Source organism: Pusillimonas sp. DMV24BSW_D, from assembly GCF_011388195.1.
In the GTDB taxonomy this organism is placed as follows: domain Bacteria; phylum Pseudomonadota; class Gammaproteobacteria; order Burkholderiales; family Burkholderiaceae_B; genus Neopusillimonas; species Neopusillimonas aestuarii.
The window spans coordinates 2,106,884-2,163,427 of sequence record NZ_CP049990.1; the positions used below are offsets into that span (position 1 = coordinate 2,106,884).

At 51.6% G+C, this 56,544-nt stretch carries 54 protein-coding genes and 2 tRNA genes (2 of these 56 only partly in view); 30 read left to right on the forward strand and 26 right to left on the reverse strand.

The genetic code is table 11. The annotated features are described in order from the left end of the window. From G9Q38_RS10240 to G9Q38_RS10270, 7 genes are all read left to right on the forward strand, one after another. A protein-coding gene (locus tag G9Q38_RS10240; RefSeq protein WP_166132377.1) for an ABC transporter substrate-binding protein crosses the window boundary here: on the forward strand, positions 1–1,165 show its 3' portion. The gene continues 2 nt to the left of window position 1, outside the view; 1,165 of the gene's 1,167 nt are visible here — the last part of the coding sequence; its start codon straddles the left edge of the window (only 1 of its three bases is visible, at position 1); its stop codon occupies positions 1,163–1,165. Positions 1,166–1,187: 22 nt separating this feature from the next. After that, positions 1,188–2,345, forward strand: coding sequence for an FAD-dependent monooxygenase (locus G9Q38_RS10245; RefSeq protein ID WP_166130617.1), 1,158 nt, complete (start codon positions 1,188–1,190; stop codon positions 2,343–2,345). 44 nt (positions 2,346–2,389) lie between these two features. Beyond that, positions 2,390–4,366 carry an acetoacetate--CoA ligase gene (locus G9Q38_RS10250; protein ID WP_166132378.1) on the forward strand — a complete coding sequence of 659 codons (1,977 nt, stop codon included), beginning with the start codon at positions 2,390–2,392 and terminating at the stop codon, positions 4,364–4,366. A gap of 194 nt (positions 4,367–4,560) precedes the next feature. Next, on the forward strand, positions 4,561–5,523 hold the full coding sequence (locus G9Q38_RS10255) for a 3-hydroxyacyl-CoA dehydrogenase NAD-binding domain-containing protein (protein WP_166130620.1): 963 nt from the start codon (positions 4,561–4,563) through the stop codon (positions 5,521–5,523). A 26-nt stretch (positions 5,524–5,549) separates the two neighbouring features. After that, positions 5,550–6,362: a crotonase/enoyl-CoA hydratase family protein gene (locus G9Q38_RS10260; RefSeq protein WP_166132379.1), complete on the forward strand. Its 813-nt coding sequence runs from the start codon at positions 5,550–5,552 to the stop codon at positions 6,360–6,362. A gap of 56 nt (positions 6,363–6,418) precedes the next feature. Next, entirely contained in the window at positions 6,419–7,597 is a 1,179-nt protein-coding gene (locus tag G9Q38_RS10265; protein WP_166130623.1) for an acyl-CoA dehydrogenase family protein, read from the forward strand. Positions 7,598–7,691: 94 nt separating this feature from the next. Then, the gene (locus tag G9Q38_RS10270; RefSeq protein WP_166130625.1) at positions 7,692–8,834 is read left to right on the forward strand and encodes an ABC transporter substrate-binding protein; all 1,143 of its coding nucleotides are present in this window, start codon (positions 7,692–7,694) and stop codon (positions 8,832–8,834) included. 46 nt (positions 8,835–8,880) lie between these two features. On the opposite strand, the gene G9Q38_RS10275 is transcribed toward G9Q38_RS10270, so the two are convergent. Then, positions 8,881–8,957 (reverse strand) — tRNA-Val (locus G9Q38_RS10275). A gap of 180 nt (positions 8,958–9,137) precedes the next feature. Between G9Q38_RS10275 and thrS the strand changes: the two genes are divergently transcribed. From thrS to ptsP, 6 genes are all read left to right on the forward strand, one after another. Continuing rightward, entirely contained in the window at positions 9,138–11,078 is a 1,941-nt protein-coding gene (thrS, locus tag G9Q38_RS10280; RefSeq protein ID WP_166130628.1) for a threonine--tRNA ligase, read from the forward strand. 5 nt (positions 11,079–11,083) lie between these two features. Then, positions 11,084–11,644: a translation initiation factor IF-3 gene (gene infC, locus G9Q38_RS10285; protein ID WP_199532543.1), complete on the forward strand. Its 561-nt coding sequence runs from the start codon at positions 11,084–11,086 to the stop codon at positions 11,642–11,644. A gap of 63 nt (positions 11,645–11,707) precedes the next feature. Next, positions 11,708–12,667, forward strand: a complete 960-nt coding sequence (gshB, locus tag G9Q38_RS10290; protein ID WP_166130631.1) for a glutathione synthase — start codon at positions 11,708–11,710, stop codon at positions 12,665–12,667. 2 nt (positions 12,668–12,669) lie between these two features. After that, positions 12,670–13,065 (forward strand): PTS sugar transporter subunit IIA, encoded by a 396-nt coding sequence (locus G9Q38_RS10295; protein ID WP_166130634.1) that lies wholly within the window; start codon positions 12,670–12,672, stop codon positions 13,063–13,065. Between the two features lie 57 nt (positions 13,066–13,122). Further along, positions 13,123–13,395 (forward strand): HPr family phosphocarrier protein, encoded by a 273-nt coding sequence (locus tag G9Q38_RS10300; protein WP_166130637.1) that lies wholly within the window; start codon positions 13,123–13,125, stop codon positions 13,393–13,395. 8 nt (positions 13,396–13,403) lie between these two features. After that, positions 13,404–15,158, forward strand: a complete 1,755-nt coding sequence (ptsP, locus tag G9Q38_RS10305) for a phosphoenolpyruvate--protein phosphotransferase (protein WP_166130639.1) — start codon at positions 13,404–13,406, stop codon at positions 15,156–15,158. A gap of 63 nt (positions 15,159–15,221) precedes the next feature. Here the strand turns inward: ptsP and G9Q38_RS10310 are convergent, their stop codons facing one another. Together G9Q38_RS10310 and G9Q38_RS10315 are read right to left on the reverse strand one after the other, a co-directional pair. Further along, on the reverse strand, positions 15,222–16,448 hold the full coding sequence (locus G9Q38_RS10310; RefSeq protein ID WP_166130642.1) for an ammonium transporter: 1,227 nt from the start codon (positions 16,446–16,448) through the stop codon (positions 15,222–15,224). Between the two features lie 11 nt (positions 16,449–16,459). Further along, complete coding sequence (locus G9Q38_RS10315; RefSeq protein WP_114421580.1) at positions 16,460–16,798, reverse strand: P-II family nitrogen regulator; 339 nt, start codon at positions 16,796–16,798, stop codon at positions 16,460–16,462. 469 nt (positions 16,799–17,267) lie between these two features. Here G9Q38_RS10315 and G9Q38_RS10320 point away from each other — a divergent pair, with 469 nt between their 5' ends. From G9Q38_RS10320 to G9Q38_RS10370, 11 genes are all read left to right on the forward strand, one after another. Continuing rightward, positions 17,268–17,477, forward strand: coding sequence for a hypothetical protein (locus tag G9Q38_RS10320; protein ID WP_166130645.1), 210 nt, complete (start codon positions 17,268–17,270; stop codon positions 17,475–17,477). Between the two features lie 59 nt (positions 17,478–17,536). Next, a complete protein-coding gene (locus G9Q38_RS10325) occupies positions 17,537–17,944 on the forward strand; it encodes a hypothetical protein (RefSeq protein ID WP_166130648.1) in 408 nt (135 codons plus the stop codon). A gap of 88 nt (positions 17,945–18,032) precedes the next feature. Then, on the forward strand, positions 18,033–18,275 hold the full coding sequence (locus tag G9Q38_RS10330) for an accessory factor UbiK family protein (RefSeq protein ID WP_166130651.1): 243 nt from the start codon (positions 18,033–18,035) through the stop codon (positions 18,273–18,275). 88 nt (positions 18,276–18,363) lie between these two features. Continuing rightward, positions 18,364–19,893: a YifB family Mg chelatase-like AAA ATPase gene (locus G9Q38_RS10335; protein ID WP_166130653.1), complete on the forward strand. Its 1,530-nt coding sequence runs from the start codon at positions 18,364–18,366 to the stop codon at positions 19,891–19,893. Positions 19,894–20,096: 203 nt separating this feature from the next. Further along, positions 20,097–20,294, forward strand: a complete 198-nt coding sequence (gene rpmI / locus G9Q38_RS10340; RefSeq protein WP_114421585.1) for a 50S ribosomal protein L35 — start codon at positions 20,097–20,099, stop codon at positions 20,292–20,294. A 17-nt stretch (positions 20,295–20,311) separates the two neighbouring features. Beyond that, positions 20,312–20,671 (forward strand): 50S ribosomal protein L20, encoded by a 360-nt coding sequence (gene rplT, locus G9Q38_RS10345; RefSeq protein WP_114421586.1) that lies wholly within the window; start codon positions 20,312–20,314, stop codon positions 20,669–20,671. 75 nt (positions 20,672–20,746) lie between these two features. After that, entirely contained in the window at positions 20,747–21,769 is a 1,023-nt protein-coding gene (gene pheS, locus G9Q38_RS10350; protein ID WP_166130656.1) for a phenylalanine--tRNA ligase subunit alpha, read from the forward strand. A gap of 78 nt (positions 21,770–21,847) precedes the next feature. Further along, positions 21,848–24,262: a phenylalanine--tRNA ligase subunit beta gene (gene pheT / locus G9Q38_RS10355; protein ID WP_166130658.1), complete on the forward strand. Its 2,415-nt coding sequence runs from the start codon at positions 21,848–21,850 to the stop codon at positions 24,260–24,262. Positions 24,263–24,272: 10 nt separating this feature from the next. Next, on the forward strand, positions 24,273–24,590 hold the full coding sequence (locus G9Q38_RS10360) for an integration host factor subunit alpha (RefSeq protein ID WP_114421589.1): 318 nt from the start codon (positions 24,273–24,275) through the stop codon (positions 24,588–24,590). A gap of 24 nt (positions 24,591–24,614) precedes the next feature. Continuing rightward, positions 24,615–25,016: a MerR family transcriptional regulator gene (locus G9Q38_RS10365; protein ID WP_166130661.1), complete on the forward strand. Its 402-nt coding sequence runs from the start codon at positions 24,615–24,617 to the stop codon at positions 25,014–25,016. Then, the gene (locus tag G9Q38_RS10370; protein ID WP_166130664.1) at positions 25,016–25,816 is read left to right on the forward strand and encodes a ferritin-like domain-containing protein; all 801 of its coding nucleotides are present in this window, start codon (positions 25,016–25,018) and stop codon (positions 25,814–25,816) included. Before G9Q38_RS10365 ends, G9Q38_RS10370 begins: the two co-directional genes overlap by 1 nt. On the opposite strand, the gene G9Q38_RS10375 is transcribed toward G9Q38_RS10370, so the two are convergent. Beyond that, positions 25,761–27,185, reverse strand: coding sequence for an anti-sigma factor domain-containing protein (locus tag G9Q38_RS10375; protein ID WP_166130666.1), 1,425 nt, complete (start codon positions 27,183–27,185; stop codon positions 25,761–25,763). The two genes, G9Q38_RS10370 and G9Q38_RS10375, sit on opposite strands and share 56 nt — an antisense overlap. Before the next feature lie 124 nt (positions 27,186–27,309). On the opposite strand from G9Q38_RS10375, the gene G9Q38_RS10380 reads away from it, so the two are divergent. Then, positions 27,310–29,115: an ABCB family ABC transporter ATP-binding protein/permease gene (locus G9Q38_RS10380; RefSeq protein ID WP_166130668.1), complete on the forward strand. Its 1,806-nt coding sequence runs from the start codon at positions 27,310–27,312 to the stop codon at positions 29,113–29,115. 25 nt (positions 29,116–29,140) lie between these two features. Here the strand turns inward: G9Q38_RS10380 and G9Q38_RS10385 are convergent, their stop codons facing one another. From G9Q38_RS10385 to pgaA, 10 genes are all read right to left on the reverse strand, one after another. Continuing rightward, positions 29,141–29,899, reverse strand: coding sequence for a response regulator transcription factor (locus G9Q38_RS10385; RefSeq protein ID WP_166130670.1), 759 nt, complete (start codon positions 29,897–29,899; stop codon positions 29,141–29,143). A 147-nt stretch (positions 29,900–30,046) separates the two neighbouring features. Then, positions 30,047–30,355: a curli-like amyloid fiber formation chaperone CsgH gene (gene csgH / locus G9Q38_RS10390; RefSeq protein WP_158607279.1), complete on the reverse strand. Its 309-nt coding sequence runs from the start codon at positions 30,353–30,355 to the stop codon at positions 30,047–30,049. 72 nt (positions 30,356–30,427) lie between these two features. Then, on the reverse strand, positions 30,428–31,189 hold the full coding sequence (locus tag G9Q38_RS10395) for a hypothetical protein (RefSeq protein WP_119517016.1): 762 nt from the start codon (positions 31,187–31,189) through the stop codon (positions 30,428–30,430). Positions 31,190–31,276: 87 nt separating this feature from the next. Then, the gene (locus G9Q38_RS10400) at positions 31,277–32,227 is read right to left on the reverse strand and encodes a CsgG/HfaB family protein (protein ID WP_166130673.1); all 951 of its coding nucleotides are present in this window, start codon (positions 32,225–32,227) and stop codon (positions 31,277–31,279) included. Then, positions 32,224–32,676 (reverse strand): curli assembly protein CsgF, encoded by a 453-nt coding sequence (locus G9Q38_RS10405; protein ID WP_228276114.1) that lies wholly within the window; start codon positions 32,674–32,676, stop codon positions 32,224–32,226. The genes G9Q38_RS10400 and G9Q38_RS10405 overlap by 4 nt, the downstream gene beginning before the upstream one ends. A gap of 17 nt (positions 32,677–32,693) precedes the next feature. After that, on the reverse strand, positions 32,694–33,185 hold the full coding sequence (locus G9Q38_RS10410; protein WP_166130675.1) for a curli production assembly/transport protein CsgE: 492 nt from the start codon (positions 33,183–33,185) through the stop codon (positions 32,694–32,696). Between the two features lie 231 nt (positions 33,186–33,416). After that, the gene (gene pgaD, locus G9Q38_RS10415) at positions 33,417–33,842 is read right to left on the reverse strand and encodes a poly-beta-1,6-N-acetyl-D-glucosamine biosynthesis protein PgaD (RefSeq protein ID WP_166130678.1); all 426 of its coding nucleotides are present in this window, start codon (positions 33,840–33,842) and stop codon (positions 33,417–33,419) included. Beyond that, positions 33,839–35,170, reverse strand: coding sequence for a poly-beta-1,6-N-acetyl-D-glucosamine synthase (gene pgaC / locus G9Q38_RS10420; protein ID WP_166130680.1), 1,332 nt, complete (start codon positions 35,168–35,170; stop codon positions 33,839–33,841). Before pgaC ends, pgaD begins: the two co-directional genes overlap by 4 nt. Beyond that, entirely contained in the window at positions 35,167–37,005 is a 1,839-nt protein-coding gene (gene pgaB / locus G9Q38_RS10425; protein ID WP_166130683.1) for a poly-beta-1,6-N-acetyl-D-glucosamine N-deacetylase PgaB, read from the reverse strand. Before pgaB ends, pgaC begins: the two co-directional genes overlap by 4 nt. Before the next feature lie 8 nt (positions 37,006–37,013). Beyond that, entirely contained in the window at positions 37,014–39,044 is a 2,031-nt protein-coding gene (gene pgaA, locus G9Q38_RS10430) for a poly-beta-1,6 N-acetyl-D-glucosamine export porin PgaA (RefSeq protein WP_166130686.1), read from the reverse strand. A 204-nt stretch (positions 39,045–39,248) separates the two neighbouring features. On the opposite strand from pgaA, the gene G9Q38_RS10435 reads away from it, so the two are divergent. After that, positions 39,249–39,325 (forward strand) — tRNA-Pro (locus G9Q38_RS10435). A 42-nt stretch (positions 39,326–39,367) separates the two neighbouring features. Here G9Q38_RS10435 and G9Q38_RS10440 read toward each other — a convergent pair. From G9Q38_RS10440 to G9Q38_RS10455, 4 genes are all read right to left on the reverse strand, one after another. Next, positions 39,368–40,234 carry a phosphate/phosphite/phosphonate ABC transporter substrate-binding protein gene (locus G9Q38_RS10440; RefSeq protein ID WP_166130689.1) on the reverse strand — a complete coding sequence of 289 codons (867 nt, stop codon included), beginning with the start codon at positions 40,232–40,234 and terminating at the stop codon, positions 39,368–39,370. Positions 40,235–40,258: 24 nt separating this feature from the next. Continuing rightward, positions 40,259–42,547 carry a bifunctional diguanylate cyclase/phosphodiesterase gene (locus G9Q38_RS10445; RefSeq protein WP_166130692.1) on the reverse strand — a complete coding sequence of 763 codons (2,289 nt, stop codon included), beginning with the start codon at positions 42,545–42,547 and terminating at the stop codon, positions 40,259–40,261. A 116-nt stretch (positions 42,548–42,663) separates the two neighbouring features. Continuing rightward, positions 42,664–44,031, reverse strand: coding sequence for a TrkH family potassium uptake protein (locus G9Q38_RS10450; RefSeq protein WP_166130694.1), 1,368 nt, complete (start codon positions 44,029–44,031; stop codon positions 42,664–42,666). A gap of 15 nt (positions 44,032–44,046) precedes the next feature. Further along, a complete protein-coding gene (locus tag G9Q38_RS10455) occupies positions 44,047–44,700 on the reverse strand; it encodes a potassium channel family protein (protein ID WP_114421607.1) in 654 nt (217 codons plus the stop codon). Positions 44,701–44,846: 146 nt separating this feature from the next. On the opposite strand from G9Q38_RS10455, the gene G9Q38_RS10460 reads away from it, so the two are divergent. Then, positions 44,847–45,926, forward strand: coding sequence for an alkene reductase (locus tag G9Q38_RS10460; RefSeq protein ID WP_166130697.1), 1,080 nt, complete (start codon positions 44,847–44,849; stop codon positions 45,924–45,926). Here the strand turns inward: G9Q38_RS10460 and G9Q38_RS10465 are convergent. Genes G9Q38_RS10465 through imuA form a run of 5 tightly spaced genes read right to left on the reverse strand, consistent with a single transcriptional unit; the run spans position 45,881 to position 52,041 of the window. Further along, entirely contained in the window at positions 45,881–46,336 is a 456-nt protein-coding gene (locus G9Q38_RS10465; protein ID WP_166130700.1) for a PaaI family thioesterase, read from the reverse strand. The genes G9Q38_RS10460 and G9Q38_RS10465 overlap by 46 nt on opposite strands. Then, positions 46,333–46,794 carry a GatB/YqeY domain-containing protein gene (locus tag G9Q38_RS10470; RefSeq protein WP_166130702.1) on the reverse strand — a complete coding sequence of 154 codons (462 nt, stop codon included), beginning with the start codon at positions 46,792–46,794 and terminating at the stop codon, positions 46,333–46,335. Before G9Q38_RS10470 ends, G9Q38_RS10465 begins: the two co-directional genes overlap by 4 nt. Before the next feature lie 56 nt (positions 46,795–46,850). Further along, complete coding sequence (locus tag G9Q38_RS10475; RefSeq protein ID WP_166130705.1) at positions 46,851–49,994, reverse strand: error-prone DNA polymerase; 3,144 nt, start codon at positions 49,992–49,994, stop codon at positions 46,851–46,853. 15 nt (positions 49,995–50,009) lie between these two features. Further along, positions 50,010–51,344, reverse strand: a complete 1,335-nt coding sequence (locus G9Q38_RS10480; protein WP_166130708.1) for a DNA polymerase Y subunit UmuC family protein — start codon at positions 51,342–51,344, stop codon at positions 50,010–50,012. Then, complete coding sequence (gene imuA / locus G9Q38_RS10485) at positions 51,310–52,041, reverse strand: translesion DNA synthesis-associated protein ImuA (RefSeq protein ID WP_166130711.1); 732 nt, start codon at positions 52,039–52,041, stop codon at positions 51,310–51,312. Before imuA ends, G9Q38_RS10480 begins: the two co-directional genes overlap by 35 nt. Positions 52,042–52,168: 127 nt before the next feature. Here imuA and ypfH point away from each other — a divergent pair, with 127 nt between their 5' ends. Then, positions 52,169–52,912 carry an esterase gene (gene ypfH, locus G9Q38_RS10490; protein WP_166130714.1) on the forward strand — a complete coding sequence of 248 codons (744 nt, stop codon included), beginning with the start codon at positions 52,169–52,171 and terminating at the stop codon, positions 52,910–52,912. Here ypfH and G9Q38_RS10495 read toward each other — a convergent pair. Both G9Q38_RS10495 and pbpG read right to left on the reverse strand, forming a co-directional pair. Continuing rightward, positions 52,906–53,685 carry an NRDE family protein gene (locus G9Q38_RS10495; RefSeq protein ID WP_166130717.1) on the reverse strand — a complete coding sequence of 260 codons (780 nt, stop codon included), beginning with the start codon at positions 53,683–53,685 and terminating at the stop codon, positions 52,906–52,908. The genes ypfH and G9Q38_RS10495 overlap by 7 nt on opposite strands. Positions 53,686–53,692: 7 nt before the next feature. Next, the gene (gene pbpG / locus G9Q38_RS10500; protein WP_166130719.1) at positions 53,693–54,526 is read right to left on the reverse strand and encodes a D-alanyl-D-alanine endopeptidase; all 834 of its coding nucleotides are present in this window, start codon (positions 54,524–54,526) and stop codon (positions 53,693–53,695) included. Positions 54,527–54,657: 131 nt separating this feature from the next. On the opposite strand from pbpG, the gene G9Q38_RS10505 reads away from it, so the two are divergent. Beyond that, positions 54,658–55,173 carry a cupin domain-containing protein gene (locus G9Q38_RS10505; protein WP_166130722.1) on the forward strand — a complete coding sequence of 172 codons (516 nt, stop codon included), beginning with the start codon at positions 54,658–54,660 and terminating at the stop codon, positions 55,171–55,173. On the opposite strand, the gene G9Q38_RS10510 is transcribed toward G9Q38_RS10505, so the two are convergent. Further along, complete coding sequence (locus G9Q38_RS10510) at positions 55,170–55,712, reverse strand: DUF924 family protein (RefSeq protein ID WP_166130725.1); 543 nt, start codon at positions 55,710–55,712, stop codon at positions 55,170–55,172. The genes G9Q38_RS10505 and G9Q38_RS10510 overlap by 4 nt on opposite strands. 184 nt (positions 55,713–55,896) lie before the next feature. On the opposite strand from G9Q38_RS10510, the gene G9Q38_RS10515 reads away from it, so the two are divergent. Further along, on the forward strand, positions 55,897–56,544 hold the beginning of the coding sequence (locus tag G9Q38_RS10515) for an amidase (RefSeq protein ID WP_166130728.1). Its footprint extends 846 nt past the window's final position; 648 of the gene's 1,494 nt are visible here — the first part of the coding sequence; its start codon is at positions 55,897–55,899; the stop codon falls past the right edge of the window.

Sequence of the window (56,544 nt, forward strand, 5' to 3'; positions counted from 1 at the left end):
GAAAAAGAAATACTTGCTGGCGTGCGCCCTGACCGTGTCATTAATTGGTCATCAAGCAGTCGCTGATGTCAAGATTGGCTTTACCGGTGCGCTTTCCGGGCCGGCAGCGGCATTGGGCCAGGATCAATACGATGGTTTTATGTTGGCGGTTGAGCGGAACAACGGAAAGTTGGGTGGTGAAACGGTTGAAGTGATTCGGGAGGACGATCAGGTTAAGCCAGAGATTGGCCTCCAGGCTGCCAGAAAACTTATTGACCAAGATAATGTTGATGCTATTGTCGGCATGGGTTTTACAAATGTACTGATGGCAATGCTGCCGCCTATACGTGAGTCTGGTGTCGTTGCAATTGCCACCAATTCAGGCCCGTTGACACTTTCAGGAGCGGGTTGTCAGCCTAATGTGTTTTCTACTGCATGGCAAAGTGATGGTCCAGCTGAAGCGATGGGTGTTTATGCCCAAAAAAATAATTTTAATAATGTTTACCTGATGGCTCCGAACTATCAGGCTGGAAAGGAAATGTTGGCAGGTTTTAAACGTTTTTACAAAGGCGAGGTGGTTGATGAGGTTTACACCCCTTTATCACAAACTGATTTCTCGGCTGAAATTACCATGTTGCAAGCTTCTGCTCCCGAAGCGGTGTTTGTATTTTATCCCGGCGGTTTAGGCATTAATTTTGTGAAACAAATGCGCCAGGCAGGCATGCTGGATAAAGTACCCGTTTTGTCTGTGTTTACTGTTGATGGTACAACCTTGCCGGCATTGAAGGGACTTGCCGATGGGGTTATTGCCGGTGCGATGTGGGATGCATCCCTTGAGAACGAGGCAAGCGAAGAGTTTGTAAAGGCCTACAAGGAAAAATATGGTCGTGTTCCCAGTTTGTACTCAGCGGCGGGGTACGACGCTGCCAATTTGTTGGGTGCGGCCATTGAAAGCGTTGATGGCGATGTGGCCGACAACGCGAAATTCGCTGCTGCGGTAAAGGAGGCGGGTGCTAGTTTTGAGTCGGTCAGAGGGCCGTTTAAGTTCAATAACAACAATATGCCGATTCAGAATTTCTATGCTTTCCAAGCTGTAAAAACAGGCGAAGACGTTGCGATGAAGCATATTGATACACCCCTCGAAAGTCATAAAGATGCCTACCACGCAGAATGTAAGTTGAAGTAGGCTTTATTGGCTGGAGAAACGAATGAAAATCAGAATCCTTGGTGCAGGTCCTGCCGGATTGTATTTTGCCGCGCTCATGAAGCGTTTGGATCCTGTTCATGATATTGCGATTTATGAGCGCAACCCCAAGGATGCAACGTGGGGGTTTGGCGTTGTATTCTCGGATAAGGCGCTGGAATTTCTGCGGACTGACGACGATGCGTTGTATCAATATTTAAGTCGGCACCTTGAAAATTGGCCTGAGATAACCATTGTTCATAACGACACGGCGATACCGGTCGCGGGTAATGGTTTTGCGTCAATCGGGCGCTTGGAGCTGTTGACGCTTTTATACGATTACGTTGAGGCGCTTGGGGTCAAGTTGCATTTTGAAACCGAAGTGACGGCTTTGTCGCAGATGGGCGACGCCGATTTGTATGTTGGTGCTAATGGGGCGTTTTCCTGGCTTCGAACGGAAAACGAAGCCAATTTTGAGACAACCACCGATTGGCGTTCGAATCGTTTTATCTGGTACGGCACCACCAAGGCATTCAACAGTCTTACATTAACCTTTCGGGAGACAGGGCACGGCGTATTCTGTGCCCACCACTATCGGTACAGGCCAGATCGAAGTACGTTTCTCGTAGAGGTTGAGGAGGACACCTGGCAGCGTGTCGGGTTTGAGTCCATGAGTGCTGAAGAAACTGTGCGGTATTGCGAAAAGGTCTTTGCGAAAGACCTGGAAGGACATCCCATCATTTCCAACCATTCATATTGGCGGCAGTTTCCGGTTATCTGGAATGAACGTTGGAGTTTCGATAATGTGGTGTTAATTGGTGATGCTTTGCGTACTGCCCATTTTTCAATTGGTTCTGGAACCCGTTTAGCAATGGAGGACGCGGTTGCGTTGTACAAAGCCTTTAAAAATGCGGGGACAACTGATATTACATGTGCGCTTACGGAGTTTCAGGCCTCCCGTTTGCCTCCTATGAAGAAAATATGGGATGCGGCTAACACCAGTATTGACTGGTATGAGCAAATGGATAAATTGGTTCATGATTTAACGCCCGTTGAGTTCGCGTACAGCTATATGACGAGAACAGGGCGGGTGAGTCATGCCGATATCAAAAAGCGTGACCCTGTTTTGGCGCAAGCGTATGAAAAATTACATCCGGAAGTGGCGTTAACTGTCCACGGGTGATATGGCAAAAACAAAGTAGTACCGATTTTGAAGAGGCCGTATTGATGGGATTGAGTCCGGTTGTGTGGCAGCCCGGGAAGTATCTGAGTGAGAAATGCAAATTAGCGCAGTTTAGGCGCTATTTGGCTACCACGGGGTACGGACCGTTTTACGATTATCAGTCTTTACATCATTGGTCGGTATCCGAACCTCAAGCCTTTTGGCGTGCCGTGTGGGATTTCTGCGGTTTAACGTCTGTTGAGCCGGCCTCTGCGGTTCTGGGCAGTCACGCTATGCCCGGCGCGCAATGGTTTCCCGGCATGACTTTGAACTTCGCCGGGAACCTGCTCAGGTTGGCCGAAGGCGAGCAGGCCAATGATGAAGCGGTCGTGGCGTATTGCGAAACCCGTCCGGTATTGCGTCGCACGTATGCGCAATTAAAAGCAGACGTGGGCGCCCTGGAGGCCTATTTTAAAAGTCAGGGCGTTGTTAAAGGCGATCGGGTTGCCGCTATTGTGACCAATGGCTATGAAGCGCTCGTGGCCATGCTGGCCACGAGCAGTATGGGCGCGATTTTCAGTTCGGCCTCACCCGATTTCGGTGTGGGTGCTATTTTGGATCGGTTCTCGCAAATTGAGCCGGCCATGCTGGTGATCGTGAACGGGTATGGGTACGGTGGCAAGGTGTTTAGCCGCACTGAGGATTTTCAGGCGATCCGCCAGGGTTTGCCAACCCTAAAAGGGGTGGTGGCCATTGAACAGGTACCCGGGCAGGCCATGCCGCAAGGTCCCGGCGTGGTGTCCTGGGAGGCAGCTTTGCAGGCGGGGGCAGGCCAGGCGCCCAGTTATACACCCGTGCCGTTTGATCATCCGGTCTACATTCTGTTTTCTTCCGGTACCACCGGTAAGCCCAAGTGCATTGTGCATGGCACGGGCGGCATCTTGTTGAACCATGCCAAAGAGCTCATGCTGCATGGAGACATCGGGCCGGGCGATAGCCTGATGTATTTCACCACTTGCGGCTGGATGATGTGGAATTGGCAGGCGTCGGGCCTGCTCACGGGCGCGCGCCTGGTGACGGTTGATGGGTCTCCGGGGTATCCGAATTTAAGTTATCTGTGGGAACTGGCCGCGAACGAGGGCGTGACCCACTTTGGGACCAGTGCTCGTTTTATTGCCGGGTGTCGCAAAGCCAATTTAACGCCTACGCAAACCCATACCCTGCAAAAGCTGCGGGTGGTGTTCTCTACGGGCTCCCCGTTGTTGCCTGAAGATTATGACTGGTTTTATGCCGACGGGGTACCGCAGGCATTATTAGGCTCCATTGCGGGTGGCACCGACATTTGCGGCTGCTTTGTCGGGTGTGTGCCCACCTTGTCGGTACGCCGGGGCGAGATTCAGGGCAAGATGTTGGGGGCCGATGTGACGGCATTTGATGACCAGGGTCATGAGGTGCAGGCCGGGCGGGGTGAGCTGGTGTGCAGGCAGCCCTTGCCGTCGATGCCGGTGGCGTTCTGGAACGACCCCGAGGGCAGCCGATATCGCGATGCGTACTTTGATACTTACCCAGGTGTCTGGGCGCATGGTGATTTTATCGAATTCACTGATACGGGCGGCGCCATCATTTATGGTCGTTCCGACGCCACGTTGAACCCCGGCGGGGTGCGCATTGGCACCGCAGAAATCTACCGTCAGGTTGAAACGGTGGATGCTGTAAAAGACAGCTTGGTGGTGGGGCGTCAGGTGGATGGTGATGTGGAAGTGGTGCTACTGATTGTTCCCGCCCCAGGCCATGACTTAAATGATGCCTTGATAAAGGAGTTACGCACCCGTATTCGTGAAGGGGCCAGCCCACGACATGTGCCGCGTCATATTCTGGCCGTGCCCGATATTCCCTACACCCGCAGCGGCAAGAAAGTGGAGTTGGCGGTGGCGCGCCTGGTGAATGGGTCGGCTCGCAGCGACAATCGCGATGCGTTGGCCAATCCGCAGGCTCTGGATCAAATTGGTGAATGCCTGCGCGCGCTTGGGTTGAAAGCCTGAATAACGAAGGTTGTTATATCGTTTTTTGCCTATGCTGAAAAGTGATGTGCTTGTTTTTTAGTTATCCATAAATTGGTTAACTCTTATAAGCCTTCTGCATTATTCAAATAATCAGTCAAGCTCTAAACTGTTTTCATGGGTTTCTGAGATGCGAAACAGTCTGCACTGAGTCTGTTGCAGATAATTGGATATACATGGATAACATTATTTATAAGAAAATCGATGAAATAGGTGTTGTTGCCGTATTAGGCACGGGGTCGGTGGGTGCCAGTTGGATTGCACTCTTCCTGGCTCACGGTCTGGAGGTCATTGCATATGACCCGTCACCCAATGCACCTGAAAATGTGAATGATTTTGTTTCCAATGCCTGGCCTGCCTTGTGTGAGTTGGGTCGCACCAAGTTGCCGCATCCCCCACTTGATCGGATACGTTTCGTCTCTTCGGCGGGAGAGGCTGCCCGCATGGCGGATGTGATTCAAGAGAATTGTCCGGAGCATTTGGAGATAAAGAAACAACTTTTATATGAGGTTGAGGCTGTCGCGGCTCCCAGCAAAATTATTCTTTCAAGCACGGGCGGAATTCCACCTAGTGCCATGCAAGAGGCCTGCACGTATCCTGAGCGGTTAGTCGTTTTACATCCATTTAACCCTACCCATTTAATTCCGCTTGTTGAAGTGGTGGGCGGGCGGAAAACTTCTCCGGTTGTGGTTGATTGGGCAATGGATTTCGCCCGTTCTCTGCACAAACAACCGATTTGTTTGCATGCTGAAACCAATGGTCATATGGCCAATCGTTTGCAGTTTGCATTAATGCGCGAAGCGGTGGCGTGTTTGCAAGATGGAATCGCAAGCGCACGCGATATCGATGCCGCCGTTCGTTGCGGTTTGGGGCCGCGGTGGGCTTTAATGGGCGGATTGCTAACGTTGCATTTAGCAGGAGGTGACAAGGGGATGCAAGGCATTCTGGATCATGCCGGCCAGGCCATTCAGGAATGGTGGACGCCATCTGCGTCGGTGACGCTTACGCCTGAGCTTGTTCAAAAACTGGTTAATGCTGCGCAGGAAGTATCGCAGGGCGAGTCGGTTCAGCATTGGGTTAAATGGCGCGATGAGGGTTTGGTCGACGTATTGAAGTTACAGGAAAAACTAGGGGCATGACGTGTCCCTCCAACTATGAAGAAATGATGAGTGAATCTTATAAGTGGCCCGTTCCATTACCTGAAAGTTTATCGGTTAAGTTGGATGACACCATTGCTGTTTTAACTTTAAATCGTGCACATAAACGCAATGCACTCTGTGATGAGTTGGTGCTGGGTATGCAGATCTTTTTTTCAAGCATTCCAGCACATGTGCAGGGTGTGGTGGTGCACGGTGCCGGCGGCGATTTTTGCGCCGGTCTTGACTTGAATGAACTGAAAGAAACCTCTGTCGCCGAGAGTTTTGATACGTCAATTATTGGGCAGCGCCTGAATGACACTGTGCAGTTTTGTAAAGTGCCGGTTATTTCGGTGCTTCATGGTGCTGTTATCGGGGGTGGGCTGGAGTTTGCGGCTTCAACACATATTCGCGTTGCCGAGCGGAGTGCCTATTACGCTCTTCCCGAGGGTACGCGCGGCATTTTTCTGGGCTCAGGAGGGTCTGTTCGCCTGCCTCGTCTTATCGGAGCTGCGACGGTGATCGATATGATGCTGTCAGGACGGGTGTACGAGGCTGAAGAGGCACATCATATTTTGCGACTCTCTCAATATCTGGTTGACCCTGGCCAGGGATTGCAGAAAGGGATTGAACTGGCCAAACGTATTGCAAAAAACGCGCCATTAGCGAATTTTGCCGTTATCCAATCCATCCCTCGTATTTGCGAGCAAGATCCGCAAACAGGGCTGTTTACCGAAATGCTGATGGTTGGCATTGCTCAAGGAGACGATGAAGCCAAGCAGCGTTTGCGCGATTTTCTGGAACGTAAGGCCAATAAGGTTCAACGCCATTCTCAGGGGTAGATAACCCTTGCTGATAATGATGTGTATGAGTAACCCCAAGCGAAAGGGATAAACCAATGAGTTCCGCACCTTTACGAACCGATTTCAGTCGAGACGAGTTAGAAGCCGAGGCGAACGAATTTCGACATCATATTGCGCGTTGGGTCGACGAGCGGCTGTGTCCCCAGGCGGAGGCGCTCGATAATGCGAACGATTTTTCTCATGAACTGTTCAAAGAGTTGGGTGATCTGGGTTATTACGGAATCATGTATCCGGAAACGGTTGGCGGTAGTGGCTTGAAGTATCCCTTTACCTGTTTCTCCGTATTATGTGAAGAGCTGGCACGAGGCTCTATGAGTTTCGCTGCGGGTGTGTGTATGCAAGGCTCAACGGCAACGCACACCGTTTTTCAGTGGGGTAATGAGAACTTACATAACAAGTATTTGAAACCGGCTTTGCTGGGTGAGAAAGTCGCAGCGTTTGCAATCACCGAGCCTAATTCGGGTTCCGATGCCGCCTCTTTACGTACACGTGCCACTCGCACAGAGGGCGGCTTCCTTCTTAACGGTTCCAAAATATTCACGACCAATGGTACGGTCGCCGATTTTATTACCGTAGTGGCAACCACAAATCCAACGCAGGGGTTAAAAGGGCTCGATCTCTTTCTGGTTGATACCAATACCCCCGGGTTCTCGGTAGGGCGTAAGCTGGACAAGTTTTCAGTACGAAGCTCCGATACGGCTGAATTGGTTTTTGAGAATGTTTTTGTGCCTGATGAATGCTATTTAAACAATGGTGCACCGAGCAGTTTTCTGAACGCTTATAAGTCATTAACAGTCGATCGTATTTTTACTGCTGCTTTGGCATTGGGCGGTGGTCGGGCTGCATACGACTCCGCTTTGCGTTATGCCAAAGAGCGAGAGCAATTTGGTCAACCTATCAGCAAGTTTCAAGCCATTCAATTTCGGTTGGTCGATATGCTGGCCAAGCTCGAGCAAAGCAGGTTGTATACCTATCATGCCGCAGCACTGGCCGACCAGAATGCATCCATTACTACCGAAGCGGCGCTGGCAAAAATCGTCGCGGCCGAAGGGTGTCATGAGGTTTGTGAAATGGCTATGTCGGTTTATGGCGGTTATGGATTAATGAATGAATATCCTGTGCAACGCTTTCTACGAGATTCGTACTTTCCTATGATCGGTGGCGGTACCGGCGACATCATGCGGCATATTGTTTCAAGGCAATTAGGCTTGTAAAACCTCTTGCCATCTACAAGCTGCACCATAAGCAGCAGAACAAAGGCCGTAAATCGGTCATTTTTAAATAAATCGAATTACAGGAGACATTAGAATGAAGAAAAGCATACTTGCATTTACGTTGGCTACTTTAATCCCGCTGTCCAATGCTTTTGCCGAAGGCGTTAAGGTTGGCGTTATTACCGGCGCTACCGGGCCGGGGGCGTCGTTGGGTATTCCTTATAAGAATACTTTTGAGGTCGTACCCAAAACCTTGGGTGGTGTACCGGTTGAATACATAATTGTTGATGATGCAACTGACACCACAACCTCGGTAAAACTGGCCCGAAAGCTTATTCAGCAAGATAACGTTGACCTGATTATCGGCTCAAGCAGTGTGCCCACTGCGCTGGCAGTCAGTGAGATTGTGGCTGAACAGAAAGTGCCTCAGATCTCGCTTTCCCCTTTGCCGGTTAAGGCTGAGGATAACCCTTGGTCGTACGCGGTGCCGCAGCCTATTAATATCATGATGGCCGCGGTGGTCAAAAACATGAAAGAAAAAGGGATTAAGAGCGTTGGTTACCTGGGCTTTTCGGATTCCTGGGGTGAACTGGTGTTGGCGGGGCTAAAAGCAAATATCGAGGGAACCGATATAAAGCTGGTGGCGAGTGAGCGTTACGGCCGTATTGACACTAGCGTAGCTGGTCAGGTGCTTAAGCTAATGGCCGCTAAACCGGATGCAGTTGTTCTGGGTGGTTCCGGGACGCCGGGTGCATTACCTCAAGTGAGCTTGCGAGAGCGCGGGTACAAAGGCCCTATTTATCATAATCATGGTGTGATTAACAAAGATTTTTTGCGTGTTGGAGGTAAGGCGCTCGAAGGCGCTTACGCACCCACGGGACCAGTCATGGTGGCCGAGCAATTGCCCGACAGCAACCCGATTAAGGCGGAGGCCATGAACTTTACCGAAAACTATGAGGCCAAATTTGGAGATAACACACGCAATGCATTTTCAGCCTACTCGTGGGATGCTTACTTATTGGCAGACCAGGCTGTGGAGAAGGCGTTGAAAGTCGCCAAACCCGGCACGGCTGAATTCCGTGCCGCACTTCGGGATGCACTGGAAACAAGTAACGAGGTCGTGGGTACGCATGGTGTATATACCATGAGTAAAACCGATCATACAGGGCTTGATGAGCGCGCCAGCGCGTTAGTGCAAGTGGAAAATGGCGACTGGAAACTGGTGACAGCTAAATGACAGTGATGTAATTTAGCTGTGAATCGGTTTGCGATTTTGTTTTATTTGGTAGGCAGTACTGGATTCGAACCAGCGACCTCTACGATGTCAACGTAGCGCTCTAACCAACTGAGCTAACCGCCTTTAAAGAAGAACGCAATAATAGCCTGAATTGTGGCTGCGTGTCAAAGCCGTTTGCCGGGATTCAATGTTACACTAGGTGGGCTAATGTTTTGTTTGGAAACGCGGCAAATGCCGCGTTTTTTGTCGTAGCGTGTACGGTATCGGTGGGTATTTGTACGCTTGTTAATGTCAGGATGCTATATGGTTCAAATTACACTGCCCGATGGATCTCAGCGCGAGTATCCCGGCCCGGTGTCTGTTAACGACGTCGCTTTTTCCATTGGGTCGGGGTTGGGTAAAGCTGCTCTGGCTGGGAAAGTGTCGTTCGAGGGCCAGGAAGATAGGTTGGTGGATACCAGCTACGTCATTAATCAGAACGCACAACTGGCTATCGTAACCGCCAAAGACCCCGAAGGGCTTGATCTCATTCGCCATTCCACTGCACACTTGCTGGCCTACGCGGTGAAGAGTTTGTTTCCAGAGGCCCAAGTCACTATCGGCCCGGTTATCGATAACGGCTTTTATTACGATTTTTCTTACAAGCGTCCGTTTACGCCCGAAGATTTGGAAGCCATTGAAAAGAAAATGGTGGAATTGGCCAAAAAAGACGAGGTGGTCACGCGCGAAGAATGGACGCGAGACGATGCGGTTGCATTTTTCAAAAGCATTGGCGAACAATATAAAGCGGAAATCATTGCGTCTATTCCGTCGAACGAGAACATTAGCCTGTATCGTGAAGGTGATTTCATCGATCTTTGCCGGGGGCCGCACGTTCCCTCCACCGGCAAACTGAAGGTGTTCAAGCTGACCAAAGTGGCTGGGGCCTACTGGCGTGGCGACAGCAACAATGAAATGTTGCAACGTATTTATGGCACGGCCTGGGCCACAAAAGAAGACCAAGCCGCTTATTTGCACATGCTGGAAGAGGCTGAAAAACGGGATCACCGCAAACTGGGTCGCGAATTGGACTTCTTCCATTTCCAAGATGAAGCGCCCGGGCTTATTTTCTGGCACCCGAAAGGCTGGACGGTTTGGCAACAGGTCGAGCAATACATGCGTGCCGTGTACCGCGACAACGGTTATCAGGAAGTAAAGGCGCCGCAAATCCTGGACCTTTCACTTTGGAAGAAAACCGGCCACTGGGATAACTACGCCGAAAACATGTTCACCACAGAGTCGGAGAGTCGCACTTATGGTTTGAAGCCCATGAATTGCCCCGGACACGTGCAGATTTTTAACGCTGGTTTGCATTCGTATCGCGAACTGCCCATTCGCTATGGCGAGTTCGGTCAATGCCACCGCAATGAACCGTCCGGTTCTCTGCACGGCATGATGCGTGTGCGGGGGTTCACCCAAGACGACGGCCACATTTTCTGTACGGAAGATCAGTTGCAAGACGAGTGTGCGGCGTTTACGGCTTTGTTGCAGAACGTGTATGCCGACTTCGGCTTTACAAAGATTCTGTATAAAGTGGCGACCCGCCCGGAAAAACGTATTGGCTCCGATGAGGTTTGGGACAAAGCGGAGCAGGCGTTGATGGAAAGTTTGAACCGTACAGGGTGCGAGTATGAAGTCAGTGAAGGCGAGGGTGCGTTCTACGGCCCTAAGATTGAGTACACGCTAACGGATGCCATTGGCCGTCACTGGCAGTGCGGCACAATTCAGGTTGATTTTTCCATGCCGGAGCGCCTCGGCGCCGAATATGTCGATGCGAACGATCAACGCAAAACGCCGGTGATGTTGCATCGTGCTATTTTGGGTTCCTTCGAGCGTTTTATCGGTATTCTTATTGAAAATCATGCGGGTGCACTACCGCCATGGCTTGCTCCTGAACAGGCTGTGGTGTGCTGTATTTCCGAGAATTCTGCCGATTATGCAGCTGAAATCGCTCAAAAGCTGAAAAAACAAGGGTTTAGAGCCGGGGCAGATTTGCGCGGTGAAAAAATCAACCGTAAAATCAGAGAGCATAGTTTGAAGAAAATGCCCTACATTCTGGTTGTCGGCGAAAAAGAACGCGAAGCTGGAACGGTTGCAGTACGTAGCCGGGGCGGTATTGATCTGGGTGTCATGAGTACCAACGACTTTATCGAGCGTTTGCACGAAGATATTCAGCAACGTCGCAGTGTAGGGCAAGACCATTAATATTTATAGGAGTTTTAGATATCGCAACCGATAAATCCCATCGCATCAATGGCGAAATCCGTGCCACAGAGGTACGTTTAATCGGCATCGAAGGTGACCAACTGGGTATCGTCAAGCTGGCTGACGCACTCGGGCTCGCTGAAGATCATGAAGTAGACTTGGTTGAAATTGCGCCCAATGCATCGCCGCCTGTCTGTCGTTTAATGGACTACGGCAAGTTCAAATATCAAGAACAGAAGAAACAGGCGGAAGCCAAAGCCAAGCAGAAAGTTATCCAGGTTAAGGAAGTGAAGTTCCGCCCGGGTACCGATGAGGGCGATTATCAGGTTAAATTGCGCAATTTGCGTCGTTTTATCGAAGACGGTGACAAAGCCAAAGTTACGTTGCGTTTCCGTGGCCGCGAAATGGCCCACCAAGAGTTGGGCATGCGTGTATTGGAGCGTGTTCGCGACGACCTTAGCGAGCTTGTCCAGGTTGAGGCTATGCCTAAGCTGGAAGGGCGACAAATGGTTATGGTTTTGGCGCCACGCAAGAAACCTGCGGGTAAGGGCGATTCGGCCTCCTGATTCTTGTTTTTCTTATCTATCCCCACCAGGATATCCTGGTGGGGATAGTTTTCGCAGGTCGTTATGCACATACTATTCATTATTGATCCTTTGTCGTCGTTGAAGGCCTACAAAGACTCCTCAGTTGCCATGATGCGCGCCCTGTGCAAGCGTGGCCACGTAATTAGTGTGGCCTTGCAAGGCGATATTTACATCGATGAGGGTGTGGTAAAAGTGACGGGTCAAGCGATCAATCTGATCCAGGAAGCCGACTTGCATGGCCCAAATTGGTGGCAAGCATCCGGGGATTCGGTTGATCAGGCCTTGTCGCGCTACGATGCCGTGGTAATGCGTAAGGACCCGCCGTTCGACATGGAGTATGTGTACTCCACACATTTGCTCGATTTTGCCCAAGCGCAAGGCGCTCGGGTTTTTAATGCGGGGCAAGCGATCCGCAACCACCCCGAAAAGCTTGCCATTACCGAGTTCGCTGAATTTACCTCGCCGACGCTGGTCAGTCGGAACATAGCTCGCTTACGGGCATTTCACGCCAAATATCACGATATTATTTTGAAGCCGCTTGACGGCATGGGTGGTACCGGCATTTTTCATGTGCGTCCCGATGGCGCGAATCTTGGCGCTATTCTGGAAACGCTTACTGATAATGGTGCCCGCACCATTATGGCGCAGCGCTATATTCCAGAAATAAAACAAGGTGATAAACGTATTTTGCTGATCAACGGTGAGCCCGTACCGTACGCGTTGGCGCGTATACCCTTAGCGGGTGAAACAAGAGGGAATTTGGCCGCAGGAGGTCGAGGTGTGGCGCAACCACTCACCAAGCGTGATCGTTATATCGCTGAGACAATCGGTTCCAAGCTGCGGGAAAGAGGGCTTCTTTTGGTGGGATTGGACGTAATCGGCGATTACCTGACAGAAGTGAATGTAACCAGCCCAACGTGTTTTGTTGAAATCACCGAGCAAACTGATTTTGATGTCGCCGATTGTTTTGCTCAGGCGCTGGAGCAGGCGGTAAGGGGGTAGACATGGTGCGGGTTGTTCTGGTTATGCATCAGCCATTGGGAAGTGCTTTTGCGCATTGCGCAGGGCATGTTCTGGGCTGTGAGCCAGATATTGTCCTTATGGATATCACGCCGGCTGATTCGCCGGAAGATAAAGTTATCCAACTACAAGCAATTCTTGCCGAAGCGCCGGCAACGTTGGTTTTAACGGATATTTTTGGTGCCACCCCATTCAATATTGCACGTAAAGCGGTTGAAGCGACACAGGCACAAGGGGCGCGCGCCGAGCTGGTGACCGGGACGAATTTGTGTATGATCATCAAGGCGCTTACCGGCCCGCGTGATAACCTTCAAGAATTGGTGGAGTTGGTGCGCGCAAGCGGCGCCAAGGGGATCGTAAGTGCCTGTTGCACGACTTAAAGATGCTTGATGGTCTTGGGTGTGTTGCGGCAATTTCAAATAGAACAAGAAATTAATATGTCTTCAATTGATATTACTATTACCAATAAACTTGGCTTGCATGCACGGGCGGCAGCCAAGCTCACGCAATTGGCGTCTCGTTACACTGATACACAAATTTTCATCGCGCGTGGTTCACAGCGTGTGAACGCCAAGAGCATAATGGGCGTCATGATGCTGGCGGCGGGTCTGGGGGTTACCGTAACCGTTGATGCCGAAGGCCCTCAAGCCGATGTGGCGCTTGAAGAAGTCCGCCAGCTGTTTAATGACAAATTTGGTGAAGCTGAATAATACGATTCATGACTGCCGCTGCGCCTGCCATACCTCATACATTTAATTCCATGCTGTGCCTTCGCGGCCAGGGTGTGGTGAAAGGTTATGCCATTGGTCGGGCCGCCGTGATGGGTGCGGCAGCCCTAGAGGTCGTGCACTATCGTATCCAGCCCGAAGCGGTTGAGGAAGAGTGTGCCAGATTGAAGGCGGCGCTGGCACAAGCTCGCGATGAGTTGCAACATATGGTGGCAAACCTGCCCGATGATGCTCCGCGGGAAATGGGTGCACTGCTTACTGTGCATAGCATGCTGCTAGACGACCGTATGTTGTCGGAGCAGGCGTGTAACCTTATTATCGAGCGTCACTACAATGCCGAATGGGCGTTAACCACCCAAGGGCAAGTATTGGGCGAGCAATTCGCTGCGATGGAAGATGAGTATCTGCGCGAGCGCGGCACAGACATTCGCCAGGTTATTGAGCGGGTGTTGCGAGTATTATCCGGCACACCTGTTGCCTTACCTCAGTTTGACTCGGGTTATTCGGGAGAACTGATTGTGGTGGCTCGGGATATTTCACCGGCCGACATGTTACGTTTGCGTGGTGCACGATTTGGGGCGTTTCTAACGGATCTGGGCGGGCCTACCTCGCATACTGCCATTGTTGCTCGCAGTATGAATGTGCCGGCTGTTGTCGGCATGGGCAATATTCGCACCCTGGTGCGCGATGGCGACCTGCTCATTGTCGATGGCATGAGTGGGGCGGTGTTGGTTAACCCGCCCGATTTTGTTCTGGAAGAATATCGTCGACGCCAGTCTGCCTATGCAGATGACCGTGCCGAGCTTGGGCGCCTGAAATATGCGGAAGCGGTTACGTTGGACGGCGTTCAGGTTAAGCTTGAAGCCAATATTGAGTTACCGGAAGAGGCCGAGCAGGCGTTGGCCGCGGGTGCCGATGGCATTGGTCTGTTTCGCAGCGAATTTCTGTTCATGGGCCGTCGCGATCTACCGGGTGAAGAGGAGCAATACGAAGCCTATGCCACAGTCGTTAAAGCGATGCAGGGTCGCCCCGTAACGATTCGTACATTGGATATTGGTGCAGATAAAACGTTAGACGGTGATGCCACCGTCGCAACCAATCCGGCGCTGGGTCTGCGTGCCATTCGCTATTGTCTGGCTCATCCTGAAATTTTTCAAACGCAATTGCGTGCTTTGTTACGCGCATCTGTGCACGGGAAACTTAGAATTCTGGTTCCCATGATTGCTCATTTGCATGAAGTACGGGCGGTACGCCAGGCAATTGCCGAGGCATGTCAGCACCTGGAGTCACGAGACATTTCTTTCGATCGAAACGTTGAAGTGGGGGCCATGGTGGAAATTCCTGCTATTGCCATTGCCATAGAACCGTTTGTCGAACAGCTGGATTTTTTGTCGATCGGTACCAACGATTTGATTCAATATACATTGGCGATCGATCGTGGTGACAACGATGTTGCCGATTTATACGACCCTATGCATCCGGCGGTATTGCGGCTTATTTCACATACCATTAATGCGGCGCAACGTTATGGAAAGTCGGTGGCGGTTTGCGGTGAAATGGCGGGCGACGCCCAGGTTACGCGTATGTTGCTTGGCTTGGGTCTACGAGAGTTTTCCATGCATCCCCAGCAACTGCTCGATGTTAAAAAAGAAGTGCGTCAGTCTCATACCAACGCACTTCGGGTTAAGGTCGCATCGGCTCTAAATAGAGCGGAACGAATTAATCTCGATGAACTGGCCGGTTAAGGCGCAAATTCGCTTTGTGTCCTATTGGAAAACAAGCCGTGCTGGTGCACGGCTTGTTTTGTGTTAGCGCTGGTAGGCGGTTTCGCCGTGGGTGCTAATATCAAGGCCCTCACGTTCTTCTTCGTTGCTAACGCGTAAACCGCACAGTTTGTCGGCAATGAAGTAAGCAACCCATGCAACGACCCCGGTCCAGATAACCGTAATCAGGATGCCTTCGATTTGGATCCAGAGTTGCGGGAATATGTCGGCGGCGCTTTCCAGACCGGGTCCACCCAATGCCTGTGCGTTAAATACACCGGTGAGGATCGCACCAATGATCCCGGCGACACCGTGAATGCCGAATACATCGAGTGAGTCATCGGCTTTAAGCAACCGCTTCAGACCGTTTACACCCCAAACGCATACGATGCCGGAAACAACACCAATAATCAGTGCGCCAAACGGACCGACAAGTCCCGCTGCCGGCGTAATGCCGACCAAGCCTGCAATGGCACCGGAGACAGCACCCAGTAACGAGGGCTTGCCTTTAACGGACCATTCCGTAAACAACCAGGCCATGACGGCACCGGCCGTGGCAATAAGCGTGTTGAAGAAAGCCAAGGCGGCGGTTTCATTTGCGCCTAGCGCTGAGCCGGCATTGAAACCGAACCAGCCTACCCAAAGTAATGATGCACCAATCATGGTCATGGGCAGGTTGTGAGGCGGCATGGCTTCGCGACCATAACCCAGACGCGGGCCCAGATAATAGGCGCCGACCAGCCCGGCGACACCGGCATTAATATGGACGACAGTGCCGCCTGCAAAATCCAGGGCGCCACGCTCGAACAGGAAGCCGCCGGACGCCCAAACCATATGTGCAATGGGCAGGTAGGCAAAGGTGACCCAAATCAAAGTAAACACTAATACCGCTGAAAAACGGATACGTTCAGCAAACCCACCCACAATCAAGGCGCAGGTGATTCCGGCGAAAGTTGCCTGAAACGCGGCAAAACTGATCTCGGGAATACTGCCCGCCAACGCATACTCACCTGTAGTGAAATTGGCGATACCGTTCAGGAAAACACGGGAGAAATCGCCGAAAAAAGCATTGTTTTCGGTAAACGCCAGCGAATAGCCATAAACAAACCAAACGACGATGGCTAACGAAAAGGTGCATAAAACTTGCGCCAAAACAGATAAAACGTTTTTGGATCGCACCAGGCCACCATAGAATAAGGCCAGTCCCGGGACAACCATCATTAAGACGAGTAGGGTGGATACGGTCACCCAAACAAAATCAGCTGCATTCATGTTTATTGCTCCTAGATAGCGGCATCGCCGGTTTCGCTGGTACGGATACGGATGACTTGCTCGATCGGCGTGACAAAAATCTTCCCGTCGCCAATTTTCCCTGTATGTGCCGCCTGGCAAAGTGCTTCAATGGCTTGTTCGACCAATGCGTCGGTCACGGCCAGTTCGATTCTGAGTTTTGGCAGAAAATCGACCGTATATTCCGCCCCGCGATAGAGTTCGGTATGGCCTTTTTGTCGGCCAAAACCCTTTACCTCACTGACGGTCATTCCTTGGATACCGACAGCGGCGAGTGCCTCACGCACTTCATCCAGCTTGAACGGTTTGATGATTGCAGTAACTAGTTTCATGGTGTGTTTCCTTTAAGAGGACAATCATTTCTCTTAAAGCAAAAAGCATGCCAGTTTTTTTGTTTCTCGAGGTCGCTGTATTTGAAGCCATGATGGGTAATGCACCATGATGACAATGACGGTACTCAAAAATTGCACCGACTTGGTTCGTTCAGGGTGTTTTTGGTGCGGCCGGCACTATTGATGTACGTAGGGGCGACTAAAAAAGTAACTAAAAATGAATGCGCGACATGAATTGTGTCGATTTATTGCGTGAGAATCTGCGCATGAGATTGTTGGCGGGGCCGTTTTATGCGGCTCTTGGAAGGTTGGCCGTCACCCAAGGTGTGATGGGTGTGTAATCAGGGTTTACACTAATTGAGACTGTGTTGATTTTGACTCGATAGAATTGTAACTGCGAACTCACCAGGCAAGCGTGTCTTTAGCAATCTTCTGGATGAGTGATTTAAACGCAAGTAGGGAGGTCAAAATGAAGTCGCAATATAAATCATTTGCTGCAGCATTCTTGTTGGTTTCTGCAACCGCTTTGGGCGCTTGTTCCAATGAAGAGGATATGGCCGGCCCACCTCCGGGCGGTGGTGGAGCCATGAGCCAACCAGGGGGGGCTGCAACACCGGCCCCTTCACCAGCCCCGGCTCCCCAGGGAAGCCAGTCCTCATCGGGTAGCGGTAGTTATTAATATCAGTGTTTCCCATTTTTTGGCGGCGTTATGCCCGTTGATAACAATAAGGAGTTCTTATGAAGATTTATAAAACCCGATATGCTGCATTAGCATTAGTGGCTTCAATGTCTGTACTGGCTGCGTGTTCGAATGAAGACGATACTGCTCCGGCGGCATCGGATTCCAGCAGCACAATGGAGTCACCCCCCATGACGACGCCGCCTACGCCGACTCAGCCACCCGCTGAATCTGCACCACCTGCTCAAACAGGGTCTGTTACGACTGATACTGATGCAAAATCCACACAGGATGCAGTAGCGGAAAAAGCTGCTGAGATTCGTGATGATGCGGTTGAAGCGGCCAATCGCGCCGGCGAAGCAATTAAAGAAGGTGCTCGCGAGGCAAATGAGGCGATTCAGGATACGTTGTCCAAAGGCACACCCCCTGAAAACTCTCCTGAAGCCGAGCAGCAAGCCGGACAGTAATCGGGTTCTGGTTGCAGCTTTCGTATAAGGGCGCCAATCGGCGCTCTTTTTCTTTACACTGACGGTAAATCATTGTCAGGAGAAAATAATGGCGAATCGTAGCGACTGGATGGAAGATCTCCAGAAGAATATGTCTGATTTAATTAAAAACAGCCCTGCGGCCGATATCGAGCGCAATGTCCGCGCCATGATGACACAAACGTTTTCGCGGCTCGATTTGGTGACTCGGGAAGAGTTTGACACGCAGGCGGCGGTGCTTGAGCGTGCTTTGGTTCGTTTGGGAGAGTTGGAGGCGCGTGTGCGCGAATTGCAGCAAAAGCAAGAGTTGTAGTTTTACGGCTGATGGGTTTATCCATTTAAGCAGCCTTGTTTGAGGTCGTGCGGTCATACTGGTGCATGGTCTGGAATAGGGGAAGGGTATGTCGCTGGCGGTGGTTGAGAGCCGGGTCACGTTAGGCTTTGAGTCGGTGGCAGTGCGGGTTGAGGTCCATGTAGGTAGTGGGCTACCTACTTTTTCAATTGTTGGGCTGCCGGATGCAGGTGTGCGGGAAAGTCGCGAACGTGTTCGTGCAGCCATTGTAAGTAGTGGTCTCGATTTTCCGGCCGGTCGTATCACGGTAAATTTGGCGCCGGCAGACTTCCCCAAGGCTTCTTGCGGGTTCGATTTGCCCATCGCATTGGGTATCCTCATGGCATCGGGGCAGGTGGCAATTGCCGGTGCACAGGGGCACCCCGGCAAACCAGTCGATATTCAGGGTTGGATATTTGTCGGTAATCTTTCGTTAACCGGTGCAATCCCGCCGGCCAATGATCCTCTTTCCGTTGCGTTGTCCATAGCGCGTCACTATCCGTCTGCACGGTTGGTCATGGGATGCGAAAGTGCCAGGCTTGCCGCAGCGGTTCCCGGTGTTCAGGTTTATGAGGCGCATTCTTTGAGTCAAGTCGTGGCGGGTCTGTTGGGTGACGTGCAATGGCAGCCGGTTGATGCTGTATCGGGCGTTATCGATGTTACCGATTCTGATTATGTCGGGTGCCTAAGCGACGTAAGAGGCCAAACTTTTCCCAAAAGGGCATTGGAGGTCGCGGCTGCAGGCGGCCATAGTTTGCTCATGGTCGGCTCTCCTGGAACGGGGAAAAGTATGCTGGCCGGTCGTCTTCCGGGTTTGTTGCCGGCGTTATCCCATTCTCAGGCACTTGAGGTTGCGGCATTGCGTGCACGCGACAAAGCGGGGCTTTATTTAAGTTCTGTTGCGCCCTTTCGGGCGCCGCATCATAGTGCCTCTTCTCCTGCGTTGATTGGTGGTGGGGCTGTGCCACGGCCTGGTGAAATAACGCGTGCGCATCATGGTGTGTTATTTCTTGACGAGTTGCCCGAATTTGAGCGCCGCGTTATCGAGTCGCTTCGTGAACCTTTGGAAACGGCTCATATAACCATAGCCCGAGCCCGGCATGCCGTTCGTTTTCCGGCCGATTTTCAACTCGTGGCGGCAATGAACCCTTGTCCGTGCGGTTGGGCGGGGCATCCTCGGCACAGTTGTCGTTGCACGCCTGAACGGGTGGAGCAATACCGGGCGCGGTTGTCAGGCCCGTTCCTGGATAGGCTTGATTTGCAAATCGGTGTTGCGCCGGTGCCTGAAGGCTGGCTCGAGCTTCCCGAAGGGGAAACGTCGGCGCAAGTTAAGGTGCGCGTGGCTCGGGCTCGCTCCACTCAGATAACGCGTCAGGGTATGGTAAATGCCAAATTGCAAGCTAGCGATTTGCAAAAACATATTGGCCTGAACGAAGGCGCACGTGCCCTGTTGTTGCAGGGGGCTCAGCAATGGGGTTGGTCGGCGCGGGTCCTTCATCGTCTTATGCGCGTCGCCCGAACTGTAGCCGATTTGGCCGGATGTGAGCAGGTTGATGGGGCGCATGTCGCCGAAGCCGTACAGTTTCGTCAGGCTTGGTAGACGTAGGCAAGAAAACATTCTATAATCAAGGGCTTTGCAAATTATTGCAGAAGTATTTTCCAAGCATTTATTAAAGTATTTGTTAATAAATGACCTGTGGGTTTGCGGTGCTACTTTTTCCGGGCTTTTGGCAGAGGCAAGGTAGCGGCAAAGAAGTCCCAGTAAATTTGGGCACCTGCAGTCATAAATCATAGGGTTTAAACATGCCAAAAATGAAAACCAAACGGGGCGCTGCCAAGCGTTTCCAGGTTCGCGGTAGCGGTTCTATTAAGCGCGGTCAGGCGTTCAAGCGCCACATTCTTACCAAGAAAACCACTAAGAACAAGCGCCAGTTGCGCGGTTCCACAGCGGTTCACAAGTCTGATGTTGCGTCTGTTCGCAGCATGATGCCCTACGCTTGAATTAACGGAGATTAACTATGCCACGCGTAAAACGCGGCGTTACCGCCCGCGCCCGTCACAAGAAAGTTCTTAAAGCAGCCAAAGGTTATCGCGGTCGCCGCGGTAATGTATTCCGGGTTGCCAAACAAGCGGTCATGCGTGCAGGGCAATATGCCTATCGCGACCGTCGCAACAAAAAACGCACATTCCGCGCACTCTGGATTACACGTATCAATGCGGCTTGCCGTGAGCTCGGTGTATCCTACAGTGTGTTTATTGCCGGTACTAAGAAAGCATCCATTGATCTCGACCGTAAGGTTCTGGCCGATATGGCCGTGAACGACAAGGCTGGTTTTGCCGCAGTGGTTCAACAGGCAAAAGCTGCCTTGGCTTCGTAAGCTTTTACGTCAACGGTATTGCACTAAAACGGGGCTCGGTTGGGCTCCGTTTGCATTTGGAAAAACGGTTAACCCATGACTTCGTCCGATGAAGACCTGATTTCTCAGGCAACCGAGGCGTTTCAGCAGGCAACAGATGCCAATGCGCTGGAGAACGCAAAAGCCCGTTTTATCGGCAAACAAGGCTTGCTCACTTCTATGTTGAAAGGGCTGGCCAAGCTCGAGCCGGCCGAAAAGAAAACCGAAGGCGCGCGTATTAACCAGCTTAAGCAGCAAATTGAAGCATTGCTTACCGAGCGCCGCCAACAATTGGCGCAGGCAGAGCTGCAACGTCGGCTGGCATCGGAAACGATCGACGTCACTTTGCCGGGCCGGGGCTACGCAACGGGGGGGATTCATCCCGTGATTCAATCGTGGCAACGTGTCGAGGCAATTTTTCGTTCCATTGGGTTCGATGTTGCCGATGGGCCTGAAATTGAAGACGATTGGACAAATTTTACCGCGCTGAACAATCCGGAAAATCATCCGGCCCGTTCCATGCAGGATACTTTCTATGTCGACATGAACGACAGCAAAGGTCTGCCCATGTTGTTGCGCACGCACACCAGCCCTATGCAAGTCAGGTATGCGCGCATGCACAAACCGCCTATTAAGGTTATTGCACCGGGTCGTACCTATCGTGTCGACAGCGATGCAACCCATTCTCCTATGTTTCATCAGGTGGAAGGTTTATGGGTGGCTGAGAATATTTCGTTTGCCGACTTGAAAGGGGTCTATACGAATTTCTTGCGGGCTTTTTTCGAAACCGACGATCTTGTCGTTCGTTTTCGCCCGTCGTTTTTTCCCTTTACCGAGCCGTCCGCTGAGATCGACATGATGTTTACATCGGGCCCCAACCAAGGGCGGTGGCTGGAAATATCCGGTTCCGGGCAGGTTCATCCTCAGGTTATCCGGAATTTTGGCCTCGACCCCGAACGTTATATTGGTTTTGCGTTCGGCTCCGGTCTGGAACGCTTAACCATGCTTCGGTACGGCGTGAATGATTTGCGCCAGTTTTTTGAAGGCGATCTGCGTTTCCTGCGTCAGTTCAATCGTTGAAATCGCTGTGATTCGGGGCGCTTCAGTGCGCACCCGAATCCGGTTTTCCAGACACTTTAATCGAATTCAGACACCATTATGCAATTTCCAGAATCGTGGTTGCGCAGCTTTGTGAATCCGGATATTGATTCCGATGCGTTATCTCATCAACTCACCATGGCGGGCCTTGAAGTTGAGGAAGTGGGTCCGGTTGCGCCGCCGTTTGAGCAGATCGTCGTTGCCCATATTAAAGAAATCTCTGCGCATCCCGATGCCGACAAGTTGCGCGTGTGCCAAGTGGATGACGGTTCGGGCGATTTGCTTCAGGTTGTATGTGGTGCGCCGAATGCGGCCGCAGGTTTAACCGTGCCGTTTGCGCGTATCGGTGCCAAGTTGCCTGACGGCATGAAAATTGGCAAAGCCAAGATGCGTGGTGTTGAGTCGTTCGGTATGTTGTGTTCGGCACGCGAGTTGGGTTTATCGGAAGACCACTCTGGTTTGCTCGAGCTTGATTCCGGCTTGTCGGCAGGGCAGTCAATCCGCGAAACGCTCAGTCTTGATGATACGGTTTTTACATTGAAATTGACCCCAAACAGGGCTGATTGTCTGTCAATTTTGGGTGTTGCACGTGAGGTGGCAGCCCTGAGTGGCGCTGTTATGACGCCAACACAAACAGAGCCAGTGGCTGTGAGTATTAATGATCGCTTGGCTGTTGAGGTCAAAGCGCCGGATCTTTGTGGCCGTTTTGCCGGTCGTGTTATTCGAGGGGTGAATGCAAAAGCCAAGACCCCAGATTGGATGCGTGCACGTTTGGAGCGTTGTGGCCAACGTTCTATCTCGGCCTTGGTTGACATTTCCAACTACGTGATGCTTGAGTTGGGACGTCCGACTCATGTGTTTGATCTAGCCAAAGTTAATGAGGGTTTAACGGTGCGCTGGGCCCAAGAGGGCGAGCAACTTGAATTGTTGAACGGCCAAACCGTCACCTTGCAATCCGATGTGGGGGTCATCTCATCGGGGAACGAATTGGAAAGCCTGGCGGGCATTATGGGGGGCGAGGCCAGTGCGGTAACCCTCGATACTACCGATATCTATCTCGAAGGGGCGTTTTGGTGGCCCGAGGCCATTATGGGCCGGGCCCGGCGTTTCAAGTTCAGTTCCGAAGCCAGCCATCGCTTTGAGCGCGGCGTTGATTTTGCAAATATCCCGCAAGATCTCGAACGTATGACGCAACTCATACTGGAAATTTGTGGCGGGCAGGCCGGCCCGCTCGACGACCAAATTATTAATTTGCCTGAACGACCTGTTGTTGCTTTACGCGTCGATCGTTGTCGGCGCGTGCTGGGTATCGATGTTTCCGAACAGGAAATTGGCGAAATTTTCACCCGGTTGAATTTGCCCTATCAACTGGAAAACGGTGTTTTCAAGGTCAGTCCACCCAGCTACCGATTCGATTTGACCATTGAAGAAGATCTGATTGAGGAAGTCGCCCGTATTTATGGGTTCGAACGCATTCCCGATTTGGTCCCAGTGGCGCCCGCGATGATGACAATGCCCGCGGAAACCCTGAAAGGCCCTCATGCCCTTCGTGCGGTGATGGCCTCGCGTGATTATCAGGAAGTGATCAATTTTTCATTCGTTGAAGAAGGTTGGGAAACGAACTATTGTGCGAATAGCAATCCGATCCGCTTGTTGAACCCCATTGCAAGTCAACTGGCCGTCATGCGTTCCAGTTTGATTGGTGGTTTGTTAGCCAATATCGTGCACAATGCCAATCGTAAACAGTCGCGTGTGCGGGTTTTCGAGCTGGGCCGCGTATTTGAGCGCGACGACTCCGTTGAAGAAGGTGATTTGGTTGTGCAAGGTGTACGGCAGCCACAGCGGTTGGCGGCAGCAGCCTGGGGGCCTGCCATGCCTGAGCAATGGGGCGTACCCGATAAACCCGTCGACTTTTACGATATAAAAAACGATCTTGAGGCTTTACTGGGTAGCAGGGCAAATGAGCTGGTTTGCGAAGCTGCTGTTCATCCGGCCTTGCACCCTGGGCGCAGCGCCCGCCTGCTGCTCGGCGGTACGCCGATCGGCTGGCTTGGCGAAGTGCATCCACAGTGGGTTCAACAACTCGAGTTGGCGCGTGCACCGGTGGTTTTTGAAGTGGACGTTGAGGCAATCTCTTATGTTAATCTGCCCGCTCCAACTGAAATTTCGCGGCAGCCGGTCGTCATCCGTGATTTGGCCATTTGGGTGGATCAAGGTGTGTCGTATCAGGGTTTACTCGATACCTTAAAGCAAAGTATTGTTTCTGATGCTAAGCTAAAGATTGTTAAGGATATTCGCTTGTTTGATGTATGGCGTGACAAAAATGCTGACGGCGCTTCGGCGCAAACCAGCCTGGCCTTGCGTTTTTGGTTGCAGGATCCGGTGGTTACTCTGGATGATCAGCAGGTTGAAGATTGCATGAAGGTGTTGCTGGCGGCGCTGGTCGATCAGCATGGCGTTCGGCAACGAGCATAAGAGAGACATGATGAATCAGGAAGCACGCACACTGACTAAAGCCGAATTGGCCGAGTTATTGTTCGATCGGGTGGGCTTGAATAAGCGGGAAGCTAAAGATCTGGTCGACACTTTTTTCGAAGAAATTCGTGAGTCGTTGGCCAATGGTATTGAAGTCAAGCTTTCGGGTTTTGGTAATTTCCAGGTTCGCGATAAGCCGCCACGCCCGGGGCGGAATCCAAAAACGGGTGAGGTCATCCCCATTGAAGCGCGTCGGGTCGTTACGTTTCATGCCAGCCAGAAACTGAAAAGCGCGGTTGAGCAAGCACCTGATGAACCTGTACTTTAATGTTTTCATTGCCAGAACAAAGCCATGAGTTCAAGCCAAACGACGGTTAATCTGCCTCCTATCCCCGCCAAGCGTTATTTCACGATTGGTGAGGTCAGCGAACTTTGTGCGGTCAAGCCGCATGTCCTGCGTTATTGGGAACAGGAATTCACGCAGCTCAAGCCCGTTAAACGGCGTGGGAACCGCCGTTATTATCAGCACCATGAAGTCTTGCTTATTCGCCGAATCCGCGATTTATTGTATGAGCAGGGTTTTACGATTAGTGGTGCGCGGAATCGTCTGGGCGATGCACGTGACGTTCCCCACGATGCCGATGCAGCGGTACGTCTTACCGGCCAGGAGTTTCAATCAATGCGAAACGAACTCATCAATATTCGTGATCGCCTCGATCAGGCACTTGGGGCACAGTCTGAAACGGCCGTTTAATGCGTGCTGCGGCTTTACATGCTTTATGCTTGCCTAACCCCGACCAAAAAGTTTGGGCAGTACAGGCAATAGATAAGCAACTTGATCAGGTTGATCCTAACCAGAACTTGTCTATGCCGGAAAGCGCGTCTATTCCCGGACGCCCCAACCGTCCCGAGTTGGTCGGCCCCTTTAAGGTGAAACAGCGGTCGGTTCATACGGAACAGGGGCGGGCGGCACTGATTCACTCTTTGGCGCATATTGAATTTAACGCCATTAATCTGGCGCTGGATATGATTTGGCGCTTTCCAGGCATGCCGTCTGAGTTTTATGAAGACTGGCTGATTATCGCGAAAGAAGAGGCTTACCATTTTTCTTTGCTAAGCAAGCATTTGCATGGAATGGGATATACCTATGGCGATTTTCCCGCACATGATGGACTGTGGGAAATGGCGCAACGCACCACCGATAATTTGCTTGCCCGATTGGCCTTGGTTCCTCGAACACTTGAGGCCCGAGGTCTGGATGCCTCACCGGTTGTTCGCACAAAATTGGCAAACGCCAACGACAATGAGGCGGCGCAAATTATTGATATTATCCTGCGTGATGAAATTGGCCATGTGGCGATTGGCAATAAGTGGTATCGCTACCTGTGCCAAAAAGAAAACCTTGACCCTGTGGCACATTACGCTGAAATGGCGCGCGTTTATCGGGCGCCGCGTTTGAAGGGGCCTTTCAACATCGAGGCCCGGTTGGCCGCTGGATTTACTGAGCAGGAACTGGAGGTGCTTCAGGCTCAGGATCAGGTACTTCCAACCTGAAACTCTGCCCAATAAAGGCAATATCGCCTTGTGGCTCAACCAATTCGGCGGCGTTTTGTTCAATGGTGATTTCGTATAGCATTGGCTCGACGACTGAAAAACCGCTTGTCAGGCGAATTTGACTGGGTGCGGAGTCGTCTATGACGCCAAGTTTCTGAGTGGTGGGCGAATTGGGCTTTCGCCGCCATAAAACCAGCACCTCGTCGTTTGCCAACTGGCTTTTCAACAGGGGCTCAAGATGCAGAACGCCTGGATCACGCGAGACAATTAACCAGCCGGGCGTGGAAGTGCTGCCGGGCGGTTGCATAACAACGGTGTGTAAAGACAATGGCTCTGGAGGTGTATTTTCAGCATTCTTAGCCGTATTGTGGGCGGCCAGTTCAGGCTGGATGGGTACTAGCCATACATAAAGACCGGCGGCCAATATCAGCAGAAGTATGCTGGTTACCAATAGGCGTAATTTGCCGCCTTTTTGTGGCCGTGTAGGTGTTGATTCGGAACGTTTTTCGTTAAGGGAGGGCGCTGAGTTGGTTGCCGCTTGAGTCGTTGTCGCTTTGGTTTCGCCTCTGGTTGCAGGAGGCTCCGGCCGGGTACTTTTTTCAGGTGTTTTTAACGGTTGCGGAATAATCGTAAGCTTGAGTGTATTCTGAATTTTTTCCCATGCTTGTTCGTCGGGCGCGTTTGTGGCCAGAAGATGGGTTAACTGAAAAAATAGCCCTTCCCAATAAAGCGCTTGCTTCAAGGCATTGTCGTCTTCGGCAATCGCCGCTTGAGCTGTGTTCGCTTGGTTGCCGTTAAGTAGGCCAAGCACATAAAAGGCAATCGTGGCATTGTCGACCTGGCTGCTCGGCAGGGGAGCGCTCGGGGTTTGGTTGAACGCCGCGGTTAGGTTCGTCAGTACTATATTAGCGTCAATACTTAAGACCGATTCAATGTTGAAGCTGTTTAAACCTTTGCAATAGGCCAGGGCAATGAATTGAGCGCTTTCTTCGGTTAAGTGTTCCCTTAGCGGTGCTTCAAAGTGATCAAGGCAAGGGCCTATGTCGTTCAACCAGCTTTTGGCTGCAATAATTCGATCGGGGTGGTTTACAGTGGTTTGCCGCTGCAAGGCCTGCAGGCGATAGCGAAAAATACTGAAGATCCAGGCGTAACCCGAGCCATGAACAGGGTGGAAATGGTTTGCGTGTTGCCAGACCATCACCATACTGTCGTGCAATGCTTGTTGAGCCAGTGCTTCGTCATTCAAGACGTGTTGTGCCAAAGCCTTTATCGGCGGTGCAATTTGCCGGTAGATTTGTTCCAGGCTACTCGTTTCTTTTTTCGCACAACGTTGCAGGGCGGGGTCAAGTGAGGGAAGAGTAGCAGGCATGCAAGCTCCGGGAGTGCAGAAAAAGATTGTCTGTTGTCGTTAGGTTTAGCGGGTTTATTTTCTCACAGTAAAATGACCCATGCGTCATGGACCGGTTCCTGATTGCTCATAACAGAAGATGTCCATGAAATTCTCTAATCGGGGCCCGGCGCCCACCAATCGTAACGATCTTCAAACCATTCGCTCCTTGTTGCCTTATGTATGGCAATTCAAATGGCGTGTCATGTTGGCCATGGCCTGTTTGGTGGGAGCGAAAGTCGCCAGTGTCATTGCTCCACTGTATTTGAAAGATATTGTCGATCAACTTGACATGCCGCCGACGGCTTTGGTGGTGCCCATTGGGGCGTTGCTGGGGTATGGCCTGGCGCGATTGAGCACGAGCATATTCGGCGAGTTGCGCGACGCGTTGTTTGCCCGGGTAACGCAAGGTTCGGTGCGCACCATTGCCACACGCGTCTTCCGGCATTTGTTTGCCTTGTCGCTTCGTTTTCATTTGCATCGCCAAACGGGCGGGCTGAGCCGTGACATTGAACGGGGCACCAAAGGGATCGGCTTTTTACTGAACTTTACCGTGTTCAACATTTTGCCGACGCTGCTTGAAATAACGATGGTTGCGGCTATTCTGTTTTGGCGTTATGACTTCTTGTTTGCTGTGGTTACGCTTTCAACTATTGCAACGTATATTGCTTTTACGCTGATTGTGACGGAAAAGCGCATGGTTTATCGGCGCAGCATGAATGATCTCGATAGCAAAGCCAATAGCAAAGCAATCGATGCGCTAATCAACTACGAAACGGTAAAGTACTTTGGTAATGAAAAGTACGAAATCGACCGCTATGACACCAATCTGGGCAAGTGGGTTGATTCAGCCGTCAAGAACCAGGTCTCATTGAATTTTCTGAATATGGGGCAAGGGGTCATAATTACGCTGGGTATTACCCTGCTTTTGTGGTTGTCGGCCCAGGGGGTTGTGAATCAAACCATGACGGTTGGCGATGTGGTTTTGGTATCGGCTTATTTAACGCAGCTCTATGCGCCGTTGAATTTTCTTGGGTTTGTTTATCGCGAGATAAAGCATGCTTTGGCTGACATGGAACGCATGTTCGGCTTGATATCCGAAAACCGTGAAGTTCAAGACCGGCCGGATGCCAAGGTTTTGGATACGCGCGCCGCCGCCGTCCGGTTTGAGTCGGTTAGCTTTTCTTACGAGGCTAACCGGCAGATTTTGTTTGATGTGGATTTGGCGATTCCCGCAGGTAAAACGCTGGCGGTGGTAGGGGCGTCGGGCGCTGGCAAGAGTACGCTTTCTCGTTTGTTATTTCGCTTTTATGACGTAACGCAAGGCGCAATTCGAATTAACGGCCTGGATATTCGTGATTTGACGCAAGACAGTTTGCGTCATCATATCGGCATTGTGCCTCAGGATACCGTTTTGTTTAACGATTCCATTTTGCATAATATTGCGTACGGCGATCCCAACGCGTCTTTCGACGATATTGTGCAAGCGGCCAAGGCGGCCCGCATCCATGACTTCGTTTCGCGGTTGCCTGACGGTTACGACACCCAGGTGGGCGAGCGTGGTTTGAAGTTGTCGGGTGGCGAGAAACAACGTGTGGCAATTGCGCGAACCTTATTGAAGAATCCGCCTATTCTCATTCTGGATGAAGCAACCAGTGCATTAGACACCCGCACGGAAAGGCAGATTCAGGAAGAGTTGAATTTAATTGCGCGTAATCGCACGACTTTGATTATTGCGCATCGCCTCTCGACAATTGCCGACGCCGATATTATTGCGGTAATGGATCATGGAAAGGTGATTGAACAAGGAACGCATCGCGAATTGTTATTGCATAACGGACGCTATGCGCAAATGTGGCAAATGCAGCAGGTGGCTGAAGAAAGCGGGGAGCCGTTCAGCCAAGGAAGGTAGGAAATTGCGTCCCGAAGGACGCAATTCATGCCCGCTGCGCTTCTTTGGTTTTCATGTCAGTGTCGAAGGTGTTGCCGGCAAGGCTTGCCCAACCCAATTTTGCGCCGCGTGAAACAGCGGCATAAACCGCAGCATTGCGATTATGCACGTTCAAACGTTGGTAAAGCGTTTCAGTATGGGCTTTTGCGGTGGCAACTGAAATGTTTAATTTACGACCGATCGTTTTCATAGGGTGGCCTTGTGCCAACAGCACTAAAACCTCATATTGGCGCGGGGTTAGGCCCAGCATTTCATGCTCGCGCCGTGATTTTGGCGGGCGGGCCGATAGCTCAATGGCAGGGGGCCAGCGTGTAGGTGAGTAAGCGGTGACGATAGGGTCGGGTTTTAATTCAACTGTCGTTGCAACATCGGCTTTTCTTGGAAAACATGTTCCGCCTGCCAGAACCAGACGAACCGCTGCCTGTAGTACTTCTGATGGGCTGGAACTAGCTATATAGCCGGCAACTGCGGATGAGGTTTTGATAATCTCAACAGGCATGGTCGTAGCTTCACCCATGAGCAGGATGGCATTGGGTGTGAACAACAACTCAACTTTTTGAATTTGGTTGCCGGCATTTTTTTCGTCTAGCGACATTAATACCAGGTCGTAATGTTCCGCTGGGGCGTTATTCTCAGTGAGGCTGCCCTGGCTATGCAGTATGGTGTCGGGGCCTAACCCGGACAATAATTGAACAAGGCCCAGCCGAAGCAGCGGGTAAGGTTCCAGAATCATGATGCGTGCCATTTGCGATTTCCTTATAGTAGAAAGAGTTAACGACTCTTCGCGACCGACAGCACAGGCGGTGACTTATCCTACCGCCCGGCTTGATTTACAGCAAGCTGAATATGAGTATTTATTGATATAAATCATCCTGTTACCTTACTTTTGCGGTCATTGCTTGCATTCAAATTGAAATGTTTTGTGATGCCCCTGAACGTTTTCGATCACGATAGTGATGTTGCAGTACTCGCTGTCGTTACGCGATATGACTAGCTGAGTGAGCGCCTGGGGTTGATTTGCCGTTACGTTTACGTGGCCTGATTGGGCGGTGCGACTTGTTCCCGAGCGTCCTTTATTGACCGCTTCAATCAGATACTGAAGCGCCTGGCTTTCGGTACTGCGGATATAAGGCACGATGACGGCGGGTTTGTTCTGGTCATAAGTCCCTAACCAGATTTCAAAGTTCAGATCGGTATCCATGGGCTGACTCATTATGCGTTGCGCGTGCCCCACAACATCAGCTGACGCGGATGTTGTGGGGATTGGATTAGATCAATGTTGGATGACATTGGCCTTGTTGAAATAACCCACTTGTGTGACCGTTGCAGTTTGGCCTGAATGCCTTTGCATCACGTTGGCAACGTTGTAGCCGCCAGTTTGTGATACGGTTGACGTCAGGTCTTTGCCGTATTGGTCGACTGAAGCGAAGTTATGGCTTCCCGATTGGGTGATGATGGAGCTGTCGGGATCACCGCCGGTACCACGCTGCACGCTAACGGCTTTGTTGCGATGGCCGCTTTGTGTGATGGTGGATGACACGTTATGGCCTGTTTGGCCAATATAGGCGTCATGCCCCCAGCCGCTGAGCTGATTCACAGCGGCAACCTGGTTGGTGCCGTCAACGGTAACGGGATAGCCCGGCCAGCAGCCGAACCAACCACAACCACCGCCAACCAGGGCAGTTGTGCCACCCTGTTCGATTACGACTTTACTGAAGTCAGCGCTTTGGAAAACGTCGGCACTGGAATTCTGTACGTTTTCCTGGTTAATGTAGTTGTCGTTGTTATTACCCCAACTGGTCAGAATATTGGCGGTTGTAGACTGGGTGTCTTGCTGGATCACCACGTTGTCATTGAAACTGCCATAAGTTGTAACCGTTGCCGCCGCATTCTGATTGTCATACTGCTCAATCGATGAATCGTTGCCGAAACCATTTTGGTAGATGGTGGCGGTATTTTCAGCCATTGCTGATGACGCGACGCCAAATGCAAGGGTTAACCCGCAGGCTAATGAAGTCAGTTGATAAATACGCATTGCTACTCTCCTGAATAAAAGACCAGATTTGCTGCACCAGGATTCTGCCGGTCTTGGTAGCAGGCCTGGTTTGCCCGAAGGCAAGCTTTATTGCGATTGCGGGAAATTGGCGGTGTCCGGGCCGGTATTTGCGACTGCGTCGGCTGTCTGTATTGGGACGGAGTAGTTGGTTTCTTCGCGCAGATAGTCCTGGATAATCGGCGAATTCCAATCCGTTTCATTAAGCAGAGTCCATTGGCCGTCTTTCAAACCCTTCACCGTCAGATAAATAACGGCCGACTCAATGGCTTCCTTCACGGCTAATTGCGCGGGTTCGTTGCGGGTAATGCCGCCTTCAATTTCCAGAAGGTCTTTAAAGTTCACGAACTTGAAAACGCTGGGGCGCACCTCATACGAGAAAATGGTTTTGGTTGTAGATACCGACTGCAGAATTTGGCCTGACCGGATGTCAACGCTACGCAGTGCAATCGTGACTTGATCCACCCGATACTGTGTCGAGAGACCAACGCCCAGAAAGCGCGCGCCCAGGCCGCCGGTTCTGACATTACTTTCATAGGCGATAACGCCACCGTCGATGAGAATCGAGGCGGGAACGAGTGCTGGAATTTGGATGGCGGGCGCGTTTTTGTCTTGTGATCCATCCAGGGCACGAACAATACGGCGTTCGGTTAGGAGCTCTTGAAGGCTTTCGCGCTCAACGGGTGTGAACCAGCCTGAGTCTTTCAAGGCTTTAATCAGAATGGCCGCCGCACCTTGTGTGACCGCTGTCGAAAATGAGCTGTCGGGCGCGGCTTTGTACTGACCGGTTTGATCTCTGAACCCATAAACGGCCACCACGATTTTTCCTTTGGGCGGTGGCAACTTGAACAAGTCGTGTGTCGACGGCGTGGCAGGCGTGAGTTCGGCCTGGTTGGCCACTTCAGCCGGTTTTTGTAGCGGGGCGCAGGCGCTTAGAGCGAGGCAAAGCAAAGCCAAGCCAAGTTTGGCGCCTTTCGGGAATGATGTGCGCGCTTGGGCATGAAGTGCTTGGGTATTCATTGTGTCACCTCGAAAGTTGTGCTGCTGCCGGTGGTTTTGTCCAGCGTATTAATGGCTAACGTGCCATTCCCCGTATCGCTGATGGTGATAATGAAACTGCCTGTCTCTACCGTGCCGGGCACCAGTTTTCCGGTGACCGGATCAAATAAGTTCGAGGTCGCGGCGGAAGTTAATCGCGATAACACCGCCCGTTCGAGACTTTCCTGGAAGGCCTGTAGAGGCGTTTGCTGGCCTTCTAACGGTGATTGGTCGTCCAGGTCAGGGTCAGTGTGTTTATTGGTTGCCAGCGCGGAGTTAAGCAACACCGAGCCGTTCAACGGGTTTCCGCCAAAAGAGGGGTTGAGGGGGTAGTACACCAGCTCAGTCGCGTTACCGCCGACATGCGTGGTGCATGCCATTACGGCGAAGAGGGCGGCGAGATGACGTCGACGGTGGATTTTGGTGTTCATGATGTTTTCTCCGGGGTTCACAACTCTTCGTCGGCGAGATCCTGGCTTTGTATTAGCGCTTTGCGAATCTCGTTTTCGATAATGTTTCGATGCACAATCTCGGCCGCTTCCTCACTAATTTTTCTAGCGGCCTGGCGTGCAGGGGACAAGAAAATACGGAACATCTGATTGCGTTGATACTCAATCCAGATTTCGCTTCCCCAGCGTGCCGAGGGCCGCTCGTATACGGTTAGCGTGTAGCGGTTGTCACCATCCTTATGTCTCCAGGCGGTCACAAAGTAGTGATAAAAATCTTTTCCCAGTACCGTCACTGTTCTATTAATTACAATGCCGGTTAGAGGGTCCTCCAAAAGGCGCCGGCTTTCTTTTTCGGCGTCCGTACTTCCGTTAAGGCGGCCATTGCCGTTTTCAGGCGTATCGTTTGTCGCCCACGCGGCAGAAGTCGCCAGACACAATGTCAGCGCCAGTAATGTGGGCGAAAGAAGCAGCTTTGCGTGTGCGGCTTTCATTTCAATAGTCCTTAGAGGCAAATGTTTCAAAGGTCCGAGCAAACTTACAAACATTCAAACTTTGCGCATAATTTGAAATTCGCTTTTACATTTATGATTTCATGATAAGGATCCGCGCGGCCTTACACATTCGGTAAAAGAACTAGAACGGGAAAGTTTTTAGACGTACGCGGATTGAATTAAGGAATTAGTTCAAATGGCCGATTGAGAGTGTGTCGGGCACGCAGGTTGTCAGGCAATCAAACGCAGGTTCGGTGGGGGTGATAGCGGTGTTTGTACTTCGCTGATTTCGCCGTTCTCTTCGTGATGTATGACCGAAAGCGCACTGTCTTGCAGTCTTATTACGTCGTGCGAAGGAAGATGAAAGGATGAGGACAACGCTTCGCTGGTAATCGGCTTTCCCGAGGCTGTTTGGCGAGGGCAATACCGACTTTTGTTGTAGAGCGACCAGGACGTCAGGGCCACGACAGTAATCAGGAAAATTTCAACGAACCAGAGAAAGGCGGTTGGATTTGACAAATTTGAAAGCGGTGGCGGAGTGACTGCGCGGGCATCGTTTATGCAGAGATAGAGAAAACCTGTCCATCCCAAAGCGGTTAGTGTGCTGTCAACGATCCGCGTTACGCGTGAACACCGGGTGTGTAATAAAGTAATCATGGTTGCTCCTTGATTCCGCGATCCGGGCTGGTCCAACGGGCACGTTGACGCCGGAGTCGCAGCATGACGTTGGGGAAACTGCAAATAGTGGTGGTAAGGCTGATCAGCCAATACACAAACGGGTACCAGACAATCCAATAAAGAGAATGTGTCAGGCCCGGCTCATAGCGCCGGTCGATCAGGGTACTGATGCCAAACTGAAACAAGCAGACAAATGCCAGGATCAAACCGGTGTAGGAGGGGGGGAGTAATTCTGCGACGCTTAATTGCGATGGCAGACCGAATACCTGCCCCCAAAGCCAAAGCACGGCCAGAACGGCTAGCGAAAAGGCCCAAAATGTTGAGAGGGCGTATTCAAGCATCAGAAGCCACATGCGATGATGCTTCCAGTTGAACAATATCGGTAAGTTTTTAAGAAAGACTTCAGCGCCGCCGCGAGCCCAGCGTAAGCGTTGCTTCCAAAGTCCACGCAGCGTTTCGGGCATCAGGATCCAGCAAAGGGCGCGAGGCTCGTAAAATACGCTCCATCGTCCTAACTGCAGCTTCCAGGTGATGTCGATATCTTCGGTGATCATATCCAGACTCCAGTAGCCTACGTCGTGCAAGGCACTGCGACGGAACGCAGCCACTACTCCCGAGACACTGAAGAGCCGGCCGTAAATGCGCTGGGTGCGTTTAATTAACCCGATGATTGACGAGAACTCTCCAACCTGTATGCGGCCGATCAGCGTTGAGCGTGTGCGGATACGGGGGTTGCCGGTGACGGCACCGACGGTGTCTTGTTGAACCAGGGGTGCCACCAGGTACTGGCAGGCGTCCGGCTCAAGCATGGCGTCGCCGTCAATGCAAACCAGATATTCGCTTTTGGCGGCCAAAGCACCCATACGCAACGCCATTGCCTTACCCTGGTTGTGCGCCAAATGGATAACGCGAATTTTGGTATTGAGCGTGGCATAGTGCTCACATAGTGCCCCTGTGTTATCGGTTGAGCCGTCATCGATGACGATAATTTCGATGTTTTGGTAACGCTGACCGATTGCGGCATCCAGGGTATCCAGAATATTGTCACTCTCGTTGTGACAGGGAATCAGGATGGAAATGAGAGGCTCACCCTTGAGCACAGGGGGCGGGGCGCCGGGGCCCCATTTCCAATGTCGCTCCCATTTCCACCAGAAGAACAATCCTCCGGCGACCCAAATCCCTGACATAGTCAACGGATAATAGAAGACGAAACTGCTTAAATATTGGCTTGTGGCTGCAAGAATGACGCCGGCGGGCGCGCCGAGCATAATGAGCAGGATGCCAAATGCGATTATTCGTTCAGTCATTTCAGTGGGTACCATGCGTTGGAGAAAACGGGGCGAATCACGTCCATTCGAGGGCGATCACGCAGGAAATCGTCATAGCTGTATCCGTAACTCATGTGTCCTCGTAGTTGGAGCTGACGCATGGCTTGGGCAAGGTAGGTGCTTTCGTGATCCGCGCTTGCTCCTGCGTCGGCGCCGCTTGAGTGACGGTTAACCTGTTGGTTTGCGGTAATGAAGCTGATAATGAGCCGTTGCGCTGAAATGGGAGACAGGTTCAGCTGCCGGGATATCTGTTGAATGAGCTGCGCAGACTCGTTTTTTTGACCGGTTATAGACGCGAGCTCCAGTACTACCCAGTCATGTTGTTCCAACATTGAAGATAGAACGCTGAGTGTTTGAGGTTGAAGCTGTTGAGTCGTGTCGTGGTAGCCTGCCTCGGCCGTTGCCGCGGTTTTCAGTTCTTGCCCCCGAATCGCACGCATTCTTTGTGTGATGGTTTGTGTAAGCTGCGTGTCTGCGTTATCGCGATAATGGATTCCGGCAAAAATGGCGTTACGTGCCAGGTCTTCAAACAGGGTTAGGGTGTCGAAATCGTTGCGTGCCACCTTTCTGACTGCGTCAGGCGAAAGCGATGCATAGACGTCAACAAATGCTCGGCTACGCAGTTGCCAAGCTGTGCGGTTAAGCAAGTCGGCGCGAAGGGGAAGCAAATGGTTGGGAAAGTAAAGTGCGTCCGGATTCCCATCGAAATTGGTGTCGGCGTCGGCATCCAGAAAAATGGTGGTAATTTGCAAGTCGGCGATACGTTGAATCAGTTGGCCCAGTTTTTGGTTCATTCTGTCTGGATCGGTGTCATACACATCATCCAGACGCACGTGGGCTACACGCATTATTTGCGGCTTTTCCTGCGCAACGACAGCGTTTGCAAAGCTGGGTAGCACAGGATCATTTGAAATGAGCAAACGGGGAACATGTGTGAGATTGCTCGTGTTTCCAAGCCCATCTTCCAGCGTCAGCAGCATTGAGTAGCCGCCGTTCTGAATTTCTTGCGCGGCTAACCCGCTACTGGTTCCGTAGGGCCATACCCATACTCTTGGTGGGCGACCGGTGGCGCGGGTAATCTTTTCTGAAATGGCGGCAACATCTTTGGAAATACGTGCCCGGTAAGCTTTGTCTGATTCGTAAGTTGACGTGAGCGGGTTGTAAAAGCGGGCGGCTGCGGCCGGTTGTAAATTTCCCTGCGGATTGGCTTGTATTCCGAAATGCAGATTATTCGAGTGTGCCGCAACTTCAACCAGTCCGGAGCGAGACATTTCCGTTATCTGAGCCCAGGTCAGGAAGCGCTCCCGTGGCACATCGAGATCACCGAAGCGCACACTGGCTCCCGGAGGCGGATCCGTCCACACGCCAACGGGGGCGACAACCGCCGGCCACTGATAGGCTTTCAGAAGAGGGTAAACATACTGGTAAAAGCTTTGATAGCCGTCGTCGAACGTCAGCAGAACCGCTTTGTCGGGAAGAGAGGTTTTGCCGGCCTTTGCGTCTAGTATTTGGTCGATGCTAACCGGAACGTAGTTGTTTTCTTGCAGCCAGGAAAACTGTTGCCTTAAATGCTCGGTTAGAACGCTGACGAAGGTTTGATCCGGGCTTGTGTCTTCAACGTCGTGGTAGGCAAGTACCAGAAAATGATTTTTGGGCCAGGGGGCTTCGGTAACTGCTCGTGTGCGTTGAGCCGGGGGCGTGTACTCGATGTCGCTTTGTTTTTCAAAGTTCTGGCACCCACCTGCAAATGCCAGTACACAGCTTATAAAAGCAGCCTTAATAGCAGGGCGATAGGTTGAGAATAGTTTCATCATAATGCCCTCTAGAAGCGTAAACTGATGTTCAAAGCCAGGCGGAGTTCTTTTTCTTGTTTGCCGTCATACGGTCGTCGAATGCCTAAAATGGACGACGAGATCTCCAGGTTGCGATTGGCGCGCCAACTGATGCCGTATCCAATGGCTGCCATCGGTCCGGTGCCGAAGTGTTTCTGGCTGTATGAACCTCCCAGTAATTGCACGTAGTGCTCCAGCCGGGATTCATATCGTTGTTCAAGCAGGTGCGTGAGTCGCACCCCGGCGAGAACGCCAAAATCGGCTTTGGGGTTGTAATAAGGTGTGTTCTCTTTGGTGTTCGACGAGGCGGATACTTCTATTTCCCCGTCCAGACGTACGGTGGACCATTGTTTGATCGGCTCTTTGCCGTATATACGTAGTTCAACCCGGCGGTTCCCATCGCTGAAGCGTGAGGGCGCCACACTGAATGTCCATTCCCGGTAGGTATTGGGGGCCCAGCGTATCCAGGCTTGTGCCGAGTTGGTGCTAATGTTGTCGGCAAGGGCGCGCAGCGGTGTTGCCGGGGTGCGCCACGCAAGGGCGCCGCCCACTGTCCAGGCGTCGCTTAGTTTTTGTTCGAAATTGCCGTATGCCCCTGTTTTTTGGCCATAACCGTAACGCTGGCTGATCAGGCCGGCTTCGATTGTTGTATTGCCGGCGCGCCATTGCGCACCGCCTTTAACCCATCGATTACGTAAGGGTTCGTCATTGAACGTTGCGTTGGTTTGACCCGCGCCAACCAATGCGCGCCAGTTCGATGCGATTGGAGGACTGTAAAGGGTGGTTTCCAACGCGTGCTCACCGCTGCCGGACACGGGGCTGTCGGAACTGAAGGTCTTCTGCGCGCCAATAAGCAATTCCCATTTCTCATGGGTCGCCCAGTCCTCTTGCAGGTGCTGGGTGGTTTTGAGTTCGGGGTAATGCTTTTGGGTGAATGCAACCAGCTCTTGCGCTTGGTCCCATTCTTGAAGGGAAAGGGCGGTTTGTGCCTGGGCGGCGAGTAAGTCAGGGTTCAGTGGGGCAAGGGCTTCCGCCTGCTTTAACGTAAATTGGGCGGCTCGGGGGTGCCCGTATGCACGCTGCGTGTTAGCCAACTCTATTTTTAAGCCGGCATCGCGGGGAGCGCTTTCGGTTAAAGTCTCCAGACGCTCAAGGGCCAGGCCTGGGTCGTTATGAAATAAGGGAGCAACCGCCCACGTGCGCGCAACTTCAAGGTATGAATCGTTGGGCAGGGGCTGGCTTACCCCAGGCAATCGACGCCAGGGCGGTTCTTCGGTATAGGTGGTTTCAATCAGCGCATAGGCTTCCGTCCAGCGGCCTTGCTCCTGCAGCGCATAATAGCGCCCGATTTTTTCTTTGATGACCTCGGAACGGTCACGAGGAGCAGCCGCATTCGTTATCAGGCTGGTTTGGTAAAGTGTGGCGGCTTTTTCGGGTTGCTCAAGGTAAAGATAGGCATCACCAATTTCATTTAGAAGGTAGGCCGGTATAACGATATTTTGTGCACGCAATTGTTCATAAGATTGAACCACCTCGACCATACGTTTTCTGGCGTGCAGGGCCTGGATGCGGTCAAAAAAGATTCTGTGATTTGTTGTTTCCGTAACCGATATTTCATTGTTGGCTTCAAGTAGCGCGTCGTAGATTTCCAAAGCGCGATCGGCAAGCCGATATCGCTCTGCTTCACTTCGTGCTGGAGCCAAAGAGAGTCTTGTCAGTTCCGCTGCGTAATCAACTGTCAGTTCGCGCAGCAGGTCGGCGGAAATCGAGTCGCGATGCTGTTGCGCCAGTGCATACGCAACGCTTGAAAGGCGTGCCGCGCGCAACGTTGCAATGTAGGTTAGAAGTGTGTTGTTGTCTGCGGGCTTTTGTTCATAATCATTTTGAGCGCGCAATAATGCAGGTATGTCTGACTGAGCGGGGCTCTCTTGCTGGTCGGCAATAGAAACTCCGATGCTTTGAGCGCCGACGGATTGCGTTATCAGTGCACCAAGAACAAACCATAGTAAGGGGCGGAGCATGCTCATTTTTCCTTGTTTTTTATGACAACTTGATACAGCTTGTATGAAGCAAACTATAGGTATCAAAAGAGCATGGTGAAATGCGCAAGATGACGTACACCATTGCGCGGTAATGCTTGATATAAAAGGGTTAATTTGTTTGGCGGAGGCCGAACCGATTAGCCGGAAAAATGAGGAAAAATCTATGCTAAAATCACGTTCTTTCGGGGCGTAGCGCAGCCTGGTAGCGCACTTGCATGGGGTGCAAGGGGTCGAGTGTTCGAATCACTCCGTCCCGACCAAATATGAAAAAGGGTTACAGCATTGTTGCTGTAACCCTTTTTTTACTTTTTAAGCACGTTTTCGTAGTTTGAGTGGTTCACTGGCGCAAAGCCAAGAGCTTGTTGAGAATCAAGAAAGCGGCTCAATTTTTGCCCGCTGTTAAGTAATAGATTCTTTATTTGAGTTTTCAGGCTTTCACATATCGACGCACTGAAAACATAGGGGTCATAGTGCAGCGGCGCCGATTTCCACAAAACGGTTAGCTGCTCTTCGCGCATTTTTCCTTTTTTGATATAGTCGTCGGCGCGTACGCTTGCAACAAATGCAGCATCGACGCGGTTATCCAGCAGGGCGTCGATTGAGCGGTCATGTGAGCCTGTGTAAATAAGAGACCCAAAGAAACGCTCCAGATTGCCATTGCCAAGGTTTGAAAAAACACGCCGTGGCAGGATAGCCCCGGAAGTGCTGGACGGTTCGCTGAAGGCAACATCTTTGCCTTCCAATTGGCTGATTGTTTCAATGTTGCTGTCGCTGTGCACCAATAGTATCGAGTAATAGTAATTTCCGGCAGGCGTAAAGCGTCCTTGTTCAATGGTCAGGCTGGCGAACGCTTCAATACGTGGTTCTTGAGCATGCGCCATTAAATAGCCTGCCGGACCCAGCCAGGCAATATCGATGCCGCCTGAAATCAACGCTTGAATGACACTGTCGTACGATTCTGCATGAACCATTTCAACCGGAAGATTCAGGTGTGCACTTAAATACTGAATGAGGGGTTGATATTCTCGGGTGAGCGTTTCCATGGGTTTTTTTGGAATAACGCCGATGCGAATATGCTCTTGGGAACAATAAGGGGGCGTTGCTCCGGCGGCAGGCGTGATGCCTAGATGAAAGAACAATAATACAAATAGAGTCAGCTGCTTTAACATTGCGTTAGAGGGTGAAAGGATTTTTCAGGATAGCGTGGCGTGCTCGCCGGCGAAGGAAGTCTCAAGGGCCAGTATGGCGTTTGGTTCCAGTGGTCGACTGAAGTGATAACCTTGCGCAAGGTCGCACCCCGCCAGTTTCAGATACACAACCTGCTCCAGCGTTTCAACGCCTTCGGCGACAACCTGCAAGTTCATTTTTTTTGCCAGTGCAATCGTGGACGACACGATGGGGCTGTCGTCGTGACGATTCGATAGTGGCGCAATCAGTTTGCGATCAATTTTGAGTTTCGTGATAGGCAGGTTGTACAGATGTGCAAAACCTGCATAGCCATGCCCGAAGTCGTCCAAACTGATTCCGATGCCGTGACGGCGCAAGCGCTCAAGGTGATGAAGCGCTTTTTCGGGGCGGTTTAGGATGGCGGTTTCCGTAATTTCCAGCTCAATTGTTGAAGGAGAAATTTGGAAATGCTCCAATGAATCAAGCACCATGCTGCTGAAGTTGTCGGAGGCAAGTTGTAATGCCGAGACATTGATGCTGATGTGTCTTTCATAACCTTCTTGCCGCCAGGCTTTCAGTTGTTCGCAGGCCAAACGCAGTACTTCTTCACCCATTTCGATAATCAGCCCGCTGCGTTCGGCGATTGTGATGAATCGGTCTGGGTAGATCATGCCGTGGTCCGGATGTTGCCATCGAACGAGCCCTTCATAGCCTACGATGCTCATTGTGTCCAGGTCGATCATCGGTTGGTAATGCAACACAAACTCGTGTTTTTTCAGCCCTTCAATCAATGATTGCTCAATTTGAAAGGCTTCCAGACTGCTTGTATTCAATGAGGGGTCGTAGAATCGATATTGCCCGCGTCCGGATTGTTTTGCGGAATACATGGCGTTGTCGGCGCTACGTATCAACTCGTCGATATTTTGAGCGTCGCGTGGGCATATTGATACGCCTATGCTTGGGCTGGTATTGAGTTCAGTACCATCAAGTGCATAGGTGTCGGAAAGGCGTGCAACCAGCGTTTGCACCCAGCTTGTAATCGTGTTCTCGGTGCGATCACCGGCCAGCAAGATCACGAATTCGTCGCCCCCGAACCTTGCAGCGTAATCGCCGGGCTCCAAAAGCCGCTTAATACGTCCGGCCACCGCCTGCAGAAGTAGGTCACCTGTTTTGTGGCCTAAGGTGTCGTTGATTGATTTGAAGCGATCAAGATCAATAAACAGCACGGCGAGTAATTTTCGACAGGCACGTTGTTGGGTAATGACGCGTGTGCCGATCTCCATAAGTTGACGGCGGTTGAAAAGGCCGCTTAGGTGGTCGGTCGACGCGGCGAGACTGCTGCGTCGATGTGCGGTTTCAAGCCGTTCAATTAGTGCCTGATTGTCGTCTTGTGCATGGTGCAGCGCGCTAATGGTTTTCTGTTGCTCGCTGATCATTTTCAATAACCAGGCCAGAACGCCGACCACGACACTGGTTAGTAATAGGTAAATCCATTTTTGTTGTTGTTCACGCGCTTCGATGGGAGCCAGAATATCGCGATATTGTTGGCTAACGGCCACTGTCCAGCCAAGTTCGGGTTTGCTGCTCAACAGGCTTTGATAACTTTTGGAATTCAACTGCGGTCCTGATGCCAACACCCCACTATGGTTGGTGCGGAGTCGTTCCACATTGTCGCGGTCCAATAATTGAATAATGCCGCTTTGGCCCAAATGAATATCTTGATACAGACGCGTGAGGTATCCGACGTCCATTTCTATATATAAAACACCGGTTAAGGATTGAGCGTCTCCGTTGACAATGGGTAACAAAAGTGGAAGCTGCCATTTTGGCGGTGTTGACTTTCCCGACGCCTCAGTGGGGTCTTTCTGATGTGTTTGCGTCGGCAGGAAAACTGTGTCGCCGTATTGGCGCAATTGATTTTCAACTTGTGTCATCCACGTTGAGGGCAATGGTGCACGGTCCTGCTCATGACTGCTCAACCAATAACGGCCCTGTTTATCATAAAGCGTCAACCTGTTGAAGATGGGATCTTGAGCGAGAATGCGCGATAAGTTACGTTGGAGCAGGATAGGTTGCCATTGGCCGCCTATGGCTGAGTGCCCCAAAGCCTCAGCGCGATCACCGATCTGTCGAAGGTGTTCGGTAATGATGATGGCCAGGTTTTTATGTTCAGTGGCACGGGTGTCCAGGGCTTCTTTGTAGGCGATCTCGTATTGGCGAATATGTGAAACCCAGAGAAACGACAAAAGCGATAGACCCAGAATAATAATGACCCAATGGATCGGGCTATTGGAAACAGCAAAAGAAGGGCGCACTGCATGAAACCTCTGGAATGGGCAGACCGTCGCGGTATGAATTCTCGATATTATTTCGTGACAGTGTGACGCGCTTGTTAAAGCGCGTTATCTGTGTGACAAAAAAAAGAAATGACTTACCCCACTTGGAAAGTGGTTTCAGGATAGCGGATGTGGCCCCGGCGTTTGGCGCTTAGGCTGTATATGAGGGCGAGCGGCCCTAATCGGCCGACGAACATCAACAAAATAACCAGAATCTGGCTTGCCGGTGAGAGTGTCGGCGTTAAGTCCCGGCTTAGACCTGTTGTGCTTATCGCTGAAACAACCTCGAACAGAATGCTGATGAAGGGCGCAGACTCAAAGAGGGTCATCAGCAGCGTGGCAAAGAAGGTCAATAATGACGTTATCAACAACAGTGCTAATGATTTTTGAACGGTGTCCTCAGAAATGGCGCGATTCAACAATGTGGGTTGAGCGTGTTGGAATATATAGGCTCGAGCCGCAGCCACTAAAACAATGAAGGTGCCTATTTTGATTCCGCTGGCCAAGCTAAGCGACCCGCCGCCAATAAACATGAAAAGCATCATCAAGACGGTGGTGCTGTCGTTCAGCTCGCTTATGGCGACGCTATTGAAACCTGCAGTTCGAGTGGTAATGGTTTGCAGCCACGCCGCCAGTGCTTGATCGCCCATGCTTAACTGGGCGAAGGTCGCCGGGTTGTTGCGCTCCATAAGCCAAATCAAACAAAAACCAATGATGTTCAACGCCAGTGTGCCAAGAATCACAATGCGTGTGTATGGCATAAGCCGGCGCCAACTTCGTTTTTGACGCACGTCGTGAATGACGGAGAATCCGATTCCGCCCAGGATAATGAGTATGGTTGTGCCCAGAATAATAACGGGGTCACCGGCGTAGTCGATGATTTGTGTGGTTGAAATTGACATGCCGGCGTTATTAAATGCGGAAATGCCGTGAAAAATACCCTGGCCCAATGCCTGCAGAAAAGGGGTGTTTTGCCACCACCAAAGTGTAAAGACGGCGATTCCGACTATTTCAATAACAAAGGTTATTTTGATAATAGCGTACGCAATTTGCCTGACGGTTGAAACGCTTGTTTGATTGAATGCTTCCTGAGCCAGGGCCTGGTGTTGCAAGCTAATACGCTTACCCAATGCCAATGCCGCGGTGACCGAGAGCGTGACAAAACCCAACCCGCCAATTTGCACGAGCCCGATAAGGATTGCCTGGCCGACTGGTGTGTAGGTGGTGCCGATATCAACCGTTGTCAGCCCTGTAATGGTGACGGCGGAAACGGCGGAAAATAGTGCTGCAAGCGCAGAAACGCCCTGGTGTGTTGAAAAAGGCAATAACAACAGCCCCATGCCAATCAGGCTGAGTATGGCAAAGCCTGCGGTTAGAACGAGGGGCGGGCTGACATTGATGCGCCCCGTTTTCTTTACGCGCCGGTAGGTGTAGAGAGTGTGTCGTGGGTGCCAGTGTCGCATGCAGGCTGATTATTTTCAGGTTAAGGCCGGGGCGATAAGTTTTAAAGCATCAAGTTGGCCTGCCAACACCATGACATCTTTGGTTTGCAAAGTGAAATCGTCGGCCGGATGTACGAAGATTTCCGCTTTGCGTTTGACCAGCAAAACATGTATTTTTTCAGGCTGAGCGCCCAGGAAATCGTTGAGTTCTGCGTTATTCAGCGTTTCGCCAATATGGACTTCAACCACGAATTGGCCGTTGCCTAGCGAAATGTAGTCATCCACCATCGGGTAGCTTAGGGTTTGGGCGGCTCGCACCCCCATTTCGTCTTCCGGATGAATAATTCGTTCCACTCCCAGTTTGCTAAGAATGGTGTGATGGGCCCGCGATGTGGCTTTGACCCATATTCTTTTTACACCGGCGCTTTTTAAGTGGACAACACACAGCAGACTGGATTCGAGATCCGCCCCGATGCCGACCAGAACGACATCGTAGCCATCCAAGGCAAGTTCATCAATGGCTTTTCGATCAGTAGCGTCGGCAATAACGGCTCGGCTAAGCTGATCGGCATATTTATTAACCAGTTTTTCACTGGAATCGATACCAATGACATCGTGACCCAGTTTCATTAACTCAAGCGCGGCTGCGGATCCGAACCGACCCAGGCCGATGACGGCGAATTGCCCCATTTCTCCCCCTTGTTTATTTGACCATTGTAAAGTGGTGAGTCAGTTCTAAGCGCACGAATGTGTCATTAGTCCCTATAAGTAGTGTGTCTTTTTTCAATTTGTGTTAATTTCATGGTATTAGGGTAAACCATTATCGGGTTGAGTGTATGAACTGTCTTTTCGAGCCTGTCCAGTTGGGCGGTCTTGCTTTAAAGAATCGTATTGTTATGGCGCCGCTTACGCGAACGCGTGCAGCACCGAACCGGGTTCCCAACGAACTCATGCGCCAATACTACTGCCAGCGGGCGGGGGCGGGTTTGATTATCTCCGAGGCCACTTCTGTTTCCGCTCAAGGGGTGGGTTACCCAAACACCCCCGGAATTTGGTGCAAATCGCAAATTGAAGGTTGGAAACGCATTACCAACACGGTTCATGCACATGGCGGGAAAATGATTTTGCAATTGTGGCATGTGGGGCGTGTATCCGACCCCGAGTTGCTCAACGGCGAAATTCCGGTGGCTCCCAGTGCCATTGCCTGCGAGGGTGATGTTAGTTTATTGCGGCCAAAACGGCCATACGCCACGCCACGGGCCCTGCATCAAGCGGAAATCGCAAGCATTGTTGCCGATTTTATGCAGGCGGCGCGCAACGCGCGTGAGGCCGGCTTTGACGGCGTGGAAATTCATGCGGCCAATGGTTATCTTATCGACCAGTTCCTGCACAATCATTCAAACCGCCGAACAGACCATTACGGCGGCTCTGTGGAAAATCGGGCTCGTTTTTTAATGGAAGTCGTGGAGGCCTGTTGCAGTGTTTGGCCGTCCAGCCGGGTGGGGGTGCATTTGTCGCCGCGAGGTGATGCGCACAGCATGGGTGATGACAACCCACAAGCGTTGTTTTCTCATGTGGCTGAAGCATTGGGCGAACAAGGCCTGGCGTTTTTGTGTGTTCGCGAAAGTGAAGGGCCGGATAGCCTGTTACCTAAAATTAAAGAATTATTCGGTGGGCCGGTGATTGCCAACGAGAACTTTAATTTTGACACGGCTGACGCAATGGTTGCGTCGGGCCGGGCCGAGGCGGTGGCCTTTGGGCGCCCCTTCATTGCCAACCCCGACTTGGTTGAACGGTTCCGAAGGCAGGCCTCGTTAAATGAGCCGGTGACACAAACCTTTTATGGCGAGGGAGCCGGCGGATATATTGATTATCCGGCGTTGGAACCGCTGCGTTGTGATGAAGAGGCTGCCTGATCGGGGCGCGGCCATATAATTTTGAACGTGGCAGTGGCTGTAACCAGAACGTTACCCTTATCATCCACTGCCCGACCTTCGCAAAAAGCAATTGACTTTCCCATTCGCAGGCAGCGAGCCTCGAAAACGACATCGCCGGTCGCCGGAGCAAGAAAATGCGTGGCCATATCGATGGTTGCCATGCTGGTAGACGGATCGTTGGCACGCGCTGCTGCGCTAAGCGTAAGATCAAGTGCACTCATGAGTGTTCCGCCGTGAATATCCCCGCGGCTGTTGGTTAAGTCGGCACGCCAGGGCAGACGTGTGCGGGTGAGCTCCGGGGAGAACTTTTCGGGCTGCAGACCAATACACTGCATAAACGGTATATTCAGTCCGAAGTAGTCCACACTTTCTTTCGACGGGTTAGTCATTGTGCAAGCTTTTGTTTAACTTGTGCGGAAATGGCGCCCATTTCGGCCCGGCCGGCCAGTTCTGATTTAACTATTCCCATGACCTTACCCATGGCCGCCGGCCCCTCAATACCTTGGCGGGTCACTTCGGCAATGGCCTTGTCGATGACGGCGTTGACTTCTTCCGCAGCAGCTTGTTTGGGCAGGAATTCTTGCAAAATGGAAAGCTCCGCCTGTTCTTGAGCAGCAGTTTCAGTGCGGCCGGCTTTTTCAAAAGCGGAGATTGACTCCCGCCGCTGTTTCACCTGCTTTTCAATAATAGCGAGAATCTCGGCATCGGTGAGCTCCCGCCGTTCGTCGACTTCCTTTTGCTTAACAGCGGCTTGTAGAAAGCGGAGTGTGCCCAGGCGGGCGCTTTCTTTGGCCTTCATGGCGGTTTTGATGTTGTCGGCAAGGTCTTGCTTGAGCGAGCGGCTCATGGTCGTTTCCTGAAGATGGGTTGACGAAGAGGTTATTTTAACGGCTTGTACACGCGTTAATGGAAGTCGCGACTTTTTACTGTTAAGCCTTGAATTAAGTGATTCAAATTCACCAGGCGATGAGCGATTAAATGACAGACTGTTTCTTGACGTTGCCATACGCCATAGACGCCCAACAACTGGGAGTCTAGTAACTCAGAGCGCTGTTTCCGGGCCAGTGCCGGCCTGACGACAACATTCACAATACCTGTTTCATCCTCGATGCTGACAAAAATGATCCCGTTTGCGGTTTGCGGCCGTTGACGAATGGTAATCAGGCCACAGGCGCGTGCCAGACGTTTGTTTGGGTAATGTTGGAATAAGTTCTTGGCGGTGGTAAAACGAGCGAGTTCGGGTTGCGCTCGTAATAGTGCAACAGGGTGGCGCCGTAAAGTTAAACCGGTGGCGGTATAGTCGCTTAGCACGTCCTCGCCTTCGTTTGGGGGCGTAAAAACGGGGGTGTTGTCTTCCAGAACAGGCGCATGTTGCAGTAAATCGTGAGTGGGTAGCAAGGCGCCGGCCCAGCGTGCCTGGTAACGGTGGCCGGCCAGACTATTTAACGCATCGGCTTGCGCCAGTGCCTCAGTATCATGACGGGTAAGCCGTGCCCGGGTAACCAGATCATGGATGGAGGAAAAAGGGGTATTCCGGGCCGTCTCTATACGCCGGCCTGCATCATGGCTGAGCCCTTTTACCAGATGTAGCCCTAATCTGACGCCCTGCGATGATGCGTGCGTTTCCAAAGTACTTTCCCATTGGCTGTGTTGGATATCGATGGGTAGAACAATGACCTGATGGCGCTGCGCGTCTTGCACTAATTGGCTGGGCGCATAAAACCCCAAAGGCTGCGCGTTCAGCAGGGCTACAAGGAAAATGGCGGGCTCATGACATTTTATCCAGGCGCTGGCATAGGCTAAATTGGCAAAGCTGGCGGAATGGCTTTCAGGAAAACCATATTCACCGAATCCTTCCAGTTGCCGCAAAATCAATTCAATAAAGTGGCTGTCGTATCCACGTGACAACATCCCGCTGATTAAACGCGGCCGAAAGTGGTTGATGCCGCCTTTGCGTTTCCAGGCGGCCATGGCGCGACGCAGTTGATCGGCCTCGTCGGCGGAGAAGCCGGCGGCGGTCATGGCCAATTGCATCGCTTGCTCCTGAAAAATCGGGATACCCAGTGTGCGCGACAAGATATGTTCCACTTTCGGGTTGGGGTATTGAACCGGTTCCCGCTTCTGGCGTCGTCTTAGATAAGGGTGCACCATATCGCCCTGAATGGGGCCGGGCCGTACGATGGCAATTTGAATGACCAGATCATAAAAGGTGCGTGGTTGCAGCCGTGGCAGCATACTCATTTGCGCCCTGGATTCAATTTGAAAAACGCCGATGGTGTCGGCCTGGCTGATCATGTCATAGGTTGCCTTATCTTCCTGAGGAATACGGTGTAGGGGGAAGGGTTGCTGATATTTCCGGCTTAACAGTTGCAAGGCCTGTTGCAATGCCGACAACATGCCTAGAGCCAGTACATCGATTTTCAGTAAACCCATGGCATCAAGATCGTCTTTATCCCATTGAACAATACGACGATTCGGCATGGTGGCATTTTCAATGGGCACCAGTCGGGTCAGGGTTTGATTGGCGATCACAAACCCGCCGGGGTGCTGCGACAAGTGACGGGGAAACCCCAGTAACGATTGCGCTAAAGAAGCCCAGGCCTGAACACGAGGCAAGTTAGGGTCGAGGCCTTGTTCAGCCAGTTTATCAATGAGCGTTTGTGTTTTATCCCAGTAGCGGCAAGACCGGCATACCTGGTTAATGATATCGGCTTCAAAACCCAATGCTTTACCGGTGTCGCGCAAAGCACTGCGATGCCGGTACGTAATGACTACGGCGGTTAAAGCCGACCGATGTCGCCCATAGCGTTCATAAATATATTGAATGACTTCTTCCCGGCGCTGATGTTCGAAGTCTACGTCGATATCGGGTGGCTCATTGCGTTCGGCACTGATGAACCGAGCGAACAGGGCATTGCTGTGCGCAGGGTTGACCGCGGTGATACCCAGGCAATAGCAGACCGCTGAATTAGCAGCTGAGCCACGCCCCTGACACAGAATGTTGCGTGAGCGGGCAAACTTGACGATATCGTGTACGGTTAAAAAATAAGCCTCATATTCAAGTTGTTGAATGATGCCCAGTTCGTGTTCCAGTTGTTGCTGAACGTTGTTGGGTATGCCGTTGGGATAACGTTGCTTTGCGCCCTGGTAAGTGAGTTCGCGCAGATGTGTTGCCGGATGACGGTTTGCAGGTATTGTGTCGCTTGGATACTGATAGCGAAGCTCATTCAAGGAAAATTGGCATTGCCGGCTGATGTGAATGGTTTGCGCCAAAGATGAGGCGGTAAAACGCAGCCCAAGCTGGAAACGTTGAAGCAGATAATGCTCGGCATTCTGGGGTAGGGCGTAGCCGCAATTTTCAATTGTTTTACCCAACCGTATCGCGGTTAATAACTGATGCAACAGGCGTCTGGAGCGTTTGTGCATGTCGGCCTGTCCCAAAGCCACAAGGGGAACACGCCAATGCTGTGATGCCTGGGTAAGTTGTTGCTGGTGTTCAGTGTCGTGGGCGGTTAACTGGTGGGTGAGGCCAAGCCAAAGCCGGCTTTGAAAAAGGGTGCGTAGTGTATTTAAGGTCTGCTGCCAGTTTGTTTCAGGTGGGTGCAGCCAGGGCTTAAAAACAAGCAGACAACCCGGCAAATGACGTATTTCCGGAAATTCAGGGGCACCGGCCGCCAAGTCATGCAAATTCAATTGATAGCCGACTTTTTTGTGTGCCCGGCTACGCGCAAGGGTAATAAGCTGGCACAGGTTGCCGTAACCTTCTTTATTGGTCACGAGTACCAGCAATTCTCCACAGCGATGCTGGTTCTGATGCAACAGGAAACGACTGCCGATAATTAAATGCAAGCCGCATTCCTGCGCCTTTATGTGCGCTCTGACAATGCCCGCCACCGAACACTCGTCGGCCAGGGCTAAGGCGCTGTAACCGGCTTGGTGCGCTTGTTGTACCAGCTCTTCGGGGTGGGATGCGCCTTGCAGAAAAGTGAAATTCGATAGGCAGTCGAGTTCGGCATAATCGGGTAAGGTTGAGTGTGACGTTTTCATGATGAAAAACAAAGCTTATGCAAAAACGCCATGCAGGAACCAATGGGCTTTTTGCTGATTGGTTTGAATGCCTTTATGTTCGCGAAAGATCCAGAAATGAATATGGTGTTGATTACGCGCAATGAAATAATCGCGTGCCAGGTAAGGTTCAAGCCATTCGCTGCAGTCAATACGTTCAGGGCCTTGTAAAAGCGTTAAAACCTCGCCCTGATAAACGGGCTGGTGATTTCGAATGGCCAGAGCAATGGGCTTGGCGTACAGCCAGAAAGGACGAACCGGCCAACCGCCGGCAGGCTCGGCAGGTAAAGGTGTATACCCCTGAGTTGCCAGAGGGCGTAATGAAGTGTTTTGCCATTGATTGGCTTGTTCAGGACGGTGCAAAGCCTGAGGGTTGGGCGTTGATATTGCGTTAGGCCCCAGGCGGGCTTGGAGCAGATCGAACAAATGGGCTTCGTTTTGCTGCCATTGCGCCGGGTCGGGAAAAAGCGAAGGGGTGTTGTTCTGCGGCAAAGGGCATGTGGCGGGAATATGCAGGGTAAGTGCAATAACCGGAGCAGGCAGCTGTAAATTCAATAAAAGTTGTTGCAAGACTGCCTGAAAATGGTCTGTGTGCCAGCCGGGTTGCGTAATGCATACTTTTAAAAAGCCTGGTGGTTGGGCTTTACGGCCTTTTTCATGGTGCAGCAAAATATGCAAAACGGAGCTGGCGCAACGATGTTGTGCAAGCCACTGACAGGCCTGAGCCAAAAGTGCCGTAAGGGGGGGCTGTAATTGGGGTGCTTGTTGAACATGATAAGCAAGCTCATGGTGACATCGCCAGGTACTGGCAGGCTGAATCCAGGTGAAGTGTTCCGTTGTGCGGGCATATGCGGCGTCGACTGCTTGAATGAGCGCCGGCGTTGTACGTTGTTGCAACCCTGCGCGTGGCAATTGACGTAATTGGCCAATCGAATAGCAGGCGATGCCGTGCAGCCAGCCCAGATACGGTTGAGCCTGTGGGATAACGGATACCGGCAATGTATTGAGTCTCCGGTTTAATTGCGATTGTTGCAGAATACGCCGGCGTGATGTGACTGTTTGCCATGTCAGCCATTGTGCGCCCGTAGCGGTGGGTGCCATGGCCAGAATCGGCCTGACAGGTGCCATACGACAGTGTTTTTGAAGCTTTCCGGCCAATGCGCGGGCACCGTTAAACAATGACAGACTGGCTTGCACATTAAGTACAAGCGTGTGTGGCGCCGCCAGAGCCATGTGCGGCGTGTAACACTGCATTTCCTGTATTAACCAGTTCAGGGCCGTATGGAAATGCGGTGAATCAGGAGGTATGTACAGGCTGATCCAACACGACATGGTTTGAACCCTGGGTTTGGTGAAGGGCTTCTTGCTTGAAGGTAAATGATGCTCCTTTCTTGAAGGATAAAGGCAGGAATAAAGGCGCGACATGCGTTGGCCCTTGCCGCTTGATAATGCTGATGTGAATACCGTCCGGTGCGCCTTGCAGGCTCAGGCGTAACGGCGCCGGGCTGGCACGTTGTTGCTGTTGTTTTTGGCCCAGACCAAAAAATAGTGCAGTACTGCGTTGTGCGGCCAAATGTAGTTTGCGCGCAGCAGCCAGGGAAATAGGTGAGGGCAGCCATAGCAAGAGTGCGGCACAAGCATCGTGGCGCAGAATTTGTTCGGCTGTCCATAAAACCTGACTGGGTTGGTTGGGATGTACCCAGACCAGCTTGTTAGGATTTAATTGCCAGTGCAGCCAACACAGCGAATTTGGAACAAAGGGACAATTCAACATAATGATGCGTCTATGGGTGTTGTTTACAACCTGTTTTAAAGCCGGGGTTAACAAACTGATTTCACCCGAGCCTGTTTGCGTTGGCAGTATTTCAATGAATGTGCTGTTGGGCCAGCCACCGCCGGGCAACTCATCATTCAGTACGGTATAACCGGTTGACACAATGGGTTGACGGCCTTGCGCCAGTTGTGACGCACGCCAGAGCGCAGGGTGAATTTGAACGGGGGCCGCCTGAGCTTGAGATGCCGATTTCATGTTTGCATTTTACTGTATATATGTACAGTAAATAAAGTGTCTGATTTATGCAAGAGGCGTTGCGGCTTTTCGGCCGGCGCAACGCTACGCATTATGAAAGCCGGCGGTTTTTTCGTATCATGTCTTTATGAGTGAATATAAAGATACTTCCATTCCCGAGCCCTTGGTTTTTGCACCGGCCCATCAGGCTGCACAACAGCTTTTTGTTTTACTGCACGACAATGCCGCCGATCCGGCTCAATTGGAGGTGTTGAAAAAAAATCTAATGAAAGCTTTTCCTCAAGCCGTTCTGGTATTGCCATACGGACCTTTACGGTCGGAAGAGGCCGTTCATCACTGGTTTGACCAGACTGAGCTAAGTGAATATAACTACATTGGGCGTGTAGAGCGTGCGCTACCCGATTTGATCCGTTATGTACAAGAGGTGCAGGCTCATTTCGAACTGACAGGCGAGGCAACTGCTTTGGCGGGGTTTGGGCAGGGCGCCACGATTGCGCTTGAAGCCTCGCTGGCACAGCCCGACCTGGCAGGTCGGGTGCTTGCTTTCTCTGGTTGTTATGCCCGCATGCCGACAGAAGCGCCGCCGGCTACCACATTGCATCTTCTGCATGGCGAAAATGATCCCATTGTGCCGAGCTCAGTCATGCAAAGTGTACATAATCAACTGGCAGGCCTGGGGGGTGACTCAACGTTGGATATTGCCTCATCAGTGGGGCATGAGTTGCATGAGGCGTTGGTAAAACAGGCGGTGTATCGCTTGCAAACTTGCGTGCCCTTAAGAAGCTGGAAAGATGCCTTAAATGAATTGCAGTCGCGTATGGCCTCCGATCAACCCGCATCCTCAGTGCCGCCCGGAACAACCCTTCACTGAATTGACCAATGCCAATCGTGGCGTTCTGTTTCCAGGCCTTGCGGGTTATACGTTAGCTCACTGAATATCGCCCGCCCGTTACGATGAACGGCAATGACGCTGGAGCAGCGGGTGCCATAATTAGGGCTGATGATGAAGGGGCTGCTTAGAAGACGTTCTCGTTCAAGATCAAGGCCTGTATCGGGCAATAAATGATCGGGGGCGGGGGTTGTATCTTTCAATAATTCAAATACCCGGTTAATTGAGCGTTCCAGGTGCTCAATGGGGAAATGTCCCAGTAACTCACGTAGACGTTCAGTTTTGGGCCAATCCGTATCCAGTAAGTGGTTCGATAAAACATAACGCCCAGAGCCCAAGGGCTGAACATCGTGAGGATTGGCGGTTTGGTTACCCACGTAGACAGCCTGGGCTGCTTGGCCCACGATAAGGTTAAACCCTTGATATCGGTGGCCCTGTTGCGCGACGGCGCGTGCGTAGGTGTCGGCATGTTGGTTGCCGGTTAAAAAGTTTTTGACCAGTTCGCCGCGCGAAACGGGTTGTTCAGGCCCTTGCAGGCGTAAGTCACGAAAATTCGTTAATAGCGCAAAGCGGCCGGTGCGGCTAATGCCCAGCCAGGTGCCCCCCGCCACTTCATCTTTACCCGCGATGACGTCCGGATGGCTCATCCAGGGTGCGGCGGTAAGTGTTGGTCGGGCATGAAGTTCGTCGCGATTGGCCGCAATGAATAACGGCCAATCGGGGTGGGCGTTTAACGCCAGGTAAGCAATGCACATAGGCCGGTTATAGCATGGCCAGATCGATGTTTTTTTCCAGATAATTACGCACCCGCACGGCATCACCTATACGGGAATAGCGCCCTTGAGAGTTCAGGAACACCATAGCGACATCCCGGCCGTCGATACGAGTAACCATGACCAGGCAACGACCGGCTTCATTAATGAACCCGGTTTTGGATAACTGCACCGCCCAATCATCGTTTTTAACCAGGCGATTGGTATTGTTATAGGTCAGCGAGCGCCCGTTTTTCAGCGTAACTTTATGGCGTTCATTGACGGTATAACGTTGAATGAGTGGGTTTTCGTTGACCGCTTCCAGCAGCTTGATTAAGTCGCGTGGAGTGGAAACATTATCGGCCGATAGCCCCGTAGGGTCGACAAAACGGGTGTGTCGCATCCCCAATTCCCGGGCTTTATCATTCATGGCCCGAATGAAAGCCGGCAACCCACCTGCATAATAGCGGGCTAATGCGTGTGCCGCACGATTTTCCGACGACATCAGTGCCAGTAAAAGCATGTCGTCACGGCTGAGGGTTGTGCCAACCGCCAGGCGTGAACGCGAATGGCGTAAACGGTCGATATCCTCGTCGCTAATTGTGATTTTGGTTTGCAGATTCTGCCCGGCTTCGGCCACAATCAGGGCGGTCATGAGTTTGGTAATGGAGGCGATGGGGCGGGTGTCCTCACTGTTCTTGTCGTAGAGTACTTTGGTACTTTTCAAGTCTTGTACAAATACGGCCTCAGATCGCATAGGATCGGCCTGAACGGGCGTTGCGAAAGTAAAGCCACTGATCAAAAGCAGTAAAGCGGTGCAAAGTAGGTGGAAAGATCGCAGCATAATGAGTTCAGGCCGGGTTTCGATGATGATCGAATCATATCAGAACAAACTCAAAATTTTCATTAAATTTAGTCACTTATAGGGTTTTCTTTAATAATATTTGAGGTTTTTTGGCTACGTAAGGAAGAACTATGTCTCAAAAATCGGTTGAGCAGTTGGTAACAGGGCTCAATATGCAGCCGCACCCCGAAGGTGGGTATTACAGCGAGACCTATCGTGCGGCCGATCAGGTAACGCGTTTGTCCGATGGTGCGGTTCGTAGCAGTTCCACCGCTATTTATTACTTACTGAATAATGGCGCCTATTCGGCATGGCACCGCATTGCGTCGGACGAAGTGTGGCATTTTTATGCCGGGGACCCTTTGTTGTTGCACGTATTGGCGGGTGATGGTGATTTGCAGACCCATCGTTTGGGCCACCCTTTGGCGCATGCGCAGGCGGTTTGCCAGGCTGTTGTGCCTGCGGGGAGCTGGTTTGCCGCGCAACTGGAGCAACCAGCCGGCTTCGCGCTTTTGGGTTGCACGGTTGCTCCGGGGTTTGAATTTTCTGAGTTTGAGTTGGCCAAAGCCGATGATTTGCTTATGCAGTATCCGCAACACGCTGAAATTATTCAGCCTTTGCTCGCTCATGGGGGCGCTCAAGCCTAAAAGCCCGATCCGGGTTGTTTCAGAAATTCGGTTTCTTCGGCGGTAGAGGGGCGCCCCAGCGCTTTATTCCGATGCGGATAACGTCCGAAGCGCTCCAGTATTTCCTTATGCTTTATTTCGAATTCGAAGTTGGTTTCAAGCCCCGGCTGGTCATACAGTTCCATTGCGATTTCGTGAATCCGGATCGATTCGCTGTGCATGTAAGGTAAATACAGGAAGCCCAGTTGTGGCGGCTTGAACTGCTTGTCGACTCCCTGTGCAACAGCCTCCTGCGCCAGCGCCAACGCCAGGGGGTCGCACGCAAAAGCACGCGACTGGTTACGGTAAATATTGCGTGAAAACTGGTCCAGTACGATGATTTCGGCTAAACGGCCTTGTGGTGTTTTGCGCCATTCATATAGCTCGCATAGTGCGGCCCGATGGTGCAGTTGACTGAATCGTTCACGAACTTCAGCGTCCAGTGCATCGTCCTTATCGAACCATTGTTTTGGGGTAAGTTCGTGAAACCAAAAGCTCAAAACGTCGTGTGCGCTGTGCATGATATGTATTCCGAAAGCGGTTGAAAGTAACTATCTGATCCGTGTCAGGCCATCTTAGTCGCGATAATACGTGCTTACGCGTGTTTGTTCTACTTGAGCCTTTAGAGCCGGATCAGTACAGTAAGGCTTTAGGTTTACAAGTTTTCATGCGCTAGCGTGTTATTCGTTGAAAAGGAGCAGGGATATGGCTTATGTATTTCCGGGAACGCAAGGTATTGGTGAAATTGGCGAGCAACTTGAGCTTGACCTGACACCGGAAGAGGTGTCTGAATACCACGCGTATTTGTCGGCGCTTACGCCGGCATTTCATCTTATAGAACAATTGCCCGACGAAACGCCGCCGGTTAAGTACCCAAGAACGCCGGGTTATCGCCCTGAGGGTTCGGAAAACCAGCATAACGGCTGGGTTGTTAAATCCACCATTAAAGGGGCGACGAAAGGGAAGCTGAAAGGTAAAACACTGGCTATTAAAGACAGTGTGAATGTGGCAGGTGTACCCATGAGCAACGGGGCTTCCATTTTAGATGGCCATGTGCCCGATTTCGACGCCACAATCGTTACCCGTATCCTTGATGCTGGTGGTGAAATTCTGGGTAAAGCATCGTGTGAATATCTTTGTTTTGCAGGGAACAGTGTGACCGGGGTGAATGGGCCGGTTCAAAATCCGCGTGCGCCGGGGCGTAGCGCCGGCGGTTCCAGTACAGGCAGTGCCGCCTTGGTGGCCGCCGGCGATGTCGACATGTCGATCGGCGCCGATCAGGCTGGTTCCATTCGTATGCCGGCGTCGTTTTGTGGCATTGTGGGTTTAAAACCGACGTTTGGCCTGGTGCCC

Coding starts and splice junctions, on each gene's coding strand:
- G9Q38_RS10245 (WP_166130617.1), top strand. CDS start 1,188: ATGAAAATCAGAATCCTTGGTGCAGGTCCTGCCGGATTGTATTTTGCC.
- G9Q38_RS10250 (WP_166132378.1), top strand. CDS start 2,390: ATGGGATTGAGTCCGGTTGTGTGGCAGCCCGGGAAGTATCTGAGTGAG.
- G9Q38_RS10255 (WP_166130620.1), top strand. CDS start 4,561: ATGGATAACATTATTTATAAGAAAATCGATGAAATAGGTGTTGTTGCC.
- G9Q38_RS10260 (WP_166132379.1), top strand. CDS start 5,550: ATGAGTGAATCTTATAAGTGGCCCGTTCCATTACCTGAAAGTTTATCG.
- G9Q38_RS10265 (WP_166130623.1), top strand. CDS start 6,419: ATGAGTTCCGCACCTTTACGAACCGATTTCAGTCGAGACGAGTTAGAA.
- G9Q38_RS10270 (WP_166130625.1), top strand. CDS start 7,692: ATGAAGAAAAGCATACTTGCATTTACGTTGGCTACTTTAATCCCGCTG.
- thrS (WP_166130628.1), top strand. CDS start 9,138: ATGGTTCAAATTACACTGCCCGATGGATCTCAGCGCGAGTATCCCGGC.
- gshB (WP_166130631.1), top strand. CDS start 11,708: ATGCACATACTATTCATTATTGATCCTTTGTCGTCGTTGAAGGCCTAC.
- G9Q38_RS10295 (WP_166130634.1), top strand. CDS start 12,670: ATGGTGCGGGTTGTTCTGGTTATGCATCAGCCATTGGGAAGTGCTTTT.
- G9Q38_RS10300 (WP_166130637.1), top strand. CDS start 13,123: ATGTCTTCAATTGATATTACTATTACCAATAAACTTGGCTTGCATGCA.
- ptsP (WP_166130639.1), top strand. CDS start 13,404: ATGACTGCCGCTGCGCCTGCCATACCTCATACATTTAATTCCATGCTG.
- G9Q38_RS10310 (WP_166130642.1), bottom strand. CDS start 16,448: ATGAATGCAGCTGATTTTGTTTGGGTGACCGTATCCACCCTACTCGTC.
- G9Q38_RS10315 (WP_114421580.1), bottom strand. CDS start 16,798: ATGAAACTAGTTACTGCAATCATCAAACCGTTCAAGCTGGATGAAGTG.
- G9Q38_RS10320 (WP_166130645.1), top strand. CDS start 17,268: ATGAAGTCGCAATATAAATCATTTGCTGCAGCATTCTTGTTGGTTTCT.
- G9Q38_RS10325 (WP_166130648.1), top strand. CDS start 17,537: ATGAAGATTTATAAAACCCGATATGCTGCATTAGCATTAGTGGCTTCA.
- G9Q38_RS10330 (WP_166130651.1), top strand. CDS start 18,033: ATGGCGAATCGTAGCGACTGGATGGAAGATCTCCAGAAGAATATGTCT.
- G9Q38_RS10335 (WP_166130653.1), top strand. CDS start 18,364: ATGTCGCTGGCGGTGGTTGAGAGCCGGGTCACGTTAGGCTTTGAGTCG.
- rpmI (WP_114421585.1), top strand. CDS start 20,097: ATGCCAAAAATGAAAACCAAACGGGGCGCTGCCAAGCGTTTCCAGGTT.
- rplT (WP_114421586.1), top strand. CDS start 20,312: ATGCCACGCGTAAAACGCGGCGTTACCGCCCGCGCCCGTCACAAGAAA.
- pheS (WP_166130656.1), top strand. CDS start 20,747: ATGACTTCGTCCGATGAAGACCTGATTTCTCAGGCAACCGAGGCGTTT.
- pheT (WP_166130658.1), top strand. CDS start 21,848: ATGCAATTTCCAGAATCGTGGTTGCGCAGCTTTGTGAATCCGGATATT.
- G9Q38_RS10360 (WP_114421589.1), top strand. CDS start 24,273: ATGAATCAGGAAGCACGCACACTGACTAAAGCCGAATTGGCCGAGTTA.
- G9Q38_RS10365 (WP_166130661.1), top strand. CDS start 24,615: ATGAGTTCAAGCCAAACGACGGTTAATCTGCCTCCTATCCCCGCCAAG.
- G9Q38_RS10370 (WP_166130664.1), top strand. CDS start 25,016: ATGCGTGCTGCGGCTTTACATGCTTTATGCTTGCCTAACCCCGACCAA.
- G9Q38_RS10375 (WP_166130666.1), bottom strand. CDS start 27,185: ATGCCTGCTACTCTTCCCTCACTTGACCCCGCCCTGCAACGTTGTGCG.
- G9Q38_RS10380 (WP_166130668.1), top strand. CDS start 27,310: ATGAAATTCTCTAATCGGGGCCCGGCGCCCACCAATCGTAACGATCTT.
- G9Q38_RS10385 (WP_166130670.1), bottom strand. CDS start 29,899: ATGGCACGCATCATGATTCTGGAACCTTACCCGCTGCTTCGGCTGGGC.
- csgH (WP_158607279.1), bottom strand. CDS start 30,355: ATGGATACCGATCTGAACTTTGAAATCTGGTTAGGGACTTATGACCAG.
- G9Q38_RS10395 (WP_119517016.1), bottom strand. CDS start 31,189: ATGCGTATTTATCAACTGACTTCATTAGCCTGCGGGTTAACCCTTGCA.
- G9Q38_RS10400 (WP_166130673.1), bottom strand. CDS start 32,227: ATGAATACCCAAGCACTTCATGCCCAAGCGCGCACATCATTCCCGAAA.
- G9Q38_RS10405 (WP_228276114.1), bottom strand. CDS start 32,676: ATGAACACCAAAATCCACCGTCGACGTCATCTCGCCGCCCTCTTCGCC.
- G9Q38_RS10410 (WP_166130675.1), bottom strand. CDS start 33,185: ATGAAAGCCGCACACGCAAAGCTGCTTCTTTCGCCCACATTACTGGCG.
- pgaD (WP_166130678.1), bottom strand. CDS start 33,842: ATGATTACTTTATTACACACCCGGTGTTCACGCGTAACGCGGATCGTT.
- pgaC (WP_166130680.1), bottom strand. CDS start 35,170: ATGACTGAACGAATAATCGCATTTGGCATCCTGCTCATTATGCTCGGC.
- pgaB (WP_166130683.1), bottom strand. CDS start 37,005: ATGATGAAACTATTCTCAACCTATCGCCCTGCTATTAAGGCTGCTTTT.
- pgaA (WP_166130686.1), bottom strand. CDS start 39,044: ATGCTCCGCCCCTTACTATGGTTTGTTCTTGGTGCACTGATAACGCAA.
- G9Q38_RS10440 (WP_166130689.1), bottom strand. CDS start 40,234: ATGTTAAAGCAGCTGACTCTATTTGTATTATTGTTCTTTCATCTAGGC.
- G9Q38_RS10450 (WP_166130694.1), bottom strand. CDS start 44,031: ATGCGACACTGGCACCCACGACACACTCTCTACACCTACCGGCGCGTA.
- G9Q38_RS10455 (WP_114421607.1), bottom strand. CDS start 44,700: ATGGGGCAATTCGCCGTCATCGGCCTGGGTCGGTTCGGATCCGCAGCC.
- G9Q38_RS10460 (WP_166130697.1), top strand. CDS start 44,847: ATGAACTGTCTTTTCGAGCCTGTCCAGTTGGGCGGTCTTGCTTTAAAG.
- G9Q38_RS10465 (WP_166130700.1), bottom strand. CDS start 46,336: ATGACTAACCCGTCGAAAGAAAGTGTGGACTACTTCGGACTGAATATA.
- G9Q38_RS10470 (WP_166130702.1), bottom strand. CDS start 46,794: ATGAGCCGCTCGCTCAAGCAAGACCTTGCCGACAACATCAAAACCGCC.
- G9Q38_RS10475 (WP_166130705.1), bottom strand. CDS start 49,994: ATGAAAACGTCACACTCAACCTTACCCGATTATGCCGAACTCGACTGC.
- G9Q38_RS10480 (WP_166130708.1), bottom strand. CDS start 51,344: ATGTCGTGTTGGATCAGCCTGTACATACCTCCTGATTCACCGCATTTC.
- imuA (WP_166130711.1), bottom strand. CDS start 52,041: ATGAAATCGGCATCTCAAGCTCAGGCGGCCCCCGTTCAAATTCACCCT.
- ypfH (WP_166130714.1), top strand. CDS start 52,169: ATGAGTGAATATAAAGATACTTCCATTCCCGAGCCCTTGGTTTTTGCA.
- G9Q38_RS10495 (WP_166130717.1), bottom strand. CDS start 53,685: ATGTGCATTGCTTACCTGGCGTTAAACGCCCACCCCGATTGGCCGTTA.
- pbpG (WP_166130719.1), bottom strand. CDS start 54,526: ATGCTGCGATCTTTCCACCTACTTTGCACCGCTTTACTGCTTTTGATC.
- G9Q38_RS10505 (WP_166130722.1), top strand. CDS start 54,658: ATGTCTCAAAAATCGGTTGAGCAGTTGGTAACAGGGCTCAATATGCAG.
- G9Q38_RS10510 (WP_166130725.1), bottom strand. CDS start 55,712: ATGCACAGCGCACACGACGTTTTGAGCTTTTGGTTTCACGAACTTACC.